Origin of the sequence: Variovorax sp. RTB1, assembly GCF_035018765.1 — a bacterium.
Classification (GTDB): Bacteria; Pseudomonadota; Gammaproteobacteria; order Burkholderiales; family Burkholderiaceae_C; genus Variovorax.
This window is the reverse complement of record NZ_JASJXG010000015.1, coordinates 1-57,477: the sequence shown is the minus strand read 5'-3', so window position 1 is coordinate 57,477 and position 57,477 is coordinate 1. Positions and strand designations below refer to the sequence as shown.

General features: G+C 64.7%; 49 protein-coding genes (1 of these 49 only partly in view). 21 read left to right on the top strand and 28 right to left on the bottom strand.

The window, feature by feature from the left end:
- The 4 genes from QN397_RS11925 to hprK all read left to right on the top strand — a co-directional run.
- Positions 1-2,021 carry the 3' portion of an ATP-dependent helicase gene (locus QN397_RS11925; RefSeq protein ID WP_323497837.1) on the top strand. Its footprint begins 127 nt before the window's first position, so only the last 2,021 of its 2,148 coding nucleotides appear in the window; its start codon lies beyond the left edge, outside the window; it ends in the stop codon at positions 2,019-2,021.
- Between the two features lie 332 nt (positions 2,022-2,353).
- On the top strand, positions 2,354-2,683 hold the full coding sequence (hpf, locus tag QN397_RS11920; RefSeq protein ID WP_323497836.1) for a ribosome hibernation-promoting factor, HPF/YfiA family: 330 nt from the start codon (positions 2,354-2,356) through the stop codon (positions 2,681-2,683).
- A 102-nt stretch (positions 2,684-2,785) separates the two neighbouring features.
- Positions 2,786-3,253: a PTS sugar transporter subunit IIA gene (locus QN397_RS11915; protein WP_187053450.1), complete on the top strand. Its 468-nt coding sequence runs from the start codon at positions 2,786-2,788 to the stop codon at positions 3,251-3,253.
- Between the two features lie 28 nt (positions 3,254-3,281).
- On the top strand, positions 3,282-4,238 hold the full coding sequence (gene hprK, locus QN397_RS11910) for an HPr(Ser) kinase/phosphatase (RefSeq protein WP_187053449.1): 957 nt from the start codon (positions 3,282-3,284) through the stop codon (positions 4,236-4,238).
- Here hprK and fur read toward each other — a convergent pair.
- On the bottom strand, positions 4,235-4,654 hold the full coding sequence (gene fur, locus QN397_RS11905; RefSeq protein ID WP_187053448.1) for a ferric iron uptake transcriptional regulator: 420 nt from the start codon (positions 4,652-4,654) through the stop codon (positions 4,235-4,237). The genes hprK and fur overlap by 4 nt on opposite strands.
- Positions 4,655-4,741: 87 nt before the next feature.
- On the opposite strand from fur, the gene QN397_RS11900 reads away from it, so the two are divergent.
- From QN397_RS11900 to QN397_RS11885, 4 genes are read left to right on the top strand one after another with little or no spacing between them, the layout of a single operon-like run.
- Positions 4,742-5,296 carry an outer membrane protein assembly factor BamE gene (locus QN397_RS11900; RefSeq protein WP_323497835.1) on the top strand — a complete coding sequence of 185 codons (555 nt, stop codon included), beginning with the start codon at positions 4,742-4,744 and terminating at the stop codon, positions 5,294-5,296.
- 1 nt (position 5,297) lies between these two features.
- The gene (gene dapB / locus QN397_RS11895) at positions 5,298-6,098 is read left to right on the top strand and encodes a 4-hydroxy-tetrahydrodipicolinate reductase (RefSeq protein WP_323497834.1); all 801 of its coding nucleotides are present in this window, start codon (positions 5,298-5,300) and stop codon (positions 6,096-6,098) included.
- A gap of 10 nt (positions 6,099-6,108) precedes the next feature.
- A complete protein-coding gene (locus QN397_RS11890) occupies positions 6,109-6,819 on the top strand; it encodes a MotA/TolQ/ExbB proton channel family protein (RefSeq protein WP_323497833.1) in 711 nt (236 codons plus the stop codon).
- Positions 6,820-6,835: 16 nt separating this feature from the next.
- A complete protein-coding gene (locus QN397_RS11885) occupies positions 6,836-7,282 on the top strand; it encodes a biopolymer transporter ExbD (RefSeq protein ID WP_323497832.1) in 447 nt (148 codons plus the stop codon).
- Positions 7,283-7,331: 49 nt separating this feature from the next.
- On the opposite strand, the gene QN397_RS11880 is transcribed toward QN397_RS11885, so the two are convergent.
- The 5 genes from QN397_RS11880 to glgB form a co-directional block, all read right to left on the bottom strand.
- Entirely contained in the window at positions 7,332-9,842 is a 2,511-nt protein-coding gene (locus QN397_RS11880) for a glycogen/starch/alpha-glucan phosphorylase (RefSeq protein ID WP_323497831.1), read from the bottom strand.
- Positions 9,843-9,880: 38 nt separating this feature from the next.
- The gene (gene glgA / locus QN397_RS11875) at positions 9,881-11,341 is read right to left on the bottom strand and encodes a glycogen synthase GlgA (RefSeq protein ID WP_323500960.1); all 1,461 of its coding nucleotides are present in this window, start codon (positions 11,339-11,341) and stop codon (positions 9,881-9,883) included.
- Positions 11,342-11,347: 6 nt separating this feature from the next.
- The gene (gene glgC, locus QN397_RS11870) at positions 11,348-12,640 is read right to left on the bottom strand and encodes a glucose-1-phosphate adenylyltransferase (protein ID WP_323497829.1); all 1,293 of its coding nucleotides are present in this window, start codon (positions 12,638-12,640) and stop codon (positions 11,348-11,350) included.
- Positions 12,641-12,738: 98 nt separating this feature from the next.
- On the bottom strand, positions 12,739-14,793 hold the full coding sequence (gene glgX / locus QN397_RS11865) for a glycogen debranching protein GlgX (protein WP_323497828.1): 2,055 nt from the start codon (positions 14,791-14,793) through the stop codon (positions 12,739-12,741).
- A 28-nt stretch (positions 14,794-14,821) separates the two neighbouring features.
- Positions 14,822-16,996, bottom strand: coding sequence for a 1,4-alpha-glucan branching protein GlgB (gene glgB, locus QN397_RS11860; RefSeq protein WP_323497827.1), 2,175 nt, complete (start codon positions 16,994-16,996; stop codon positions 14,822-14,824).
- A 178-nt stretch (positions 16,997-17,174) separates the two neighbouring features.
- Between glgB and leuS the strand changes: the two genes are divergently transcribed.
- From leuS to QN397_RS11825, 7 genes are all read left to right on the top strand, one after another.
- The gene (gene leuS / locus QN397_RS11855; protein WP_323497826.1) at positions 17,175-19,805 is read left to right on the top strand and encodes a leucine--tRNA ligase; all 2,631 of its coding nucleotides are present in this window, start codon (positions 17,175-17,177) and stop codon (positions 19,803-19,805) included.
- 18 nt (positions 19,806-19,823) lie between these two features.
- On the top strand, positions 19,824-20,363 hold the full coding sequence (gene lptE, locus QN397_RS11850) for an LPS assembly lipoprotein LptE (RefSeq protein WP_323497825.1): 540 nt from the start codon (positions 19,824-19,826) through the stop codon (positions 20,361-20,363).
- A 27-nt stretch (positions 20,364-20,390) separates the two neighbouring features.
- Positions 20,391-21,440, top strand: coding sequence for a DNA polymerase III subunit delta (gene holA / locus QN397_RS11845; RefSeq protein WP_323497824.1), 1,050 nt, complete (start codon positions 20,391-20,393; stop codon positions 21,438-21,440).
- A gap of 118 nt (positions 21,441-21,558) precedes the next feature.
- On the top strand, positions 21,559-22,851 hold the full coding sequence (locus tag QN397_RS11840) for a glutamate-5-semialdehyde dehydrogenase (protein ID WP_323497823.1): 1,293 nt from the start codon (positions 21,559-21,561) through the stop codon (positions 22,849-22,851).
- 145 nt (positions 22,852-22,996) lie between these two features.
- Positions 22,997-24,292 carry a glutamate--cysteine ligase gene (gene gshA, locus QN397_RS11835; protein ID WP_323497822.1) on the top strand — a complete coding sequence of 432 codons (1,296 nt, stop codon included), beginning with the start codon at positions 22,997-22,999 and terminating at the stop codon, positions 24,290-24,292.
- 79 nt (positions 24,293-24,371) lie between these two features.
- Positions 24,372-26,243 carry a potassium transporter Kup gene (locus QN397_RS11830; protein ID WP_323500959.1) on the top strand — a complete coding sequence of 624 codons (1,872 nt, stop codon included), beginning with the start codon at positions 24,372-24,374 and terminating at the stop codon, positions 26,241-26,243.
- A 182-nt stretch (positions 26,244-26,425) separates the two neighbouring features.
- Positions 26,426-28,441 carry a serine protease gene (locus tag QN397_RS11825; RefSeq protein ID WP_323500958.1) on the top strand — a complete coding sequence of 672 codons (2,016 nt, stop codon included), beginning with the start codon at positions 26,426-26,428 and terminating at the stop codon, positions 28,439-28,441.
- A gap of 3 nt (positions 28,442-28,444) precedes the next feature.
- On the opposite strand, the gene QN397_RS11820 is transcribed toward QN397_RS11825, so the two are convergent.
- Positions 28,445-29,347 carry a polysaccharide deacetylase family protein gene (locus QN397_RS11820; RefSeq protein WP_323500957.1) on the bottom strand — a complete coding sequence of 301 codons (903 nt, stop codon included), beginning with the start codon at positions 29,345-29,347 and terminating at the stop codon, positions 28,445-28,447.
- Between the two features lie 67 nt (positions 29,348-29,414).
- Between QN397_RS11820 and QN397_RS11815 the strand changes: the two genes are divergently transcribed.
- Both QN397_RS11815 and gshB read left to right on the top strand, forming a co-directional pair.
- Entirely contained in the window at positions 29,415-30,719 is a 1,305-nt protein-coding gene (locus QN397_RS11815; protein WP_323500967.1) for a benzoate/H(+) symporter BenE family transporter, read from the top strand.
- Complete coding sequence (gshB, locus tag QN397_RS11810; RefSeq protein WP_323500956.1) at positions 30,719-31,678, top strand: glutathione synthase; 960 nt, start codon at positions 30,719-30,721, stop codon at positions 31,676-31,678. The genes QN397_RS11815 and gshB overlap by 1 nt, the downstream gene beginning before the upstream one ends.
- On the opposite strand, the gene QN397_RS11805 is transcribed toward gshB, so the two are convergent.
- The 4 genes from QN397_RS11805 to QN397_RS11790 all read right to left on the bottom strand — a co-directional run bounded on the left by QN397_RS11805 (position 31,665) and on the right by QN397_RS11790 (position 37,619).
- Positions 31,665-32,945: a PepSY-associated TM helix domain-containing protein gene (locus QN397_RS11805; RefSeq protein ID WP_323500955.1), complete on the bottom strand. Its 1,281-nt coding sequence runs from the start codon at positions 32,943-32,945 to the stop codon at positions 31,665-31,667. The genes gshB and QN397_RS11805 overlap by 14 nt on opposite strands.
- Before the next feature lie 15 nt (positions 32,946-32,960).
- Entirely contained in the window at positions 32,961-35,171 is a 2,211-nt protein-coding gene (locus QN397_RS11800; RefSeq protein WP_323500954.1) for a TonB-dependent receptor, read from the bottom strand.
- Between the two features lie 152 nt (positions 35,172-35,323).
- Complete coding sequence (locus QN397_RS11795) at positions 35,324-36,091, bottom strand: class II glutamine amidotransferase (protein WP_323497815.1); 768 nt, start codon at positions 36,089-36,091, stop codon at positions 35,324-35,326.
- A gap of 7 nt (positions 36,092-36,098) precedes the next feature.
- On the bottom strand, positions 36,099-37,619 hold the full coding sequence (locus tag QN397_RS11790) for a DHA2 family efflux MFS transporter permease subunit (protein WP_323497814.1): 1,521 nt from the start codon (positions 37,617-37,619) through the stop codon (positions 36,099-36,101).
- 95 nt (positions 37,620-37,714) lie between these two features.
- On the opposite strand from QN397_RS11790, the gene QN397_RS11785 reads away from it, so the two are divergent.
- Positions 37,715-39,121, top strand: a complete 1,407-nt coding sequence (locus tag QN397_RS11785) for a zinc-binding metallopeptidase family protein (RefSeq protein WP_323497813.1) — start codon at positions 37,715-37,717, stop codon at positions 39,119-39,121.
- Between the two features lie 25 nt (positions 39,122-39,146).
- On the opposite strand, the gene QN397_RS11780 is transcribed toward QN397_RS11785, so the two are convergent.
- From QN397_RS11780 to flgB, 17 genes are all read right to left on the bottom strand, one after another.
- Entirely contained in the window at positions 39,147-39,371 is a 225-nt protein-coding gene (locus QN397_RS11780) for a cysteine-rich CWC family protein (protein WP_323497812.1), read from the bottom strand.
- 28 nt (positions 39,372-39,399) lie between these two features.
- Positions 39,400-40,656 carry a 6-phosphofructokinase gene (locus QN397_RS11775; protein ID WP_323500953.1) on the bottom strand — a complete coding sequence of 419 codons (1,257 nt, stop codon included), beginning with the start codon at positions 40,654-40,656 and terminating at the stop codon, positions 39,400-39,402.
- Between the two features lie 42 nt (positions 40,657-40,698).
- Positions 40,699-41,511: an enoyl-CoA hydratase-related protein gene (locus QN397_RS11770; protein WP_323497810.1), complete on the bottom strand. Its 813-nt coding sequence runs from the start codon at positions 41,509-41,511 to the stop codon at positions 40,699-40,701.
- Positions 41,511-42,689, bottom strand: a complete 1,179-nt coding sequence (locus QN397_RS11765; protein ID WP_323497809.1) for an acetyl-CoA C-acetyltransferase — start codon at positions 42,687-42,689, stop codon at positions 41,511-41,513. Before QN397_RS11765 ends, QN397_RS11770 begins: the two co-directional genes overlap by 1 nt.
- A 114-nt stretch (positions 42,690-42,803) precedes the next feature.
- On the bottom strand, positions 42,804-44,051 hold the full coding sequence (locus QN397_RS11760; protein ID WP_323497808.1) for an EAL and HDOD domain-containing protein: 1,248 nt from the start codon (positions 44,049-44,051) through the stop codon (positions 42,804-42,806).
- A gap of 43 nt (positions 44,052-44,094) precedes the next feature.
- Complete coding sequence (locus QN397_RS11755; protein ID WP_323497807.1) at positions 44,095-45,357, bottom strand: HDOD domain-containing protein; 1,263 nt, start codon at positions 45,355-45,357, stop codon at positions 44,095-44,097.
- A gap of 36 nt (positions 45,358-45,393) precedes the next feature.
- Positions 45,394-46,596: a flagellar hook-associated protein FlgL gene (gene flgL, locus QN397_RS11750; RefSeq protein ID WP_323497806.1), complete on the bottom strand. Its 1,203-nt coding sequence runs from the start codon at positions 46,594-46,596 to the stop codon at positions 45,394-45,396.
- Positions 46,597-46,613: 17 nt separating this feature from the next.
- Positions 46,614-48,497, bottom strand: coding sequence for a flagellar hook-associated protein FlgK (gene flgK / locus QN397_RS11745; RefSeq protein WP_323497805.1), 1,884 nt, complete (start codon positions 48,495-48,497; stop codon positions 46,614-46,616).
- Positions 48,494-49,345 (bottom strand): flagellar assembly peptidoglycan hydrolase FlgJ, encoded by an 852-nt coding sequence (gene flgJ / locus QN397_RS11740; protein ID WP_323497804.1) that lies wholly within the window; start codon positions 49,343-49,345, stop codon positions 48,494-48,496. Before flgJ ends, flgK begins: the two co-directional genes overlap by 4 nt.
- Before the next feature lie 87 nt (positions 49,346-49,432).
- Complete coding sequence (locus QN397_RS11735) at positions 49,433-50,548, bottom strand: flagellar basal body P-ring protein FlgI (RefSeq protein ID WP_323497803.1); 1,116 nt, start codon at positions 50,546-50,548, stop codon at positions 49,433-49,435.
- A 7-nt stretch (positions 50,549-50,555) separates the two neighbouring features.
- Positions 50,556-51,248 (bottom strand): flagellar basal body L-ring protein FlgH, encoded by a 693-nt coding sequence (locus tag QN397_RS11730; RefSeq protein WP_323497802.1) that lies wholly within the window; start codon positions 51,246-51,248, stop codon positions 50,556-50,558.
- 17 nt (positions 51,249-51,265) lie between these two features.
- The gene (gene flgG, locus QN397_RS11725) at positions 51,266-52,048 is read right to left on the bottom strand and encodes a flagellar basal-body rod protein FlgG (protein WP_323497801.1); all 783 of its coding nucleotides are present in this window, start codon (positions 52,046-52,048) and stop codon (positions 51,266-51,268) included.
- A gap of 50 nt (positions 52,049-52,098) precedes the next feature.
- A complete protein-coding gene (gene flgF / locus QN397_RS11720; protein ID WP_323497800.1) occupies positions 52,099-52,836 on the bottom strand; it encodes a flagellar basal-body rod protein FlgF in 738 nt (245 codons plus the stop codon).
- A gap of 43 nt (positions 52,837-52,879) precedes the next feature.
- Positions 52,880-54,097, bottom strand: coding sequence for a flagellar hook protein FlgE (gene flgE / locus QN397_RS11715; protein ID WP_323497799.1), 1,218 nt, complete (start codon positions 54,095-54,097; stop codon positions 52,880-52,882).
- A gap of 28 nt (positions 54,098-54,125) precedes the next feature.
- Positions 54,126-54,806 carry a flagellar hook assembly protein FlgD gene (locus QN397_RS11710; protein WP_323497798.1) on the bottom strand — a complete coding sequence of 227 codons (681 nt, stop codon included), beginning with the start codon at positions 54,804-54,806 and terminating at the stop codon, positions 54,126-54,128.
- A 16-nt stretch (positions 54,807-54,822) separates the two neighbouring features.
- Positions 54,823-55,227 (bottom strand): flagellar basal body rod protein FlgC, encoded by a 405-nt coding sequence (gene flgC / locus QN397_RS11705; RefSeq protein ID WP_323497797.1) that lies wholly within the window; start codon positions 55,225-55,227, stop codon positions 54,823-54,825.
- Between the two features lie 3 nt (positions 55,228-55,230).
- Positions 55,231-55,683: a flagellar basal body rod protein FlgB gene (gene flgB, locus QN397_RS11700; RefSeq protein WP_323497796.1), complete on the bottom strand. Its 453-nt coding sequence runs from the start codon at positions 55,681-55,683 to the stop codon at positions 55,231-55,233.
- Between the two features lie 196 nt (positions 55,684-55,879).
- Between flgB and flgA the strand changes: the two genes are divergently transcribed.
- The 3 genes from flgA (at position 55,880) to QN397_RS11685 (ending at position 57,421) form a co-directional block, all read left to right on the top strand.
- Complete coding sequence (flgA, locus tag QN397_RS11695) at positions 55,880-56,656, top strand: flagellar basal body P-ring formation chaperone FlgA (protein WP_323497795.1); 777 nt, start codon at positions 55,880-55,882, stop codon at positions 56,654-56,656.
- A gap of 88 nt (positions 56,657-56,744) precedes the next feature.
- On the top strand, positions 56,745-57,062 hold the full coding sequence (flgM, locus tag QN397_RS11690) for a flagellar biosynthesis anti-sigma factor FlgM (protein WP_323497794.1): 318 nt from the start codon (positions 56,745-56,747) through the stop codon (positions 57,060-57,062).
- 2 nt (positions 57,063-57,064) lie between these two features.
- Complete coding sequence (locus QN397_RS11685) at positions 57,065-57,421, top strand: hypothetical protein (RefSeq protein WP_323497793.1); 357 nt, start codon at positions 57,065-57,067, stop codon at positions 57,419-57,421.
- Positions 57,422-57,477 lie beyond the last annotated feature (56 nt).

The window sequence follows — 57,477 nt, the reverse complement described above, 5'->3', positions numbered from 1 at the left end:
AGCACGGTGTCTATGCGGCATTTGGCGAACCTGCTTGCGACGACCGACCACTGCTGGTTATCGCCGGTGCCGGCTCGGGCAAGACCAGCACGCTCGCGCACCGCGTGGCGCGGCTCATCGCGCAAGGCACCGATCCGCAGCGCATCCTGCTGCTGACGTTTTCACGTCGTGCCGCGCAAGAGATGGAGCGCCGCGCCGGCCAGGTCGTGGCACGGGTGTTCGCACTCAAGTCGGAGGTGCCGCCGGCGTTGCCTTGGGCCGGCACCTTTCACGGCATCGGCGCGCGACTGTTGCGCGAATACGCGGCGCACATCGGACTGAACGACAACTTCACCATCCACGATCGCGGCGATGCGGAAGACCTGATGGGTTGGGTCCGGCATGAACTCGGGTTGTCGAGCAGCACCCGACGCTTTCCGCACAAGGGCACCTGCCTGTCGATCTACTCTCGCACCGTCAACACCTGTGCCTCGCTGGGCGACGTGCTGGAGCAGGCGTTTCCGTGGTGTGCCGAATGGGAGGTCGAACTCAAGCGCTTGTTCGGCGCTTATGTCGAGGCCAAGCAGCAGCAGAACGTGCTCGACTACGACGACCTGCTGTTGTACTGGGCCGGCATGGTCGCGGAGCCCACGTTGGCTGCGCAGGTCGGCGCGCGTTTCGACCACGTGCTGGTCGACGAGTACCAGGACACGAACCGCTTGCAGGCGTCGATTCTGATGGCGCTCAAGCCCGATGGCCGTGGCGTGACAGTGGTCGGCGACGACGCGCAATCGATCTATTCGTTTCGGGGCGCCACGGTGCGCAACATCCTCGACTTTCCGACGCAGTTCACGCGCCCGGCGCGCATCGTCACGCTGGAACGCAACTACCGCTCCACGCAGCCGATCCTCGACGTGTCGAACGCCGTCATCGCACAGGCGGCCGAGCGGCATGCCAAGACGCTGTGGACCGACAAGGCTTCGGCCGGCCGGCCTCAGCTGGTGCTGGTGCCCGACGAAGCGCAGCAAGCGCGCTGGGTGGCCGACCGCGTGCTCGCGCACCGTGAGGGCGGGCTCGCGCTCAAGTCGCAGGCGGTGCTCTTTCGCACCTCGACGCACAGTGCGGCGCTGGAGCTCGAACTGGCGCGGCGCAACATCCCGTTCGTCAAATACGGCGGCCTCAAGTTTCTCGAAGCCGCGCACGTCAAAGACCTCCTCGCGGTGCTGCGCTTTGCCGAGAACCCGCGCGGCCGGATGGCGGGCTTCCGCGTGACGCAGATGATTCCGGGCATCGGGCCGGCGACAGCAACACGCCTGCTCGATGCCATGGACGTGGCCGCCGACCCCGGCGCCGCGGTAAAGGCATTCATGCCGCCCGCTGCAGCGCAGGTCGAATGGCAACGCTTTGCCGAAACGTACGCCGCCTTGCGTGAGTCGTCGCTCAGCTGGCCAGCCGATATGGAACTCGCATTGCGCTGGTACATCCCGCACCTCGAACGGCTGCACGACGACACCTCGGGCGTGCGACGTGGCGACGTCGAACAGCTGGCTCGGCTCGCCTCCGGTTATGCCTCGCGCGAGCGATTTTTGACCGAGCTCACGCTCGATCCGCCCGAGGCCACGAGCGATCGCTCTGGGCCACCGCTGCTCGACGAGGACTATCTGATCCTGTCGACCATCCACTCGGCCAAAGGCCAGGAATGGAACTCGGTTCACGTGCTCAATGTGGTCGATGGCTGCATGCCGGCCGACGTCGCTCAGGGCGCGCAGGAGCTCGAGGAAGAGCGGCGGTTGCTTTACGTTGCCATGACGCGGGCGCGCGACCATTTGCACCTGCTCGTGCCGCAGCGCTTTTATGTCACGCAGCAGGCCGTAAGGGGAGATCGCCATCTTTACGCCGGGCGCACTCGCTTCATTACCGCGGCCGACACGGCACGGTTCGAGCAGGTGACATGGCCGGCACCGCCTGCGAGGGCGCCCGCGGTGCCGCCACCCGCCGCGACCATCGATTTGCTGAGCCGGATGCGGGCGAGCTGGCGCTGATCCCCTGCCGGCGGCATGGCGATGTAACGACGACCGGGCTTTGATTTGCGGCTGAATCGAATCGCCGACCAATGCGGGCGCACACGGACTGCTATGAATTAGATAGCGCACAAATGTGTCCCCAAAGTCACCCCAAATGTTGGGGAAAGAGAGGGATTGCAATGCCTCGGCAACGTGGGCATAGTGAATCGAACCCACCCTCTTTCTGCCTCGGGCTCCACCTCACTCCCCAGCAATCCTCCCGTTTCTGTACCGGTGCCATTCCGTTTCCGCCGGCCACTTTCCATCCCGGAATGCTGGCCATTTCTGCAACGTTTCCCAGGAGGTCATTCATGAATCTGACGATCAGCGGCCATCACCTCGACGTCACTCCCGCATTGCGAAGTTATGTCACGAGCAAGCTGGACAGGATCACCCGGCACTTCGACCAAGTGGTCGATGTGAAGGTGATCCTCACGGTGGAAAAGCAGAAGGAAAAGGAACGCCGGCAAAAGGCAGAGTGCAACATTCACGTCAAGGGCAGCGACATGTTCGCCGAGTGCAGTAACGCTGATCTGTACGCCGCTGTCGATGAATTGGTCGACAAGCTCGACCGCCAGGTGGTGCGCCACAAAGACCGTCTGCAAGATCATCATCATGAAGCGCCTAAACGTGTGATGTAGTTCTCCTTTGGGTAAATCCTCTTGCATGATCGAGGACCGCCAATCTAGCGGCCCTTTGCTTTTTTCGGGGCCAGTGCATAATCGCCCCCGCCCTGCCCCACAATGAATCGCCTCGCGTCCATCCTGCCACCCGCCCAAGTGCTCGTGAGCGTTGACGCCACCAGCAAAAAACGTGCTTTCGAAGAAGCCGGCTTGCTGTTCGAAAACCTCCACGGATTAGGCCGAGCCCTCATCACCGACAGCCTCTTTGCCCGCGAACGGCTTGGCTCAACCGGCTTGGGTCATGGGGTCGCGATTCCGCATGGCCGCATCAAGGGACTCAAGTCGCCGATGGCGGCGGTGTTCCAGCTGGCCAATGCGATCGGTTTCGACGCACCGGACGAACAGCCGGTCGTGCTTCTCATCTTTTTGCTGGTGCCCGAAGCGGCGACGCAGAAACACCTCGAGATCCTCTCTGAAATTGCCGAGCTGTTGAGCGATGCCGCTTTGCGCGAGAAGATCAAGTCGAGCACCGACGCATCCGTCTTGCACGCACTCATCGCAGGATGGCAGTCGGCGCAGGTGGCTTGAACGCATCGGCAGCAGGACGGTCGCGCGCATGAAGCCGACCGTCATCAGCGCCGATGCGATGTTCGAGGAGTTTCGCGGCTCGCTTCGCTGGGAGTGGCTGGCGGGACTGGGAGCCTCGGAGCGCCAGTTCGACATCGAGGTCATCAGCCGCGCGCAGTCAGCGGCAGACCTGGTCGGCTACCTCAACTACATCCATCCTTACCGTGTGCAGATCCTCGGCGCCCGCGAGGTCGCCTACCTGACGCGCGGAACGCCCGAAGACTGCGCCCGCCGGATCGGCCGCATCGTGACACTGGAGCCGCCGATGCTGGTGCTGGCCGATGCCCAGAGCGCGCCGGACGAACTCCTGTCGATCTGCGAGCGCGCCCAGTTGCCGCTCTTTGCCACGCGCGAATCCTCGGCCTTCGTCATCGATCTGCTGCGCGCCTACCTGTCCAAGCATTTTGCAGAGCGCACGTCGATGCACGGCGTTTTCATGGACATCCTGGGGCTCGGCGTGATGATCACCGGCGAGTCGGGCCTCGGCAAAAGCGAGCTGGGCCTGGAGTTGATTTCCCGTGGCAATGGTCTGGTGGCCGACGACGCCGTCGATCTCTACCGGATCAACCAGAACACGCTCGAAGGCCGCTGCCCCGACTTGCTGCAGAACCTGCTTGAAGTGCGCGGCATCGGCCTGTTGGACATTCGCGCGATCTTCGGTGAGACGGCTGTGCGCCGGAAGATGCGGCTCAAGCTCATCGTGCATCTGGTGCGCCGCGACAGCTTCGAGCGCGACTACGAGCGCATGCCCTCGGCTCCGCTGACGCAAGATGTGCTGGGCATCGCGGTGCGCAAGGTCATCATCCAGGTGGTGGCAGGGCGCAACATTGCAGTACTGGTCGAGGCGGCGGTGCGCAATTCAATTTTGCAGCTGCGCGGCATCGACACCTATGCCGAATTCGTGGAGCGGCACCACAGGGCGATGGAGTCGGGCCGTCAGGACTAGCGTCGGCTGGCGCAGTCGGCGCAAAGGCCGTACAGCGACATGGCGTGGTCTTGCAGAATCCAGCCTTTGTCGAGAGAGATCATTTGCTGGCGCCGCTCGATCTCGGCGTCGTAGAACTCCTCGACCTTTCCGCACGATGTGCAGATCAAATGGTCGTGGTGCTTGCCTTCATTAAGCTCATAGACGGCTTTGCCGCTTTCGAAGTGGCTGCGCTCCAGGATTCCGGCTTGTTCGAACTGGGTCAGCACGCGGTAAACCGTGGCCAGGCCGATGTCGGAGTGCTCGTTGAGCAAAATGCGAAAGACGTCTTCGGCCGTCATGTGCCGCAGGCCGCCGGTCTGGAAGATCTCGAGAATCTTCAGGCGCGGCAAGGTGGCCTTCAGGCCGGTGTTCTTGAGTTCGTCGATGTTGGCCATGGTCGTTCCTGCGTGGGCCGTACGGAACGGGGTCCGCCGGGGGCCAGCCGCTACAATGCGCCGATCATATCGCTACCCTTTTCCCCCATGCTTGCCAATTCAAAAAGCCGCGTCTGGCTTATCGCCAGCGTCGCCGCGAGCCTCTGTCTGGGCGCTTGCACCAACCTCGGCACGCGAACCCGCGATGCGTTGAGCGCTGTCACGCCCTACAAGGTCGATGTGGTCCAGGGCAACTTCGTCTCCAAAGAGCAGGTCGAGCAGCTGAAGCCTGGCATGTCGCGACAGCAAGTGCGCGAAGTACTCGGCACCTCGCTGCTGACCGACGTGTTCCATGTCGATCGTTGGGACTACGTCTTCACCATTCGTCGGCAAGGCGTCGACGCTCAGCAGCGCCACCTGACTGTTTACTTCAAGGGCGAGGTACTCGACCGCTTCGACGGCGACACCATGCCGAGCGAAGAAGAATTCGTGGCGGCTGTCGATGCCCGCAAGCGCAGCGGCAAGGTGCCCGTGCTCGAAGCCAGTGAAGACCAACTCAGCAAGTTCGTGCCGGACAAGAGCATCAAGCCTGACGCATCTGCCGCTTCGCTGGCTCCGCTGCCGCCGAGCTACCCGCCGCTCGAATCCACCACCACCCGCTGACATGCGGCGTATCGCGATAGCTGGCGCCTCTGGTCGCATGGGCCGCATGCTCATCGAGGGCGTGCGCAACGCGCCTGACCTCGAACTGGCCGGCGCGCTGGATGTGCCGGGCTCCGAAGCCCTCGGCACCGACGCCGGCGCGTTTCTCGGTTTTGCGAGCGGCGTGCCGATCGTCTCTGATCTGCGCAATGGGCTCAAAGATGCCCAGGTGCTGATCGACTTCACGCGGCCTGAAGGCACCTTGGCGCACCTCGCGGTCTGCCGCGAACTCGGTGTGCAAGCGGTCATCGGCACGACAGGTTTCACCGACGCGCAAAAAGCGGAGATCGCCAAGATCGCCGAGGACATCGCGATCGTCATGGCGCCCAACATGAGCGTCGGCGTCAACGTCACCTTGAAGCTGCTCGAAATGGCGGCGAAGGCACTTTCGACCGGCTACGACATCGAGATCATCGAGGCACACCATCGCCACAAGGTCGATGCGCCGTCCGGCACCGCGCTGAAGATGGGCGAAGTGATCGCCGACGCGCTGGGTCGCGACTTGAAGGAATGCGCCGTCTACAGCCGCGAAGGCCTGACCGGTGAGCGCGACCCGTCCACCATCGGATTTGCCAGTATCCGCGGCGGCGACATCGTCGGCGACCACACCGTGCTCTTCGCCGGCACTGGCGAGCGCATCGAGATCACCCACAAGTCGGCCAGCCGCGCCACTTACGCGCAAGGCAGCTTCCGCGCTGTGCAGTTCCTTGCGCAGCAAAAGGCTGGATTGTTCGACATGTTCGACGTGCTCGGCCTGCGCTAGAAGGCATCGGGTGAGCGTTCTCGAGCTGCTGACCCAGGGCGATGGCGTCAGCCGCGCGGTGGCGGCGCTGTTGCTCGCGATGTCGGTGTCGAGCTGGGTCGTTATCCTGCTGAAAGCCTGGTTGTTGCGCAGCGGCACCCGCAGCGTGCTGCGTAGCATCGCCGCGTTCTGGCAGGCCACCACGCTGGCCGAGGCAGAGCAGAACCTCAAGTCGCTCGATCGTACGGCGCTGGTGTTGCCTGCGGTAACGGCTGTCAAAAACCTGGCTGTTGCGACTGCAACGAGCAGCACTACGCTCGGCGCGGCTGGTGATCGGTCGCAGCGGCTCACACGCGTGCTGCGCGACGCACTGCATGGTTCGCTTCGCCGACTGCAGTCGGGCCAGATCCTGCTGGCGACCGTCGGCGCCACGGCGCCCTTCGTCGGCCTGCTCGGCACCGTCTGGGGCATCTACCGGGCGCTGTCCGGTATTGCTGGGCAGACCGGTGGCTTCACGATCGACAAGGTGGCGGGTCCGGTCGGCGAGGCGCTGGTGATGACGGCTTTCGGCCTCGCGGTGGCGATCCCGGCCGTGCTGGCCTACAACGTGTTCGGTCGTGTGATCGGCCGCATCGAGGCCGAGCTCGAAGGCTTTGCGCACGACCTGCTCGGCACCTTTGGCGGCGTGGTAGCCCGGCGCGACGAAACGTTGCCGCCGGCGCGGCCGATGCCTGTCGCCTGACCCGCGGAATACGCAAATGGCCTTTGGTCGCATTTCGCTCGGAAGCAGCCACGGTGGCACCGGCGGGCAACGTCCGCTCTCCGACATCAACGTGACGCCGCTGGTCGATGTCATGCTCGTGCTGTTGGTGATCTTCATCATCACCGCGCCGCTGATGGCCAGTTCGATCAAGCTCGATCTGCCGCAAACCGATGCCGGCCAACCGAACGACACGCCCAAGTTCGTGAGTCTGTCGGTCGACGCGGCCGGCAAGGTGTTCTTGAACGACCAGGCGGTGAGCGATGACGAACTCGCGAGTCGCTTGCAAAAAGCCGCCGCCAACAGCCGCGACACCGAGGTGCAACTGCGTGCCGACCATACGGTTCCGTACGGCAAGATCGTCGAGCTCATGGGCATCGCGAACAAGGCGGGCTTGAGCCGCATCGGCTTCGTGACCGAAGCGCCAACGCAGCCCGCGCGCTGACGCGAAGCCATCGGCCTCAAGGGCCGATGGCACGCGGAGGCTCAGACGTTCAAAGCACCACCGGCTTCGTATGCCAGATGTCGTGCGCGTATTCGGCAATGGTCCGGTCCGACGAAAACGCGCCCATGCCCGCCACGTTAAGGATCGCCATCCGCGTCCACGCATCCGCATCGCGGTACAGCGCATCGACCTTGCCTTGCGCCTCGATGTAGCTGGCGTAGTCGGCCAAGAGCAGATAGTGGTCGCCCCAGTTCACCAATGAGTCGTAGATGCCTTGGTAGCGCGAAGGCTCGCCGGGAGAGAACGCGCCGTCGCGCACCGCGTCCAGCACGCGCTGTAACTCGGGGTTGGCGCCGTAGATGTCGCGCGGCTGGTAGCCATGCAAGCGGATGTCCGCAACCTCCGGCGTGGTGTTGCCGAAGATGAAAATGTTCTCTGCGCCGACGTTGTCGCGCATCTCGACATTGGCGCCGTCGAGCGTGCCGATGGTCAGTGCGCCGTTGAGCGCGAACTTCATGTTGCCGGTGCCCGAAGCCTCGGTGCCGGCGGTTGAAATCTGCTCTGACAAATCGGCCGCCGGCATGATGATCTCGGCCAGGCTCACGCTGTAGTTTGGCAAGAAAACGACCTTCAGCAACTTGCCGACGCGTGGGTCGTTGTTGATGACTGCTGCCACGTCGTTGATGAGCCGAATCACCATCTTGGCAACTACATAGGCCGACGCCGCCTTGCCCGCGAACACCACCACGCGCGGCACGATGTCGATCGGTCCGCCCGCCGCGTGCGCGTCGAGGATGCGCTGGTAGCGCGTGATGACGTGCAGCACGTTAAGCAACTGGCGCTTGTATTCGTGGATGCGTTTGACCTGTACGTCGAACATTGCGTCGGTGTCGATCACCACGCCCATGTGCTGCTCGATCCAGTTGGCCAGGCGCAACTTGTTCTCGCGCTTTGCATGCCGGAACGCACGTGCGAAGGCGGGTTGTGCCGCCATCGGCTTCAACGCTTCGAGCTGCATCAGGTCGCGGCGCCAGCCCTTGCCGATGCGCTGGTCGAGCAGTGCGGCGAGCGACGGATTCGCCTGCGCCAGCCAGCGCCGCGGCGTCACGCCGTTGGTCTTGTTGTTGAAGCGCTCCGGAAAGATGCGGTTGAAGTCGGCAAAAATCGATTGCTTCATCAGCTCCGAATGCAGGCCCGACACGCCGTTGATCGAGTGGCTCGCCAGCACCGCGACGTACGCCATGCGCACGCGCCGCTCGCCCGACTCGTCGACCAGCGACAAGCGGCGAAGCAGCTCGACATCGTTGCCGACCTTCTGCGTCACGGTCGCGAGAAACTTCGCGTTCATGTCATAGATGATCTGAAGATGTCGCGGCAGGATGCGACCCATCATCTCGACCGGCCAGGTCTCCAGCGCCTCGTGCATCAGCGTGTGGTTGGTGTAGCTGAAGACCTTTTGCGTGGCAGCCCATGCCGTGTCCCAGTCGAGGTTGTGCTCGTCGAGCAGCAACCGCATCATCTCGGGCACCGCGAGCACTGGGTGCGTGTCGTTCAGGTGGATGCTGACTTTGTCGCCCAGCTGGTCGAAGGTGGTGTGGTTGCGCAGATAGCGGCGCAGCAAGTCCTGCACGCTGGCGCTGCAGAAAAAGTACTCCTGATGCAGCCGCAGCTCGCGGCCCGACGTTGTCGAGTCATCGGGGTACAGCACGCGAGAAACGTTCTCCGACTGGTTCTTGCTCTCGACCGCGACCATGTAGTTGCCCTTGTTGAAGGCAGACAGGTCGATCTCTTCGGTGGCACGGGCCGACCACAGGCGCAGCGTGTTTGTCGCTTGCGTGCCGTAGCCGGGAATGATGGTGTCGTAGGCCACGGCCAGCACGTCGTGCGTGTCGACCCAGTCGGCAGCGCCGTAGGGCGCGTTGTTGCCCTCACGCTTTTGCACATGGCCGCCGAAGCGCACGCGGTAGTTGACCTCGGGCCGCTGGAACTCCCACGGGTTGCCGCGTGTGAGCCAGTAGTCGGGCGTCTCCACTTGCTGGCCGTCGACGATGCGCTGGCGGAACATGCCGTATTCGTAGCGAATGCCGTAGCCCATGCCGGGAACGCCGAGCGTCGCCATCGAGTCGAGAAAACACGCGGCCAGGCGGCCGAGGCCACCGTTGCCGAGCGCCGCATCGGGCTCGCGTTCGGCCAGCGCCGACATGTCGACGCCGAAGTCGGCCAGCGCTTCGCGCACGGTGTCGTAGAGGTCGACCGCCAGCAGCGCGTTCGTGAACGTGCGCCCGATCAAAAACTCCATCGAGAGGTAGTACACGCGCTTCACGTCTTGCTGGTACTGCGCACGGGTCGTGGTCATCCAGCGTTCGACCAGTTGGTCTCGCACGGCCAACGCGGTAGCGTTGAGCCAGTCGTCCTGGCTGGCCGCGACTGGGTCTTTGCCGACCGCGTAGATCAGTTTGTTCGCAACAGCGCGTTTGAAAGCGGCGACGTCACGATCGGGATGGTCGTATTCGAAAGTTTTGATAGGTGTCGCTGCGGTCGTGGGCGTCGTTGTGGTCATAAAGTGTTCGCAGAGGTTGTGAGGGGGCTTGGAAGCCGTCAGGCGATGGCCTGTTGATAGACCGCGATGTATTGCGCGGCGGCGGTTGCCCAGTCGACAGGGCGGCGCATGGCGGTGGCGCGAACGCGTTTCCAATCCGTCGGACGCCGGTACAGGGCGAAGGCACGACGCATGGCGCGCGCGTAGTCGCCGGGCTCGAAGCGGTCGAAGACAAAGCCGGTGGCCTCGCCGTCCGCCATGTCCTCGAGTGTGGTGTCGACCACTGTATCGGCCAATCCGCCAACGCGGCGCACCAGCGGCAGGCAACCATACTTGAGTCCGTACATCTGCGTGAGGCCGCAGGGTTCGAAAAGCGAGGGCACCAGCGTCACGTCGCCGGCGCCGAAGAGCTGGTGTGCCAGCGACTCGTTGTACCCGATGGTCACGCTCACCGACTGCGGCATGGCGACAGCGCGATGGCGAAACGCATCTTCGAGCCAGGCGTCACCGCCACCGAGGAGCGCCAGCTGGCCGCCCTGTTCGAGCAGCGCATCGAGACCGCTCAGCACGAGGTGCAGTCCTTTCTGTTCTGTCAGTCGGCTGACCACGATGAAGAGCGGGGCATCGGGCAATTCGGAAAGGCCGAGCTGTCGCTGCAGTGCTGCTTTGCTGAGCGCCTTTCCGGCCATGCGCCGAGCTTCAAAGCGGTCGGCCAGCAGTGTGTCGTTGGCCGGGTTCCAGACCTGGTCGTCGACCGCGTTGAGGATGCCGGTGAGCACGCCGTTGCGCGCGCGCAGCAAGCCATCGAGGCCGAAGCCCTGCTCGGACGTCTGGATCTCGCGGGCGTAGGTCGGGCTGACGGTGGTGAGGCGGTCGGCGTAGTACAGCCCGCTTTTCATGAAAGACAACTGGCCGTGATACTCGAGCCCGTTCACCTGGAATGCCGGACCTGGCAGGCCGAGGTCGGCGAAATGCCACGGCGCGAAAACGCCCTGGTAGGCCAGGTTGTGCACGGTGAAGACACTGCCGACGCGCGGTCCGGCTGGCCGCTGGGCAAAGGCCAGGTACGCGGGTACGAGGCCGGCGTGCCAGTCATGGGCGTGCACCACCTGCGGCTGCCAGGCCGTATCGAGCCCTTGGGCCAATTGCGCGCCGGCCCAGCCGAGCAACGCGAAACGGCGGTGGTTGTCGTCGTAGGGCTGGCGATCGGCGTTTTCGTAAGGGTTGCCCGGCCGGTCGTACAACGCAGGCGCATCGATGACGTAGGCAGGAACATCGGGTGCGCCAGTTGTTTGAATGCGGCCGAACAGCAAGCGGCTGGTGTCGCCCCGCGGCGCCCGCAATTCGGCTACGGGCGCCAGGTCGACAACGCCTGCAAGGATGGCTGGAAAGCCAGGCAGCAACACGCGCACCTCCTGCCCGGCAGCTGCGAGCGCGATCGGCAACGCGCCGGCCACGTCGGCCAGGCCACCGGTCTTGAGGAGGGGAAAAAGTTCGGCGCTGACCTGGAGAATTCGCATCGGCGCTCAGATTTCGAGACGCTTGAGCATCTCGCGGGTGACCAGTGTCACGCCGGCCTCGGTGCGCTCGAAGCGTGCTGCGTCGGCGGCCGGGTCTTCGCCGATGACCATGTCGTCGGGGATCGTGCAGCCGCGGTCGATCACCACTTTTTTAAGGCGCGCCCCGCGTCCGATCTCTACGTCGGGCAGCAGCACGGCCTCGGTGATGTCGCAGAACGAATGAATACGTACGCCCGAGAACAGCACCGAATTGCTGACGGAGGAGCCCGAAACGATGCAACCGCCCGACACGATGGTGTTGAAGGTCATGCCGTTCTTGCCGTCGCGGTCAAGAACGAACTTGGCCGGCGGCAGTTGCCTCTGGTAGGTCCAGATGGGCCAGTCGGTGTCATAGATGTCGAGCTCGGGAGTGATGGAAGCCAGATCGAGGTTGGCCGCCCAGAATGCATCAATCGTGCCCACGTCACGCCAGTAAGCCTTGGCGCCGGGTCCGCGTGGCCCGCGCGTTACGCACGACATGCCGAACGGATGCGCGAGTGCGCGCCCTTCGGCCACCGCCCGGGGAATGATGTCCTTGCCGAAGTCGTGATCCGAATCCGGATCGAGGTTGTCTTCTTCGAGCAGTTGGTAGAGGTACTGCGAGTCGAACACGTAGATGCCCATGCTGGCCAGCGCGACATCCGGGTTGCCGGGCATCGCGGGCGGGTCCGCAGGCTTTTCGAGGAATGCGGTGATGGTGCGGTCTTCGTTGATCGCCATCACGCCGAAAGCCGTGGCCTCCATCCGCGGCACTTCGATGCAGCCGACGGTGCAGCCCAGGCCGCGCTCGGCATGGTCCTTGACCATGATCGAATAATCCATCTTGTAGATGTGATCACCGGCCAGGACCACCACGTAGTCGTGCTTCGTCGACCGGGTCTGGAGGATGTCGAGGTTCTGGAACACCGCGTCGGCCGTGCCGCGATACCAGTGCTCGTCACCCACGCGCTGCTGCGCAGGCAGCACATCGACCATCTCGTTGAGTTCGGCCCGCAAGAAGCTCCAGCCGCGTTGCAAGTGACGCATCAGTGAATGCGACTTGTATTGCGTGACCACCGCCATGCGCCGGATACCGGAGTTAAGGCAATTCGACAGCGCGAAATCGATGATTCGGAACTTGCCGCCGAAGTACACGGCCGGCTTGGCGCGCCGGTCGGTGAGCTGCTTCAGCCGCGAGCCGCGGCCGCCGGCAAGCACGAGGGCGATGGTGCGGCGCACGAGCTGGTGCGCCTCGAGAGTGACTGGCGTGGGTTGGTCCATGGTGTGTCTCCGTCTGTCTTTGTTGGTTCGTTCGTCTGCAGTTCTTGTCCAGATCCTTGCCTCGATTCCAGCCTAGCACCGGCACGCGCGCATGGCTCCTACGTTCTTGCAATCCACAGACTCGCAGGTGCCACACGGACGCTTGCCGGCAACGGCTGCGATGCGACGGATTCGTCTTGCGCCGGGTCGGTAGCGAGGCAGCCACGCCAGGTGCCCTCGGGCAACCGGAAGTCGACGGGCGCGGCGCCTGAATTCACCAGCACGAGCCGCATCCCTTCGCCGGCGGCGGCACCCGGGAGTGGATCGAACCGGATTGCAAGGGCCGTGCCTTGCCAGTCTGCAGCTGTCATTGGTTGGGCATCCGGGCGCAACCAATGGACACCCGCAGAAGCGGCATCGCCGGCAAGCCACCAATGCGCGTTGCGCAGCGCCGGCGACTCGCGGCGCAATGCCGTGAGCCGCGCGATGAAGGGCGCAAGCGACGCATCGGCTGCGGCCCAGTCGAGCCAGGTCAGCTCGCTGTCCTGGCAGTAGGCGTTGTTGTTGCCTTGTTGCGTGTGGCCGAGGTCGTCGCCAGCCAGCAGCATGGGCGTGCCTTGCGAGAGCAGCAGTGTTGCCAGCAATACCCGCTGCAGGCGCGTGCGTTCGGCCTGCACTGCCGGGTCGTCGCTCGGCCCTTCGACACCGCAGTTGCGGCTCATGTTGTGGCTCGTGCCGTCGCGGTTGCTCTCGCCATTGGCGAGGTTGTGGCGCTCGTCGTAGCTGACCACGTCGCGCAGCGTGAAGCCGTCGTGCGCCGTCACGAAGTTCACGCTCGCGGTCGGTGCCCGCGCGTCATGGCGAAACTGCTCGCTCGATGCGGTGAAACGGTGCGCGAAGTCACCGAGGCCCGCGCTGCCGTCGCGACCCTGTCGTACCCAAAAGCCGCGCTGGGTGTCGCGGTAACGGTCGTTCCATTCGAGCCAGCCGGAAGGAAAGGCGCCGAGCTGGTAGCCACCGGGTCCGATGTCCCAGGGCTCGGCGATCAGCAGCACACGCGACAAGACAGGGTCTTGCGCTACCGCGGCGAAAAAGGGCGCGCGCCGGTCGAAACCGGTCACCGCATCGCGGCCGAGCACCGGCGCCAGATCGAACCGAAAGCCATCGACGCCGAACTCGGTGACCCAGTAGCGCAGGCTGTCCATCACGAGCTGCACGACGCGGGGTTCGTCGAGCTTCAGGCAGTTGCCGCAGCCGGTCCAGTTCTCGTATAGCGCGCGATCGTCCGGGCGCAGGTGGTAGTACAGCGCGTTGTCGATGCCGCGCATCGACAGTGTCGGGCCGAGTTCATCGGTTTCGGCGCTGTGGTTGTAGACCACGTCGATCACCAGTTCCATGCCGCGCGCATGCACCGCGTCGGCCATCGCGCGGAACTCGCTCGCCGGCGTGGTGCCGACCTGGCCGCTCCAGTAGCGCAGCTCCGGGGCGAACCAGCCGATGGTGTTGTAGCCCCAGTAGTTGCTGAGCCCCATGCCGAGCAGCCGCTGCTCGTCGGCACGGTGCTGCACCGGCATCAGGCTCAGCGTGGTGACGCCGAGTCGCTGCAGGTGATCGAGCACCGCCGGCTGCGCCAGTCCCGCGTAGCTGCCGCGCAGTGCTTCGGGCACAGAGGGGTGCAGACGCGTATGGCCGCGCACGTGCGCTTCGTAAAGCACGCGTTCGCTGGCCGCGATGCGGGCGCGACCGGCTGGCGCGGTAGGCAGCGGCGCTGCCACGCACGCTTTGAGTGCCACCGATGCGTTGTCGCGGCGATCAGGCTGCGTCGCGTCTCTGGCATCGTGGCCAGCGAAGATTTCTTTACCACCGTAGCGACCGTTGATGGCGCGCGCGTAGGGGTCGAGCAACACCTTGGCCGGATTGAAGCGGTGCCCGTCTCTGGGCGACCACGGACCGTGCACCCGGTAGCCGTAGATCAAGCCCGCCCGGCCGCTCGGGAGCTGCCCGTGCCATACGCCATCGGTGCAGGCGGGCAGCGCGAGACGCTGTTGCTCGTGCTTGCCGGAGCTGTCGAACAGGCACAACTCGACCTTGGTCGCGTTAGGCGCGACGAGGGCGAAGTTGACGCCTTGCGGGGTTGGCGTGGCGCCCAGGGGGTAGGGGTGGCCTGTGTTCATCGTGCTGTCTTCATCTTGTCGTGTCGATTCAAACCAGCACCCACATCAACGTCCCCAGCGGCGGCACATCCACGGCGACCGAATGCTCCTTGCCATGCCACCGCACCAGCTCGCTCCAGACCGTGCCGTTGCCGACACCGCTGCCGCCGTACGCCGTGCTGTCGGTGTTCAGGATCTCGCGATAGGCGCCGGCGACGGGCACGCCGAGGCGATAGCCACGTCGCACCACCGGCGTGAAGTTGCACACCACGATGACGAAGGTGCCATCGCGGGCGCGGCGGATGAAGGCGAAGACCGACTGGTCGGCGTCGTCGTGCACGATCCATTCGAAGCCCGGCCCTTCGTTGTCGAGTTCGTGCAGTGCGGGAAAGTGCCGGTACACGTTGTTGAGATCGCGCACCAGGCGCTGCACCCCTTGATGCGGCGCGCGGTCGAGCAGGTGCCAGTCGAGGCTCTGGTCGGCGTTCCACTCGGCGATCTGTGCAAATTCGCCGCCCATGAAGAGCAGCTTCTTGCCGGGGTACGCCCAGAGGTAGCCGTAGAGGTTGCGCAGGCCAGCGAACTTCTGCCATTCGTCGCCCGGCATGCGGCCGATCATCGAGCCCTTGCCGTGCACCACTTCGTCGTGCGACAGCGGCAGCACGAAATTCTCGGAGTGCGCGTACATCAGGCCGAACGTGATCTTCTGATGGTGGTGCTTTCGGTGCAGCGAGTCGGTGCCGGCATAGGCCAGCGTGTCGTTCATCCAGCCCATGTTCCATTTGTAGTGGAAGCCGAGCCCGCCGCTGTGGCCGTCTTCGGAGGGCGGACGTGTCACACCGGGGAAGCTCGTCGACTCTTCGGCGATCGTCACTGCGCCCGGCCGCTCGACACCGAGTACGCGGTTCATGCGGCGCAGGAACTCGATGGCTTCGAGGTTCTCGCGACCGCCGTGAGCATTCGGCACCCACTGACCCGGCTCGCGGCTGTAGTCGCGATACAGCATCGACGCCACCGCATCGACGCGCAGACCATCGACACCGTAGCGTTCCAGCCAATACAACGCGTTGCCGACCAGGTAGTTGCGAACCTCGGGGCGCGCGTAATTGAAGATCAGCGTCTTCCAGTCGTTGTGGAAGCCCTCTCGCGGGTCGGCGTACTCGTACAGGGGCGTGCCGTCGAAATTGCCAAGGCCGTGCGCGTCCGTCGGAAAGTGCGCTGGCACCCAGTCGAGGATGACGCCGAGCCCCGCTTCGTGCGCGGCTGCCACCAGAAAGCGAAAGTCCTCCGGCGTGCCGAAGCGCGACGTCGGCGCATACAGGCCGACCGGCTGATAGCCCCACGAGCCATCGAACGGATGCTCGCTGACGGGCAGCAATTCGAGGTGCGTGAAACCCAGGTCGCGTGTATACGGCACCAGCGTTTCGGCCAGTTCGCGGTAGTTGAGCCACTCACCGTGGTTGCGACGCCATGAGCCCAGGTGCACTTCATAAATGCTGATGGGCGCATCGCGCTGGTTGGCTTCGGCGCGGCCTTTGGGCATCGACACAGCAGCAGGCAGCGGCCGCACCACGCAGGCCGTATGCGGGCGCAACTGCGCAGAGAACGCAAACGGATCGGCCTTGCGCTGCACCGTGCCATCGGCGAAGAGCAGCTCGAACTGGTAGCTGTCGCCCGCCATCAGGTGCGGCGCGAACATTTCCCAGACACCGCACTCGCGTCTGAGCCGCATCATGTGACGGCGTGCATCCCACTGGTTAAAGTCGCCCACCACCGATACGCGGCGCGCGTGCGGCGCCCACACCGCAAAGGCGACGCCGCGCACGCCGTCGACCTCCCGCAAGTGCGCACCGAGCTGCTCGTAAGGCCGCAGATGCGTGCCTTCGGCCAGCAGCCAGACATCGGTCTCGCCCAGCACGGGGCCAAAACGGTAGGGGTCGTCGAGCTCCGATGTGTGACCACCCCAGTCGACCTGAAAGAGGTAGCCGAGTCGGGCCGGCGCAGCGGGCACCAGCGCCGAAAAAAGATCGGTATCGCCATGCCGGGCCAGCACCGCGAGCGGGTCGCCCGAGCGCGCGTGCACGGCCGTCACCGAGCGGGCGCCGGGCAGCAGTGCCCGGATCGTGAGGCCGGCGCTGGTTTCGTGCGGGCCGAGCACCGCGAACGGGTCGCCGTGTTCGGCGCGCATCAGCGCGTTGATTTCTGAATCGGGCAGCAGGGCCATCGGTCAGCGGGCTTCCCAAAAGACACCGGACAACGCGCGGGTCGCGTTTTGCGCGGGGTCGAAATCATTGTGGCACGCGAAAACGGGGCTGGCCGCATGGCGGAGGCGCCAACGTGCTGCCACCCGCGATAATCCGCCTTCCCCCGGCCGCCCGGTGCCGGGCTCCTGCCGAATTGCCATGAACCCCAGCTACAAACCCAGCGACGTCGAGTCGGCCGCCCAGGCCCAGTGGACCGCTGTCGACGCCTACCGCGTCATCGAAGACGCGAAGCGTAAGAAATATTACGCCTGCTCGATGCTGCCCTACCCGAGCGGCAAGCTGCACATGGGCCATGTGCGCAACTACACGATCAACGACATGCTGGTGCGCTACCTGCGCATGTGCGGCTACAACGTGTTGATGCCGATGGGCTGGGACGCTTTCGGCCTGCCCGCGGAAAACGCCGCCATCAAGAACGGTGTGCCGCCAGCTAGGTGGACCCACGAAAACATCGACTACATGCGCAGCCAGCTGCAGGCGATGGGACTGGCGATCGACTGGAGCCGCGAGATCGCCACCTGCGACCCGAGCTATTACAAGTGGAACCAGTGGCTCTTCCTGAAGATGCTCGAAAAAGGCATCGCTTATCGCAAGACCCAGGTCGTCAACTGGGACCCGGTCGACCAGACCGTGCTGGCCAATGAACAGGTGATCGACGGCAAGGGCTGGCGCACTGGTGCAACCGTCGAAAAGCGTGAAATCCCCGGCTACTACCTGAAGATCAGCGCTTACGCGCCTGAGCTGCTCGAGCACACCCAACACAAGCTGCCGGGCTGGCCCGAGCGCGTGAAGACGATGCAGGAGAACTGGATCGGCAAGAGCGAAGGCGTGCGCTTCGCCTTCCCTCACGGTATCGAGGATGGCAGCGGCCAATTGATCCAGGACGGCCGCATGTACGTCTTCACGACGCGCGCCGACACCATCATGGGCGTGACCTTCTGCGCCGTCGCGCCGGAGCATCCGCTGGCGCTGCACGCCGCGAAGACGAATCCGAAAGTCGCGGCCTTCATCGAGGAAGTCAAGGGCGGTGGCACCACCGAGGCCGAACTCGCGACGCAGGAGAAGAAGGGCGTCGACACCGGCATGGTCGTGATGCACCCGATCACCGACGAGCCGATCCCGGTGTGGGTCGGCAACTACGTGCTGATCGGTTACGGCGATGGCGCGGTGATGGGCGTGCCGGCACATGACGAGCGCGATTTCGCCTTTGCCAACAAATACGGCATCGAGATCATCCAGGTGGTGCTGGTCGACGACGAGCCGCACTTCGACTATCACAAGTGGCAGGATTGGTACGCCGACAAGCAGCGCGGCGTGACCATCAATTCCGACAACTTCAGCGGCATGCCGTTCAAGGAGGCGGTGGCTGCGGTGGCTCATGCGCTGCAGCACAAAGGCCTGGGTGAACTGCAGACGACATGGCGGCTGCGTGACTGGGGCGTGAGCCGCCAGCGCTATTGGGGCACGCCGATCCCCATCATCCACTGCGACGAGCACGGCGCGGTGCCGGTGCCCGAGAAGGATCTGCCCGTCATCTTGCCGACCGACTGCGTGCCCGACGGCTCCGGCAACCCTCTGATCAAGCACGAAGGTTTCCACGCCGGCGTCGTCTGCCCCGTGTGCGGCAAGCCTGCTCGGCGCGAGACCGACACGATGGACACCTTCGTGGATTCATCCTGGTACTTCATGCGCTACTGCGACCCCAAGAACGACCAGGCTATGGTCGGCGAAGGCGCGGCGTACTGGATGCCGATGGACCAGTACATCGGCGGCATCGAACACGCCATCCTGCATTTGCTCTACGCCCGCTTCTGGACCAAGGTCATGCGCGACCTTGGCCTGGTGACCATCGACGAGCCCTTCGCCAAGCTGCTGACGCAGGGCATGGTGCTCAACCACATCTACTACCACCGCGACGACAAGGGCGGCAAGCACTACCACCCGCCGCTCGAGGTGACGCCGACGCTCGATGCCGCGGGCCGCATCGTCGGCGGCACGGTGGCCGGTGGTCGCAAGGTCGAATACGGCGGTGTCGGCAAGATGGGCAAAAGCGAGCGCAACGGCGTCGACCCGCAAGACCTGATCGAGAAGTACGGCGCCGACACGGCTCGCCTGTACACGATGTTCACCGCGCCGCCCGAGGCGACGCTGGAGTGGAACGACGCGGCGGTCGAAGGCAGTTCGCGCTTCTTGCGGCGCGTGTGGAATTTCGGCGTCGCGCTGGCTGCATCGGCTGCAGGCAAGGGCGCTGCCCCCGCCTTCGGCAAGAGCGCGCAGTTGCTGCGTCGCGAGGTGCACAGCGTATTGCGTCAGGTCGACTACGACTACCAGCGCATGCAGTACAACACGGTGGTGTCGGGCGCGATGAAGCTCCTGAACGCACTGGACGCCTTCAAGCCCGACGGCAGCGCCGGTGACTCCGCGGCGGTGCGCGAAGGCTTCGGCATCCTGCTGCGCTGCCTGTATCCGGCAACGCCGCACATCACGCACCAGCTCTGGCTGGCGCTCGGTTACGACCAGCAATTCGGCGACTTGCTCGATGCGCCCTGGCCGGCCGTCGACGTGGCGGCACTGGCGCAAGACGAGGTCGAATTGATGTTGCAGATCAACGGCAAGCTGCGTGGCGCGGTGAGCGTACCCACGGGTGCGTCGAAGCAGGAGATCGAGAAGATCGTGCTGGCCAGCGAAGCCTTCGCAACCCACGCGCAGGGCGCGGTGCCGAAGCGCGTCATCGTGGTGCCGGGTCGGCTGGTCAACGTCGTGCTCTGACGTGGTGGAATGAAACGCATGAAATCCTCTTTTTCAACGTCGCGCCGTCGCGTGCTTGCCATGTCGGCGATGACGCTCGGCGGCACCATCGCAATCTCCGGGCTGGCCGGTTGCGGCTTCGAGCTGCGCAAGCCGCCGGTGTTCGCTTTCAAGACCATAGCGGTGCGAGGCACTTCCGCAACCGTGAATCTGCTGCGCCGTAACTTGCGCGCGACCGGCACGCTCACTGTGGTCGAGATCGGCAAGGCCGGTGAGCCGGTGGTGGCCGATGCCATCCTCGAAGTGGTCAGCGAAGACCGCACACGTGTCGTGCTGTCGACCAATGCCGCCGGTGAAGTGCGCGAACTCGATCTGGTACTTAACTTCAAGTTCAAGCTCTCCACGCCGGCTGGCAAGGAACTGTTGCCGACCACCACTATCGAGCAACGGCGCGACCTGACCTACAACGAGACGAATGCCATCGCCAAGGAGAGCGAGGCCGACTTGCTGTACCGCGACATGCAGAACGACATCGCCCAGCAGACCGTGCGCCGGCTCGGCGCGGTCAAGCAGCTCTGATAGAGCAGATCTGAAAGTCACGTCCCCATGCAGCTCTCCGCGGCACAACTCGCCGGGCACCTGAAGCAGGCGCTGCGGCCGCTTTACACAGTGCACGGCGACGAGCCGTTGCTCGCACAGGAGGCCGCCGATGCCATCCGCGCCACCGCCCGTGAGCAGGGCTACACCGAGCGTAGCTCGTACACCGCCTCCGGCGCGCACTTCGACTGGAGTGCCGTGCTCGCGGCAGGCGGTTCGTTAAGCCTGTTCGCCGACAAGCAGATCGTCGAAATCCGCGTGCCGTCGGGCAAGCCGGGCAAAGACGGCAGCGCCGCGCTGCAGCAGATCGCCGAGGCGGCGCGTGGCAACGACAGCACGCTGACGCTGGTGCTGCTGCCCAAGCTCGACAAGGCGACGCGCACCGGTGCCTGGTTCTCGGCGCTGGAAAACCATGGCGTGAGTTTGCAGGTCGATCCGGTCGAGCGCGGGGCACTGCCGCAGTGGATCGCGCAGCGTCTGGCGACACAGAGTCAGCGCGTGAAGGCAGGCGAAGAAGGCCAGCGCACGCTGCAGTTTTTTGCCGATCGGGTCGAGGGCAACCTGCTCGCCGCCCACCAGGAAATCCAGAAATTGGCGTTGCTGTACCCGGCCGGCGAGCTGAGTTGGGAGCAGGTCGAAGGCGCAGTCAACAACGTTGCGCGCTACGACGTGTTCAAGTTGTCCGAGGCGGTGTTGGCGGGCCATCCGCAACGCGTGGCGCGCATGCTCGACGGCCTCAGGGCCGAAGGCGAGGCCGAGGTGCTGGTGCACTACGCGCTGGCCGAAGACATCCGCGCGCTAAAGCGCGTCAAGGACGCGATGGCCGCGGGTCGGCCGCTACCGATGGCGCTGCGCGAAAACCGCATCTGGGGCGCACGCGAGCGGGCGTTCGAGCGCGTGCTGCCGCGCATCGACGATCGCGCGCTGGCCCGCATGCTGCGCGCTGCGCACATCGTCGACGGTATCGTCAAAGGGCTGAAGCAGCCGGATTGGCCGGCCAGTGGCTGGCAGGCTTTGCAGCGGCTGGCGTTCATGCTGTGCCGCAGCTGCGCGGCATGATTCGCGGGCTGGGTCGCGGCCTTCTGATCTGACCGATCAAATCAGATCGGTCCAGCGTCGCAAGGCGTCACACAGCGTGGGCAAGCGACTGGGTTCCGAGGCGCGGCAAAATAGAGCGATGAACGCGTTCAATGTCCACGAGCACATGCAAGCCCTCGGTTTGCAGGCAAAAACAGCGTCGGCCGTCATGGCTCGCGCCGATGCCGCCACCAAGATAAAAGCGTTGAAGGCGCTGGCCCGGCGCTTGCGCGAGGCCGGTCCGGCGCTGGAGATCGCTAATCGGCAAGACCTGGAGCGCGCCACGGTTGCCGGTCTGTCAGAACCGATGATCGACCGGCTCAAGCTCACGCCCAAGGTGATCGCCACCGTCGCCGAGGGCTGTGAGCAACTTGCCGCGATGCCCGATGTCATCGGCGAAATCATCGGCATGAAGCAGCAACCCAGCGGCATCCGCGTTGGTCAGATGCGCGTGCCGCTCGGCGTGTTCGGCATGATCTACGAGAGTCGGCCCAACGTGACGATCGAGGCGGCCAGCCTCGCCATCAAGAGCGGCAATGCGGCGATCCTGCGTGGTGGCTCCGAGGCGATCGAATCGAACAAGGCGCTGGCACAACTGGTGAGCGACGCGCTGGCCGAGGCCGGCTTGCCGCGCGAAGCGGTGCAGCTGGTGCAAACCACCGACCGTGAAGCTGTCGGCCATTTGATCGCGATGCCCCAGTTTGTCGATGTGATCATTCCGCGTGGCGGCAAGGGGCTGATCGAGCGCATCAGCCGCGACGCCAAGGTGCCCGTCATCAAACACCTCGACGGCAATTGTCATGTGTACATCGACAGCACCGCCGAACTGACGATGGCGCTGGCCATCGTCGACAACGCCAAGACGCAGAAGTACAGCCCGTGTAACGCGGCGGAGGGGCTGCTGGTGGCCGAGAGCGTGGCAGCGACCTTCTTGCCGATGATCGGGGCCGTGTTCGCGGCCAAGGGTGTCGAGATGCGCTGCGATCCCAAGGCTGCGCGCGTCCTGCGGGGCGAGGGCGCGGTCGAAGCAGGTTCGCTGGTGGTCGATGCCGTCGAGTCCGACTGGTCCGAGGAATATCTGGCAGCCGTCATCAGCATCAAGGTGGTGAGCGATGTCGACGAAGCGATCGCGCACATCAACCACTATTCGAGCCACCATACCGATGCCATCGTCACGCGCGACCACGTCAATGCGCAGCGATTTTTGCGCGAGGTCGATTCGGCCAGCGTGATCGTCAATGCCAGCACGCGCTTTGCAGATGGCTTCGAGTTCGGCCTCGGTGCCGAAATCGGCATCAGCACCGACAAGTTTCACGCACGCGGCCCGGTGGGGATCGAGGGTCTGACTTCGTTGAAATACGTTGTGCTGGGCCAGGGCGAGACCAGAAGCTGATCGGCATGCGAGCGAGGGCGGTCGACGGCAACTTCGGGCGTGCCGATTTGCGCACTGCGGGTTGTCATCCAGCGGTCAGGCCCCAAATCCTACAATCCCGATCCTGCTTTCTTGCACAAAGCGCCAACAACAACAAGGCCGCCGCATGGTCCCGCATCTCGTCACCGCCCTGAACGGCCCGATCAACGAACTTGAGCAACGCGTGCTCGACTCGATGTCTGCCATCGAGCGCTGGTTCCGGCTCGAATGGATGGAGCACACGCCGCCGTTCTATACCTCGGTCGATGTTCGCAACGCCGGCTTCAAGCTGGCGCCGGTCGACACCAACCTGTTTCCGGGGGGCTGGAACAACCTCACCAAAGAGATGCTGCCGCTGGCAGTGCAGGCCGCACAGGCAGCCATCGAAAAGATCTGTCCCGAAGCACGCAACCTGCTGGTCATTCCGGAAAATCATTCGCGCAACACGTTCTACCTGGCCAACGTGCTCCAGCTTGTGCACATCTTCAAGATGGCCGGGCTTAATGTGCGGGTCGGCTCGATCGATCCGGCGATCAAGTCGCCCAAGAAGATCGAACTGCCCAATGGCGAGAGCATTTGCCTGGAGCCGGTGGTGCGCACCAAGCGCCGGCTGGGTCTCAAAAACTTCGATCCCTGCACCATCCTGCTGAACAACGACCTTGCTGCAGGAACGCCTGGCATCCTGGAAGACCTGCATGAGCAATACCTGTTGCCGCCATTGCATGCCGGTTGGTCGGTGCGCCGCAAGAGCAACCATGCGCACAGCTACGAAGAGCTCACCAAGCGCTTCGGCAAACTGCTCGGCATCGACCCCTGGCTGATCAATCCGATGACCTCCAAGGCCGATGGCGTCAATTTCGCGGAGGGTATGGGGACCGATGTGCTCACGAGCCACGTCGACGCCATGCTCACCAAGGTGCGCCGCAAGTACAAGGAATACGGCATTAACGAGAAGCCGTTCGTCATCGTCAAGGCCGACAACGGCAACCACGGCATGGGCGTGATGACGGTGCGCGATGTGAAGGAGCTCGAAGCCCTCGACAAGAAGACTCGAGGCAAGATGAGCAGCACCCGCAGCGGGCTGGAGGTCAACGAAGTGATCGTGCAGGAGGGCGTGCTGACCAACGAGCGGGTACACAACGGCGTGGCCGAGCCGGTCGTCTACATGATGGACCGCTACGTGGTCGGCGGCTTCTATCGGGTGCACGCCGAACGCAGTTCCGACGAAAGCCTCAACTCGCCGGGTTCGAGCTTTGTGCCACTGGCGTTCTCGGAGAGCGCCCACATGCCCCAGCCGGGCGCCAAGCCGGGTGCCAGCGCGCCCAACCGCTTCTACATGTACGGCGTGATCGGTCGATTGGCGATGGTGGCGGCCAGCTACGAACTGGAAGCAACCAACCCTGACGCCGAAGTCTACGAATAAGGGCGGGCGGGGGAGCACAATCCGTCTCCTACCAATTGAGCGACGACCGTCCGGGAGGGCGGCCACGTTGCAGTGACGCATGCGCAGCAATGTCAAGTCTTCGGTTGCCGCGCTCACGCTCGGCGCCATCGGTGTCGTCTACGGCGACATCGGCACCTCTGTCCTGTATGCATTCAAGGAGGTTTTTGCGCACGGCCATGTTCCGCTGACGCGTGACAACGTTCTGGGCGTGCTGTCGATGTTTTTCTGGACATTGATGGTGGTGGTGTCCATCAAGTACGTCGCGCTCATCATGCGTGCCGACAACCACGGCGAGGGCGGGCTGATGGCGTTGCTCGCGCTGGCTTCGCAATCGGTGAAAGACAGGGAACGGCTGCGTGGGGCGTTGCTCTTGATCGGGGTGTTCGGTGTCGCGCTTTTTTTCGGCGATGGCGTGATCACTCCGGCGATCTCGGTGCTGTCGGCGGTCGAAGGGCTGGAGATCATCACACCCGCAGCTAAACCGTACGTCGTCCCCATCTCTCTCGTGGTGCTCACGGTGCTGTTCATGGCACAGAGACATGGAACCAGCGACCTCGGGCGCTTTTTCGGACCCATTACGATCTTGTGGTTTCTCGCTATTACGGCCACCGGCGCAGCGCAAATCATTCGTGAGCCGGCGGTGCTCGCAGCGATCTGGCCCGGTCATGGTGTCCGCTTCGCCTTGGCAAATCACTCTATGGCGTTCATCACGCTCGGCGCAGTATTTTTGTGCGTCACCGGGGCCGAGGCGCTCTATGCCGACATGGGTCACTTCGGAAAATTCCCGATCCGGCTGGCGTGGTTCGCGCTCGTGATGCCGGCATTGGTGATCAACTATTTCGGGCAAGGCGCGCTCGTGATGCTGGACCCCAAGGCGGCCGAGAATCCGTTTTTCCTGATGACGCCTGAGTGGGCGCTGGTTCCCATGGTCGTCTTGGCGACTGCGGCCACGGTCATCGCTTCGCAGGCACTGATATCGGGCGCTTTTTCCGCCACCAAGCAGACGATCCAGCTCGGCTTCCTGCCCCGACTCACCATCCTGCACACGTCGGTGCGAGAAACCGGCCAGATTTATATCCCGGCCGTCAACTGGGCGCTGTATGCCGGCGTGGTGCTGGCTGTGAGCCTGTTCGGCTCGTCGTCTGCGCTCGCTGCGGCTTACGGTATTTCAGTCAGCCTCGTGATGGTGATCACGACGGCACTGACCTTCTTCGTGATCCGATACGGCTGGGGCTACCCACTGTGGTTGTGCGTCCTGACCACAGGCTTCTTCTTCGCGGTCGACCTCGTCTTCGTTGCCTCGAATTCGCTCAAGATCATGCAAGGCGGCTGGTTTCCACTGGTGATGGCGGCCGTCCTGTGCGTCGTACTGACCACGTGGAAAGAAGGCCGGCGCCTCATGGGCGTAGCACAGCGCAAAGATGCCCTCGAGCTCAAATCCTTTCTGGCTTCGGTGTTTTTGAACCGGCCGACGCGGGTCGAGGGGACCGCGGTGTTTCTCACAGCAGACCCGGGAGTCGTACCCAACGCGCTCCTGCACAACCTGAAGCACAACAAGGTGTTGCACGAGCAGAACCTGTTCGTCACGGTTCGCAACCACGAGGTGCCGTGGATACCGATGGACAAGCGCATCGAGATGGAGGCACTAGGGCATCACTGCTGGCAAGTCATCGTGCACTACGGCTTCAAGAACGACGTCGACCTGCCGCGTGCGCTCCAGCAGGCGCGCATGCGCGGTTGCCAGCTGGAGCCGATGGCGACGAGTTACTTTCTGTCGCGCGACGTGGTCATTCCCACCCTCGGCGGCGGCATGTCGCCGTGGCGCGAAAAGCTGTTTGCGCAGATGCACCACAACGCGAGTGGGGCAGCCGATTTTCTGGGTCTGCCGAACAATGCGGTGGTGGAGCTTGGGTCGAAGATCGAGATTTGAAGGCGTGTAAAAACCTTGTACGCAGTGGGTGTATCACTTTGTAAGTATTGTGTAAATGTGCACTAAAGTCCATTTGCCGACTTCTTAGTTTTCGTTCCAGCGTCGGCTCACAGGTGAGGCGACTTTTGGCAACCAGTACGTCGGCTTTTGGGGTTCTGCGGCTAAGCCGCGGCGCGTTGGCTTTGGCTTTCGTCACCCTCGTCACGGCTTGCGGAGGTGGAAGCAGCAGCACAGGTGCCTCGGCTCCGAGCACTGTTTCCGTTGCCGGGTCCGGCACCGCCGTCGGCACAGCGACCAGCACGGGCGCCGGCATCAGCGTCGCGCCCGCCTCGTTCAGTTTGCAGGCTGCCTCGAAACCGGCGCCCGCCACGACGACCTCAGACGGTCCCATCGTCGCGCTTACACGCACTGCCGACATGCCGCAAGACGCTTCACCTGTGCGCAAGCGCACGCCTGGCGTCTCCGGGTCGCTCGCGTACGTGAACCTCGACGGCTTGAACGCCGAGAAAAGAGGTGTCGTCGCGCGAAAGACCCGAGTCGTTGCGAACGAATCCGCAGCCATACCCACGCAAGTCGGCCTGGGTCGCAACATCGATGCCACCGCTACAGAGGCCGCCACCGCGCAGGTCCTGGTGTGGAACGACTCTCCGGGAAAAGGGCGTATCGCCGCCATCCACTTCGCGACGCCTGACGCCAAGGGCGTGCGGCTCGGCGTGCGAATCACCAGTCTGCCGCTGGGCACGATGTTGCGGTTCTATGTCGCCGGCGGTAAGACAATGATCGAGGTCTCGGCGCAGCAGCTGCTCGCGTCGATTCAGCGCAGCCTCGATGCCGGCGAAACAGGTGAGGCTGCACACACGTATTGGTCACCCGACCTGGGTGGCGAAGAAATTACACTGGAGATCGAGGTGCCACCCGGCACCGACACGGCGCTGGTGCAGATCGCCATCCCGCGCTTGACCCACATGTTCGTCCAGGCCGATGCCCTGAGTGCCACCGGCACGCTCGGTAATGCGGCGGCTTGCACGCTCGACGTCAGTTGCACCCATGCCTACGACACCGAGAGCAAGTCGGTAGCTCGCATGACCTTCGTGAAAGACGGCGACGGCTACGCCTGCACCGGCACCCTGCTGAACGACAAGGCTTCGTCCGGCACGCCGTATTTTCTGAGTGCGTACCACTGCATCTCGACGCAAGCAGAAGCGTCGAGTCTCGTGACTGACTGGTTCTTTCATTCGTCGCAGTGCGGCAATGGCGTGCTGAGCGATGCCGCGCGAACTGTTTACGGTGGCGCCACGCTGTTGCTCGCCAACGCCGACACCGACACGTCTTTCATGTCGCTTGCCAGCACGCCACCGACAGGCGCGGTGTACGCCGCATGGATTGCGACGCCGCCGCCGATCGGCAACGACGCCTTTGGGCTTCACCATCCACTGGCCGATCTGCAGAAGTACAGCACCGGCAAGGTCAACGACTACTTCTCGTGCATCGCACACACCACCGACGGCAACTGCACCTTTGCCACCGCTGCGCCTTCAACGGCGCGCTTCATCGAAGTGATGCTGGGCCAAGGCCCGGTGCAGCCAGGCAGCAGCGGATCGCCACTGTTCACGACATCGAACGGCACGAGCGTGCTGGTGGGTCAGTTGTTCGGCGGGGCGGCTTCATGCACCAATGCGATCGCGGTGTACGGGCGCTTCGATGTCGCCTACAACGCGGGCATGTCGCAGTGGCTCAATGCGCCGGCGCACCCGCGCATCCCGATCTATCGGTTCTATAACACCGACACCTCTACGCATTTCTACACAGCCAGCGCGACCGAGCGCGACACCGTGCGCAACACCATGCCGAAGTACAACTACGAAGGCATTGCTTTCTACGCGTACCCCGATGGCGCCACAGGAGCGACGGCGCTGGAGCGCTTCTACAACACCAAGACCGGCGCACACTTCTACACGATCAGCGCAGACGAAGCGCAGAGCGTAAAGGCCAACAATCCGGCCTTCAACTACGAGGGCAAAGGCTGGTATGCCAACGTGGGCGCCACCACGGGTGCGACTGCCATGTACCGTTTCTACAACACGCGCACCGGTACGCACTTCTATACGACCAGTGCGGCAGAACGCGACTCCGTGCTGCAGAACTCTCCTGCCTACAACTACGACGGAATCGCCTACTACGCCTGGACTGCGCTCTAGGCTTTAGCTTTCCAGCGAATCCACATGCGCGACGATGGCCCCCGGCGTCGTGAACCAGATCTCGCCGCGGTCCCGCGCGGCAGCCAGCGCTTCCAGCGCCCGCCGCAAATGCCGCAGCCGATACGGCTGCCCGACGATGTAAGGGTGCAGCGCCACACCCATCACCAACGGCTGCGTGCGCGCCTGTTCGCGCATCTCGTCGAAGTTGTCGATCACCATCGTCGTGAAGTCTTTCGCATCCATCTGGCGCGCGATGATCATCGGGATGTCGTTGAGTTCTTGCGGGTACGGCACGGCCCACAACGACTTGCCGCTGCGCGTGCGCATGCGTGTCGGCTGGTCGTCGTGGCACCAGTTGAGCGTGTAGGTGTAGCCGGTCTCGACGAGCAAGTCCGGCGTCACCGCGCTCTCCGATATCCAGGGCGACAGCCAGCCCGCGGGCGTGATGCCGCTCTCGCCGGCGATGCGGTCGCGACAGCGTTCGAGCAATGCGCGCTCACCGGCTTCGCTGTAATCGCCTTGTCGCTCCGCGTTGCTGTGGCCGTGGCCGATGAGCTCGTCGCCGCGCAGCTGCACAGCGCGCAGCAGTTCGGGGCAGTGGTCGTACAGCGCGGTGTTGATCAAGGCGCCGGTGGGCAGGCCGAGCGAGTCGAAGAGTTCGAGGCAGCGCCACGCACCGACGCGGTTGCCGTATTCGCGCCATCCGTGGTTGAGCACATCGGGCTCCGGTGACGGCGGTCCGATGCGGGCGCCCAGGCCATCACCAAAAGCGAAGTGCTCGAGGTTGAAGCCGAGGTAAACGGCGAGCCCGGCGCCGTTCGGCCAGCGGTAGTCGGGCCGCCGGGTGATCGGCGAATAGTCGAAGCGGTCGTGCGAGGGAAGCCTGTCGGGCCAGCGTGCGGTCATGCGGTGAGTTTGCAAGAGGCGGGCCACCTCCGCAAGGCAGGCCATGAACGCCGGGCACAATTCGCCGATGCGTTTTTTCAAGGACTTGAGCCTGTCGGCTTTCACGGCCGGCTTCGTCGCGGTGCTGGTCGGCTTCACCAGTTCCGTGGCCATCGTGTTCCAGGCCGCACAGGCCTTCGGCGCCACGCCCGCGATGATCACCTCGTGGATGTGGGCGCTGGGGCTCGGCATGGGTCTGTGCTCCGCGGTGCCTTCGTTGTATTGGCGCAAGCCGGTCATGATTGCGTGGAGTACGCCCGGCGCGGCGGTGCTGGCGGTGGCCGGCGTGGGCTACGGCATGAACGAGGCGGTCGGCGCCTTTATCGTCTGCGCGGCGATCATTACGCTGGCCGGCGCGACCGGCTGGTTCGAGCGCGTGATGAACAAGATCCCGATGGCGATCGCCTCGGCGCTGCTCGCGGGTGTGCTGGCGCGCTTCGGCTTGCAGGCCTTCCTTGCGGCGCAGACAGCGCTGCCGCTCGTCTTGCTGATGCTGGCCGCCTACCTGCTGGCCAAGCGCTTCATGCCGCGCTATTCCGTGCCGCTGACGCTGCTCGTCGGCGTCGTCTATGCGGCGTCGCGCGGCCAGTTGGCCTGGTCGACGGTGCACTTCGATATGGCCCTGCCGATCTTCACGATGCCGGTGTTTACCTGGCGCGCCGCGGTGAGCCTGGCGCTGCCCTTGTTCGTCGTCACGATGGCCTCGCAGAACCTGCCCGGCGTCGCGGCGATTCGTGCGGCCGGCTACGACCTGCCGATCAGCAAGCTCATCACCATCAGCGGAGTCGCCACGCTGGTGCTCGCGCCGTTCGGCGGCTATGCGCTCAACCTCAGCGCCATCACCGCGGCCATCTGCATGGGGCCTGAGGCGCACGACGACCCGAAGCGGCGCTATACGGCGGCAGTGAGCTGCGGTGCGATTTACGTGGTGATCGGGCTCTTCGGTGCGGCGGTGGTCGGCGTGCTGACCGCGTTTCCGAAAGAGCTGGTCGCTGCCATCGCCGGGCTCGCATTGCTCGGCACCATCGGCGGCGGACTTGCCGCGGCGGTGCGCGACGAGTCGCATCGCGAGGCAGCGCTCATCACCTTTCTCGTCACGTTGTCGGGCGTCTCCGTGGCCGGCATCGGCTCGGCTTTCTGGGGTGTAGTGGCCGGCGCCATTGCGCTGGCCGCGCAGCAACTCGGTCGGCGCAATCGTTACGACTCCGCTCAAAGCAACCTCAGCGCCGACACGACAAAAACCTCCGTCGGCAAGGCCATCGCACCCGGCGGCAAGATCGTGCCCAATGAACAGCAGGCGACCCGCAACGCGGCCGCCGGAAAGACCTTCTGATGCACAACATTCTCTTCGTCGCCGATCCGCTCGATGAATTCAAGATCTACAAGGACACCACTTTTTCGATGATGCGCGAGGCGCAGCGCCGCGGGCATCGCATCGCGGCGTGCCTGCCGCAAGACCTGCAATGGAAGTCAGGTGGCGTGGTTACCGCCAACGTTCAGCAGATCACCCTCACCGGCGACGCCAAGGACTGGTATCGCGAAGACATCATCGAGACCAAGGCGCTCAAGGATTTCGACATCGTGGTGATGCGCAAAGATCCACCATTCGATGCCGAGTACATCTACGCGACGCACCTGCTCGAGCAGGCCGAGCGTGAAGGCGCGCATGTGGTCAACACGCCGCGCGCGTTACGCGACCACCCCGAAAAGCTCGCGATCATGGAGTTCCCGCAGTTCGTGACGCCGACGTTGGTCACGCGCAGTGCCGAGTCGGTGCGCGACTTTCATGCGGAGCACGGCGACATCATCCTGAAGCCGCTCGACGGCATGGGCGGCATGGGCATCTTCCGCGTGCGGCAAGACGCGATGAACCTCGGCTCCATCGTCGAGACGCTGAACAAGGGCGGCGCGGAAACCATCATGGTCCAGCGCTTCGTGCCGGAGATCACGCAGGGCGACAAGCGCATCCTGATCATCGCGGGCAAGCCGGCGCCCTTCGTGCTGGCGCGGATTCCGCAGGGCACAGAAGTGCGCGGCAATCTGGCGGCCGGTGGCAAGGGCGTGGCGCAACCGCTGACCGCGCGCAATCGAGAGATCGCAGAAGTCGTCGGCCGCACGCTCGCACCACGCGGTCTGCTGTTGATCGGGCTCGACGTGATCGGCGATTCGGTCACAGAGATCAACGTCACCAGCCCCACCTGCTTTCAGGAAATCACCGAACAAACCGGCTTCGACGTGCCGGCGATGTTCATTGATGCGCTGGAAGAATCAGTCGGCATCAAACGCAACTAGGCGCTACTGGAGCCACCGAGCCTCGGGGTGCGGTCTGTCGCGCACGCCGCTTGCGCGCCCAGATCACGATGCCGGTGATCGACAGCATGGCGACACCGAGGCCCATCGCCGACATCATGATGCGGCCCGGCAAGCCGAGGATGCGGCCGGAGTGCATCGGGAACTGCAGCTGCACGAACACGTCTGCGGCGGTGCCTTTCCATGGCACGTTCTGGCTCAACAGGCGACCGTCCATACCGTCGATGTAGAGGTTGCTCAGACCCATGCCGCCTTGTCCGTTTTCAGCGCCGGGCTTGAAGAACGACACGTTGTAGAAGCCGTAGCGCGCCTCGTAGTAGATGCCTCCCGGAGGCGTCGTCCAGCCTTGTCGCCGTGCCTCGGCCTCGGCGATGTCCACGACCTGTGCGAAACCCAGTGACGGCGTGATGGTGGTACCGAGCGGTGCCATGGTTCGCGTCTCGTAGGGACCGGGTGTCGTCTTCGACACCAGCGACAGCACGGGATAGAAGACTTCGCGGTACAGGTTGAGTGAAAACGAGGTGAAGGCGATCACGATGATGAACACCCAGGCCCAAAGCCCGCCCGCGCGGTGCAGATCGAAGTTGAGCCTGTAGCCACCGGCGCGCCACCGGATGGCCCATGCCGGTTGCCAGCGGCCCAGCCAGGTCGTCGGCTTGCGATGACGCGCCGCGTGCTTCGGCGCGTCGCGCGGCATCTTCAGGCGACGCGGCGTGGTGATGTAAAGCGCCACGCAGCTGTCGATCAGCCACACCAGCGCCACCGTCCCCATGATCCAGTAGCCAATGCGATCGGTGCCCCAGATCGCGGGGATGTGCAGGCTGTAGTGCACCGTGCGCAGAAAGGGCATGAGGCTTTCGCGCGAGAGCGAGACGGCGGTCGAGTCGCGCTGGCCGACGACGTGTCCAGTGACCGGGTCGACGAAGACCTGGTTGTAGCCGAGCGAATAGGGCTGTCGCGTGGCAGCGTCGGTGCGTGGCTCGACGAAGAAGGCAGCGTTATGGCCTGCTTCGAGTCCGAGCGAAACGTAGCTGACTTTGGCGCGCGGATCGGCTGCTTCCACCGCCGCGGCCATTGCCATCGGATCCTTGAAGGGTCCGCGGCTATCGGTGTCGTAGAGCGCGCTGTTGAGCCACTCGTCGAGTTCGTGATCCCATGATGTCACCGCGCCTGTGAGGCCGGAGACGATCAGAAAGAGCGCGACCGTGAGGCCCAGCCAGCGGTGAGTGACGGTAAAAAACGCGCGCACGGATCAGGCGTGTCCTTAGAAGTTGACCGTGCCGGTCAGGACGAACGTACGTGGCTGGCCCAAGACGAGGTAGTTCGCGCCGGGATAGCCACCAGCCGATGCCCAATATGACTTGTTGAGCACGTTGTCCACACGTCCCCGGATCGTGAGCAATCGCCCGTTGCCGATGTCCATGAGATAGCGCGCACCGAGGTCCAGACGAGTCCATGACGGCAGCACTTGCGTGTTGGCAGCATCGGCGTACTGCTTGCCGGTCTGCAGCACGCGTGCATTGACCGAAAAGCCGTTGATGCCCGGCACGTCCCACTCGGCGCCCAAATTGATCTGGTGCTTCGGCACGCCGATCACGTCGTTGCCGTTGTTCGACGCGATTGCGCTGCGGCGCTGCTCTGCGTCGAGAAATGTGACGCCGCCCAGCAGGCGCAGGCCCTTCGTCGGTTCGCCGAACACCGACAGTTCGACGCCGCGATTGCGCTGCTCGCCATACGAGCCATAGGTCCCGTTCTGCAGGTAAGCGCTCGGCTTGCTCGTGCTGAAAAGTGCGACGCTGGCACCGATGTTGCCGCCGTCGTACTTGGCGCCAATTTCCTTTTGCTTCGACACATACGGTGCAAAGACCTGCCCCGCGTTGGTGACGCGCTGCCCGGCCGACGTGGTGGCCGGGGCGACGTCGCCCTTGATCAGGCCTTCGATGTAGTTGGCGTAGAGCGAAAGGCTTTTCATCGGCTTGAAGACGAAGCCGACCACGGGAGTCGTCTTGCTCTGGTCGTAGCCGTCGAGTCGCGAGCCTTTGTTGTAGTCGTACGTCGTGTCCTTGATCTTCTGGCGACGCGCACCGACGGTGAGCAGGACCGTGTCTTGCGCAAAAGACATGGTGTCGGCAACGGCGAAGCTCGACGTGTAGATCGATTCAGTCAGCCCCGGGTTGCTCAGCACGCCGCCGGTGAAGAAGGTCGCCGCCGGCGCGAACACCGCGGTCGGCCGGTAGATGTTGCTGTCGATTCCACTGAAGCCTGACAGCGCATAGGCATTGCGCGAGTCGGAACTCAAGGCCGCCGCCGAAGCCACCACCGTATGGCCGATGCTCCCGGTCTGGAACTTGCCGCGGATACCGATTTCGCCGGTGTTGACCTTGTCCTTGCGTGCGTTGTCGAAACGGTAGCCGGACGTATCGCCGAGCGCATCGATGATGCTCATTGGCGTGAGCGAATTGTCTTCGGTGCTGTGGCGCGTGCCGACCGCGGCCCAGGCCGTGACGTGCGAAGAAAGATCGACCTCGCCGCGCACCGTGCCGAATACGTCCCGGCTGTTCGAATAGGTCCAGGGCTGCGCGAAGTTGTTCTTCGCATCCGGTGCTTCGGGGATCGGCAGGTTAAAGACCGGCGTCACGCTCGGGCGAGGCGACTTCAGCTTGTCGTTCTGGTAGCCGACATCGGCCGACAGGCGCACGTTGCTGCTGTGCCAGTCGAGGCCGAGGCTGAGTGCGCTCAGCTGATGCTTTTCACCGTCGACGCCGTCGTCACCGCCATCGCGACGGGCAGCGTTCAGGCGAATGCCAGTTGCCTGGTCAGGCCCGAAGCGCCGGGCGATGTCTGCCGCCACGTAACCCTGCCCGCCGCTTTGCACGCCGACGGAAACCTCGCTCAGCGGCTCGTTCGGCGCCCGCTTGGGGAGTACGTTGATCAGCCCGCCGATGCCACCGCCGCCGACCGAACCCGCGCCTGCGCCGCTCAGAAACGCGTTGGCGCCGCGAAATACCTCGACGCGCTCGACGAATTCGGCTGCCATGTACTGACGCGGCACCAAGCCAAAGAGGCCGTTGTACGACACGTCGTCGGAGAACACCGGAAAGCCGCGAATGAAGTACGCCTGCTGGAAGTTGCCGAAGCCCCGCGCGGAGCGCACGGAGGCGTCGTTCAACAACACGTCGCCGATACTTTGCGCTTGCTGATTCGCGATCAGTTGCTGGGTGTAGGTCGTCGTGTTGAATGGCGTGTCCATCATGTCTTGCGCGCCCAGCACGCCGATCCGGCTGCCGCGTGCGACTTCGCCCCCAGCGAAGGGCTTGCTCAAGCCTTCGGCCGATGCGTCGGCACTGGCCTCGACCTTGATCGTCTCCAGCGTTTGCGGGGCGGCCGGCTGAGCCTGCGCAGCGGCGCTCAGGGCATGGATTGCCAGGGCACTGGCGATTGCGACAGCGCGCAGGGGGAAACGGGCGGGAGCCATGTGAGGTTCTGTTGTTGCAAATGAGAACCGTTATTGTTCATGAAAAATGTCCCTCTCGCGGTACTTTCATGCAGATTTGCTGTGAACGCCACACCGCCGGGTGCAACTCCGGATCGCTGCACGCCGGTCACTCGCCGATAACTCGCAGTCGACTATCCGCTTTGCGCCTGCCCGTCGACGAACACCTTGAGTTCCCCCGGCGCGAAAGCGGTCCACGCTTCGTTGGTCGTCAGTGGCGCCGTGACGACGATCGCCACCCGATCGGTCGGCGTGGTGTGCGCCGCGAAGTCGATCGCCAGATCGTCGTCCGACAACTGCGCCGAAACGAACGGATGCCGACGTTCGACGTACCAAAGGTTGGTCGACGCGTGCGCCCACAACGCCTGCCCGTTCGACAGCATGAAGTTGAAGGTGCCGTGCTTCGCCAATTGCGGCGCCAGCTCACGCAGCGTGAGCGTGAGCTCGTCGACGCTCGGCACACCGGCGTGCGACTTGGCCAGCTCCTGCATCAGCCAGCAGAACGCGTGCTCGCTGTCGGTGCTGCCCACCGGATGAAAGGCGCCGTGCAGCCGTGGCCTGAAATCCTTCAGGTCGCCGTTGTGCGCGAAGACCCAGTAGCGGCCCCACAACTCGCGCACGAAGGGGTGGCAATTCTGCAGATTGATGGCGCCCTGCGTCGCCTTGCGAATGTGCGAGACGACGTTCTGGCTCTTGATCGGATAGCGGCGAATCAGCTCGGCTACCGGTGAATCGCAGGCCGGTTGATGGTCGACGAAATGACGCAGACCACGGTCTTCGAAGAAGGCGATGCCCCAGCCGTCGGCGTGATGGTCGGTGCGGCCGCCGCGCTGCGCGAACCCCGCGAAGCTGAACGTCACGTCCGTGGGGGTGTTGCAGTTCATCCCGAGCAATTGGCACATGGCTGCATTAAACCGTTGTCGGCAGCGGCTTCTTCTGGCGCAACTGCAGCGCCGCCAGGATGGCCAGTGCGCACAGCCCTGCCAACATGGCAAAGGCCTCGTCGAAAGCCGCTATCCGCGCCACGCTGGTGGTCGGGTTGATGAGCGAGTCGCCATGCACCGCCAGACGCCACTCGAGCACGATGGCGCACAGGCTCACGCCGGTCGCGCCGCCCAGCATCCGCAAAAAGCTGATGGCGCTCGCGCCCTGCGGAATCAGCGGCTTGGCCAGCGGCCGCATCGATCCGATGTTGAGGGACGGCAGGATGAAGCCGAGGCCGATGCGCCCGATGGTCGCGAAGATCACCAGCAGCCAGATGCCGCTGTCGAGCCTGAGCACAATCATCAGCGCGAACGAAAGCGCCAGCAACGCCAGCCCGATGCTCACCAGCATCCACGTCGGCTGGCGATCGGCCAGGCGCCCGACCAGCGCGATGGTGATGGCCAGCACGATGCCGGCCGGCAGCATGATCGTGCCCACATGGGAGGCCGACAGCTGCAGTCCGAGCTGCATATACACCGGCAGCAGGTAGGTCGAGCCGAACAGCGCCGTGCCGTAGATGAAGGCCACCACGCTGCCCATCGCGAACTGTCGGTACTTGAATAGCGCCAGGTTCATCAGCGGCTCGCGACCCGAGGCCGACATCCGCCTTTGCCACCAGAGGAACGCTACAAACGCAAGACCGGCGCCGGCCAGCAGCAGCGTCGCGTGCAACGGCGAATCACCGCGCAGCGCGACCAGCCCGTTCAGCAGGCACAGCGTGCCGATCGTGCCCAGGCCGAGCCCACGCCAGTCGAGGTTGCCAGCGCGCGCAGCGACCACGCCGCCCGGTGCGGTGGTCGGCACGAATCGGTACGCCAGCGCGATCGACGCGATGCAGAACGGCACCACCATGAAGAAGATCGAGCGCCAGCCGAACAGGTCGACCAGCACGCCGCCGATGCTCGGACCGATCGCCGGCGCCAGCACCACGCCCATGCCGAAGAGGCCGCTCGCGCGCCCCTGTTCGTGTGGCTCGAAGGCGCGCAGGATGATGATGGCGGGGATCGGCTGCACCACGCCGGCGGCCAATCCTTCGACCACCCGCGCGACCAGCACCAGAGAGAAGTTGTTCGACAAACCGCCGGCCAGCCCGCCCAGCAAAAGCAGCACCATCGTGCCGACGTAGGTCGCGCGATAGCCATAGCGACCGAGCAGCCACGGCGTGGTCAGCATCGATACCGTCATCGCGACCATGAAGCCGGAACTCACCCACTGCGCTCGCTCCTGCCCGAGCGAAAAGTAATGGCTCATGCCCGGAATGGCCACGTTGACGATGGTCGACGACATGATCGACGCCATCGTGCCCACCATCACCGACAGCAGCAGATACCAACGGTAGCGATCGCCGTACCGGTCGCGCAAGCTGTGGATCGAAGGCGCCGCAGAAATCGGTGGCGAGTCGGCGGGCGGGCGGTCGGGGATCTGTGGAATCTTGGGGTCGGTCATTGGCGCGCGGATGGCCGCGGGGGTTCGGCCGTCCTACAAGGATATCGGCGTTTGAGCGCGTGTGCTCTCGCGCCCGGTGACTTCACAATGACGCCATGGAACAGACCTTCCAATCGCAATCCGTCGGCACCGCGCCAGAGCAGTCGGACCACTCGCTCGCCGCCGACCTCAAGGCGCCGACACTGAGCCGCGCCTACCAGTGTCAATGCGGCCGCCCGATTTTTCTCGGCAACAGCGAATGCCTGGCCTGCCACACGCCGCTTGGTTATGTCGTCGAGAGCCTGGGAGTCGTGCCGCTCGCACCCGCGACGTTCCAGGGCGCCGAGGCCGACACCTACACCGTGTTCGGCGATACGAACGGCAAGGCCTACCGGCGCTGTACCAACCTGATGACCGCATCCAGTTGCAACTGGATGGTGCCTTCACCGCGTGAGGGTGACGACGCCAGCTTCAACACGATCGGCCTCGCTCCCGGCTACTGTCTGTCGTGCAGTGTGACGCGGACGATTCCCGATCTCTCCGTCGAAACCAACGGCGTGCTGTGGCGCAAGTTGGAGCAATCGAAGCGCCGCCTCGTCTCGCAATTGCTCGCGCTCGGACTGCCCGTCGTGAGCCGGCACGCCGACCCGGTGCATGGGCTGGCCTTCGACTTCTTGAGCAACATGCCCGGCGGCCCGCACGTGCTGACGGGCCACGAAGACGGCGTGATCACGCTGAATGCCGAAGAAGCAGAAGACGCGGTGCGGGAGCGCATCCGTGCCGAAATGCGCGAGCCGTATCGCACGCTGCTCGGGCACTTTCGTCACGAGATCGGCCACTACTACTGGGACTTGCTCGTCTACCCGACGAACTGGCTCGAACAGTTTCGTGCGCTCTTCGGCGATGAACGCGTCGACTACGCTACCTCCCTGAAAACGCACTACGAGCAAGGGCCGGTGCCCGACTGGCGCAATCGCTACGTGACCAGCTACGCCAGCTCGCATGCGTGGGAAGACTGGGCCGAGACCTGGGCGCATTACCTGCACATGGCCGATACGGCCGACACCGCCATGAGCTTCGGAGTCGACGCGACACGCGCGGAACTTGCCAGCGATTTATTCGAGCCCGCCGACCTGTGGCAGCCCGACCATCCGGACGCGATGAAGTTTCTCGACTTCCTGAACGGCTGGGTGCGCCTGACCAACGTGCTCAACGAGTTGTCGCGCAGCATGGGCCAACCCGACTACTACCCGTTCGTGCTGCCACGCGCGGCGGTGGGCAAGCTGCAGTTCATCCACCAGGTCATCACCGACCAGCGCCATCGCATCGGCGCACCTTCTCCCGCGCCGGAAGCGATGAGCGATCCCGTCCCCGTGCCGCCGACGGTGGGTTCGACGACGTCGCTGCAAGGTTCGCAAGCTTTGCAGCAGCCGCCGACGCGATCGACACCGCTGCAGATGCGCCAGCCTGTGCAGCAGGCACAGGGCTACGCATACGACCACGGGTTTTTCTCGCGGCGTTGAGGCCGCGCGAGCATGGGTCTGCTTGTCAGCGGGGCGTGGCAGCTGCGCAGCGGGCACAGATACATGAAGCGCCGCGCGCCGCTTCGGGCACCTTGGAAAGCAATGCCGCGCTGAAGTCGGCCTGCATGCACCAGCACTCGCTTTGCAGTGTGCCGGTTTCGCGCGCCAACTCGACGGCACAGCGATTCGCTTCGCCGCAGATCGGACAGTGAGTGGCGTCGATCACGCCGATGATCTCGCCATCGTTCATGGCCGACCAGCCGCCGATATCGCCATGATCAAGCCACCTCGAAGGTGGGTAGCTTTTTCGGCACCGCCACATTGCTCAGCGTCACGTACACCGGCAAGCCATCGCGGTACGCCGGATAGTCTTCGCCCTGAATCAACGGCATCAGATACCGTCGGCAAGCTTCGGTGATGCCGAAGCCATCGGCCGTGATGAAGTCGCGCGGCATGAACTTCTCGGTGTTGGCCACCGCTGCGAGCGGTGCACTGCCGATGCGATATGTGTAGGGCAAATCGCTGGTGCGCTCGATCGTCGGCATCACTGCATTGCGACCTTCGATGGCGAGTTCGATGGCGCGTTGGCCGAGTTCGTATGCCTGTCTCACATCGGTCGCCGAAGCAATGTGTCGCGCCGAGCGTTGCAGGTAGTCGGCCACCGCCCAATGGAACTTGTGGCCGAGCGCTTCCTTGACCATGTTGGCAACGACCGGCGCCGCGCCGCCGAGCTGCGCATGACCGAATGCATCGCGCGTGCCCTGTTCCGCCAGGAAGCTGCCGTCGGCGCGATGACAGCCTTCGGACACGACCACGGTGCAGTAGCCATGCTGCTTCACCAGCGCATCGACGCGCTCCAGGAACGCCGCCTGGTCGAACTCGATCTCGGGGAACAGGATCACGACCGGGATGCCGTGGTCGGTCACCAGCCCGCCCGCCGCGGCAATCCATCCGGCGTGCCGTCCCATCACTTCGAGCACGAAGACCTTGGTCGATGTCGCGGCCATGGAGCGCACGTCGAGTGACGCTTCAAGGGTGGAGATCGCGACGTACTTGGCGACGGAGCCGAAGCCCGGACAGCAGTCGGTCAACGGCAGGTCGTTGTCGATGGTCTTCGGCACATGGATCGCCTGCAGGGGATAGCCGAGCGACTGCGACAACTGGCTCACCTTGAAGCAGGTGTCGGCCGAATCGCCGCCGCCGTTGTAGAAGAAATAACCGATGTCATGCGCCTTGAACACCTCGATCAGCCGCTCGTATTCGCGGCGGTTTTTCTCGAGCGACTTGAGCTTGTAGCGGCACGATCCGAAGGCGCCCGCCGGCGTGGTGCGCAACGCGGCGATGGCGTCGGCCGGCTCTGCGCTGGTGTCGATCAGGTCTTCGGTCAGTGCGCCGAGGATGCCGTTGCGCCCGGCATAGACGCGGCCTATTCGGTCCGGGTGGCGTCGCGCTGTTTCGATCACGCCGCAGGCCGATGCGTTGATGACCGAAGTGACGCCACCGGACTGCGCGTAGAAAGCATTGAGGACAGTCATGGTGCATTGTCCTGCAGCGGCCCCGAGAGGCCAAATCCGCGTTCAACGCCCCGGAAAAACCGGTGCCCGTTTCTGCAGGAACGCCGTCACGCCTTCGCTGAAGCTCGGCTTGTCGATCAGTTCGCGTTGCCGCTCGCTCTCGAAATGCAATTGCTCGCTGAGCGTGTGCTGCGCCGAGGCTTCGAACGCCTTGCGGGCTTCGAGCACCGCGTGCGCCGGCAGGCGCGCCAGGCGCTCCGCGATCTTCTGTGCTTCGAGCAACAGCAAATCGTCTTCACAGGCGGCCCAGATCAAACCCCATCGCTCCGCCTGGTCGGCGCTCACGCGCTCGTCGAGCAATGCCATGCCCATGGCACGTGCCGCCCCGATGCGGCGTGGCACGAACCAGGTGCAGCCGAGGTCCGGCACGATGCCGAGCTTGGGCAAGAACGGCAGATAGAAGTACGCGCTGCGTGCCGCGATGGTGATGTCGGCCGCAAGTGCCAGGCCCACGCCGGCGCCCGCCGCCGCACCGTTGACCGCTGCGACGATCGGCACCGGCAGCGCACGCATCGCCTCGATCAACGGATTGCTGAGCGACTGCATCCACTCGGCGGTCTGCGTGCCGAGCGAGTCTTTCGCCTTGCCATCTCCGCCGTCAGCACCGCCAAGAATCGCGCTCAGATCTGCACCCACGCAAAACGCCTTGCCGGCACCGGTGAGCACCACCGCGCGCACGCTGCGGTCGTCGGCCACGCGCGCCAGCGTGTCGCGCAGTTCGACCTGCAGGTCCATCGCGATCGGGTTCAACCTGGTCGGGATGTTGAGCGTCAGCGTCGCGACGCCGTTTTCCAATTCATACAGGACATGCGACATCAGAGTCTTTCGATGATGGTGACGTTGGCCATGCCACCGCCTTCGCACATCGTCTGCAGGCCATAGCGCTTGCCGCGCTGAGCCAGCGCATGGATCAGCGTGGTCATCAGCTTGGTGCCCGACGCGCCGAGCGGATGACCGAGCGCGATGGCGCCGCCGTTGACGTTGAGCCGCGCCGGGTCGGCGCCGAGCGTTTGCAGCCAGGCCAGCGGCACCGGTGCGAAGGCCTCGTTCACTTCGTACAGGTCGATGTCGTCGATCGACATGCCGGCCTTGGCCAGTGCGCGCTGCGTCGCCGGCAACGGTGCTTCCAACATGATCACCGGGTCGTGCCCCATCACGCTCATGTGATGAATGCGCGCGAGCGGCTTCACGCCGAGCGCCTTCAGGCCGCGCTCGTTGACGACCAGCACGCCGCTTGCGCCATCGCAGATCTGGCTCGCGGTCGCGGCGGTGCAGCGGCCGCCTTCTGCGATCAGCTTGACGCCGGCAATGCCTTCGAGCGTCGCCTCGAAGCGGATGCCTTCGTCGACCGTGTGCATCTGCCCGCTGCCCGATCCATCTGCAAGGCGAATCTCGATAGGCACGATCTCGTCGCCGAACAGGCCTTCACGGCTGGCCGAGATGGCGCGCTTGTGGCTCTCGAATGCGTAGCGATCGAGCGCGTCTTTGTCGAGCCCGTAGTTCTTGGCGATCATCTCTGCGCCGGTGAACTGGCTGAACTCGACGCCGGGGTAGCGCCGCTGCATGCCGGGGCTCATGTAGGTACCGAGTCCGGCCTTGGCCGGCAACGCGTTGGGCGTGAACATCGGCACGCGCGTCATGCTCTCTACACCGCCAGCGATCACCGCGTCCATGCTGCCCGACATCACCGCCTGCGCCGCGAAGTGCAATGCCTGCTGCGACGAGCCGCACTGGCGGTCGACCGAGGTGCCGGGCACGGATTCAGGCAGCTTCGACGCCAGTACCGCGTTGCGCGCGATATTGCTCGCCTGTTCGCCGACCTGGCTGACACACCCGAGGATCACGTCTTCGACCGCCGCCGGATCGATGCCGCTGCGCTCGAGCAATGCATTGATCACTTCGGCCGTCAGGTCGGCCGGATGCCAGCCCGCGAGTTTGCCGCCGCGCTTGCCGCCTGCTGTGCGCACCGCAGCCACGATGTATGCCTCTGCCATCTTTGTTCCTTCAGTGAGCCTTCGATAGGGAAGGTCGATGGTTGAGCGTCATCGCCGCGAGGTCAAGCCGGGGACATCCCGTGCGCGACACCGGCCCGGCGTGACCGCGCCGCTTCAGCGCTCAAGGGCGTCCGCCCACATGAGCGCCTGGAGATGCGCCCAGTTGATCTGGTGGTTGGTCAACTGCAACTCGTTTGCCGCCTTGGAAAAGGCGACGTCGTCACCGCTCTCGCATGCCTTGGTGAGCGCAAGGAACGGTGCCAGCTGCCCTTCGTTGCGCAGCAGCGCGTCGAGCACAGGCTCCGGCAACGTGACCGAACCGAGCGCTTGCGCCATCGGCATGCCGACCAGCGTGTCGAGCAGCGAGAACACGCCGACGATGAAGGCGTTGTCGCAGTCTTCCTGCGGCATCAGTTCGGCAGCGAGCAGCTCCATCAGCCGGCCACGCACCACTGCTGTGGTGCCTGCTGCCGGCGCGGCGCCGCCGGGGCGCGACACCGTCATCAGCAACGTGGCCCAGCGGATCAGTTTGTTGAGCCCGAGGATCATCACCGCGTGGCGGAACGAGGTGATCTCCACGCTCAGCCCGAAGCCGCACGAGTTGATCATGCGCAGCAGCTTGAAAGACAGCGTCGGGTCTTTCTTGATCAGCTCTTCGATGTCGCCGAGGTCGGCTTCGCGCCGCACCAGGTTGATCAACTGGATGATCGTGGCTTGCGAGGTTTGCACCGCCTTGTCGGTGATGGCAGAAGGCTGCGCGAACCAGCGGCCCTGGAACAGCTTGACGCCAAAACGCTTCATCAGTTCGTACTGCTCGACCGTATCGACCTGCTCGGCCACCACATCGGCGCGGCTCGAAGTCTTTGCAAGCTTGATGAAGCGCTCGGCCTGGTCGTTCGGCATGCCGGCCAGGTTGAGCTTCAAGAATGCAGCCATCGGCCGCCACGATGCGTAGGCGGGTTCGAGGACGGCCGGGCCGAACGCCAAACGGAATCCGCTCTCGCGAATTTTCGTCAGCGCCAGACGACCGAACTCGATCTCTTCTTCGGTGCTGCCTTCTCGAGTCGACACCTCGAGCACGACCTTGTCGGGGTCGAGCAAGTCGAGCTGGAGGCCGCCGAGATTTTCGAAAGCGCAATGGATAAAGACGAGCTTTTCGCCCGCCACCGCGTTGGTGCCCGAGTCGGAAAGCGCATCGACCACCACGGTGGAATCGTTCGCGCGGTCGCGCGGTTGTTCGAACAGCGCGTAGCCGAACACGGCGCGCCGCTCGTCGACGATGGCCTGGCGCGACAGCGCAGCGCCCACGCCGACCGGCGCAGCACTTTCGACATCAGGGGCGAGGGCATGATCAGTAGACATCGAGACTCCGGGGAAAGAAAAACAGGGAAAATACAAAGATCGTTCAGGCGGCGCGCGTCGTCAGCAGTCCAGCCGGCTGCAGGCTGCTGCCCGCGAGCATTCGCAGCAGTGCGCGGTTCACGTCGTCGGATGCCAGGCCATAGGTTTCGCGCACGGCACGCAACGGGGCAGGGTCGTCAGATTCGAGGGCGAGGGCGGCTTTCAGGCTCGGTGCATACGGGCCGTTGTGGCTCACGATGGCCGAGACGATTCGCTCCGACAACGGGATCCGACTGAGGCTGAGCTTGAGAGGCTCGTCGAGCACGAGGTCGAGCTGCGCGAACAGGCCGCACAGGTACACCTCGCGCCGCAGATCGTCCTCGATGCCGGCGTCCATCAGGTGCTCCATAAGGTGGCCGCGCAGCACCATCGTCGCGTTCACTGGCCGCAGGCCCGCATCGTCGGTCGCGTGCGGCAGTTGCTCGGCCAGCCACGCACTCAGCGAACGAAAGCCCAGCATCATGAAGCCGTGCCGCAACGACGCGATGCCGCTGCGCAAGCCCAGACCGGCAGAGTTGAGATACAGCAAGAGGCGGTAGGCCAGCGTCGGTTCTTCGCCGAGCAATTGTTCGATGCGTTCGAGCGACGGCTCGTCGTCGAGCGCGTTCATGGTCTGCACGATGGCGCGACGGCTCGGCGGCAGCGGCTGCCCTGCGTAGCGGTGCACGGCATCTTCGACCGGCCAGCCTGCGATGGCCCAGGCGCCTTGCTGATCGAGTGCGTGTTCGGCCAGCGCGCGACTCGCCACGCCTTCGACCATGGAGTTGGGGAGCACCGGGCTGCCTTCGGCGCGGGCCGCAAGACGACCGACTGCAGCCGATTCGCGCGCGCGCTTGGCGGCATGCAACGCGGTGCCGGCATCGACCGCCGACAGCGCGGTCATGCGCCGCTCGAAGCAGCGCGCCACGTCTTCGGGTGGGTTCTGTGCCGCGTCGCCACGCGCCACCATGCGCACGCCGCGCGAGCGCGCGGAATGCACGCTGGCACGCAGCCGTGCGTCGTCGAGCCAGCGCACCGGCACTTCGATCATCGGGTCCGATGGCGTGGCGTGTTGCAGCAGGCTGGTCAGCAGTTCGCGCGACTGCAAAGACAGCAGCAGCGCCGGCGACTCGGCGGTGCGCAGCTCTGCCAGCATGCGAAGCAGGTGATGGCCGTCGACGCCTTCGCTGTCTTCGTGCACGAACAGCTGCACGCCGGACAGTGTGCGGCTCCGGCCCCACAAGGGTCGGTAGCCGAGGGTCAGGCTGCCTAGTACGGTTTGCGCCATGAGGCCTCCCGTGGCATGAGGGTGTGTTTCATCGCGCTAGCTGATGAAGTTGAAGAGCGACTGTTTCTGGATCTGCGCGTAAGAACCGAGCGCCGCGGAATACGCGGTCTGCTGCGTCTGGAAATCCGAGACCCCTTTCACCATGTCGATGTCTTCCGCCCGCGATCGATCCGCCTCCAGCTGGATGCTGCGGTCTGCTTGTCGCCCCGAGATGTCGTCGACCCGGTTCAGCAGGTCGCCGGCCGTACCGCGTGACGACTGCAGGCGCGACAGGCCCGAGTCGATCTGCACCAGTGCCTGCGACACGTTCTGCGCCACTGCGCCCGTGCTGGTGGCGTCACGGATCCCGGCAATCGCCGCGTCGAGCACGCCGAACAGACTGGCGTGGGTGCTCGGCTTCACTTGCAGAGTCGCGCCGTTGGCAGGCGTGCCCGATGGCGTCAACGAAATGCCGTCGAAAGCGATCGCCTGACCTCCCAGGTAAGGCTGCCCGCTCTGCACCGTCGTTCCCGCGGTGGTGTTGAGCACGTCGTAAGTCGTCACACCGCCGCTCACGTTGAACACGATGTTGTAGTTGGCGCCGGTCACCGCGCTCGGGTCGGTGACCTTGCCTGCGTCGGTGTACACGGTGCTGGTGCCGCTCGCCTGCGTGATGGCGAACACGCCGTTCCCGGTGGGCACGTTCATCCAGGTCGCGGCGCCATCGAGCGTGGCGGGCACCGACACCGCGCCGCCTGCGGTCTGGCCTGCGATGCCGTTGAACGTCACGCCGCCGCTGGTGTCGGAGAACGGTGCGGCCGTGCTGCCGAGCCCACCGAAGAGCGGCTGCCCGTTGCTGTCCTTTTCATTGGCGTAGCCGAGGATCTGGTCGCGCAGCGTGGTCATCTGCTGCGCGATGCTGGCGCGGTCGGTGGCGGTGAGCGAGGTGTTGCCGGCCTGCACCGCGAGGGCGCGAAAGTCCTGCACCGCAGTCACCGCATCGCCCAGTGTCGACTCGGCCGTGGCGACCGCGTTGCGTTGCACTTCGAGGGCGCGCTGGTCGGTGGTGACGCGCGCCATGCGCGTGATGGCGCGCTCGGCCTGGGCTGCGCCGCTCGGGTCGTCGCTCGGGCGCAGCACCTTCTTGCCGGCCGTGAGTTGCTCTTGCAGATTCGACATTTGCGACTGCCGTGCGGTGAGTTGGCGCACCGCGTTGTCGTAGGTGTTCGCGCTGCCGAGGCGGGTGGTGTTGCCAGACATGGGTTACTCCGTTGAATTCAGTGCATGCCTTGCAGCAACGTGTCGAAGATGCTTTGCGCAATCTGGATCATCTTGGCCGACGCCTGGTAGGCCTGCTGGTACTTCAGCAGGTTGGCGGCCTCTTCGTCGAGGTTGACGCCCGCCACGCTGGTGCGGCTGGTCTCCAGGTTCGTCGCGATGGAGTTGGAGATACCGGCGGCGTACTGCGCGCTCTGGGAACGCACGCCGACCGTCGCCATCAGCGAGGCGTAGCCATCGGACAGCGGTGCGCCGTCGAACACCGTGGCGTCGCGCAGCCCGAGCATGGCGGTCGCGTTGCCGGCATTCAGGTTGCTGTATCCCGGTGTCGCTGCCTGCACGGTGATGGTGTCGCCGGGTTTCGGTGTGCCTTTCAACGTAAGGTTCCAGCCGTTGAAGCTGATCGGCTGGCCGGCCGTGTAGGCCACGCCGGTCGGGTTGCCGGTACCGGTGCCGGCTACATCGAAGGTGCCGGCCGCGTTGAAAGTCAGCGTGACGGTGCCCGTCATGTTGGCATCGGCCTTGGCCGGCGCAAGTGCCGACACGGTCACGTTGCCGGTGTTGGTGGTGCCGGCGCGCGCCTCGATCGGACTGGCCGCGGCAAGTGCGCGCGGCGAGGTGATCGCGGTCGCGACCTGGCCCGCAGCGGCGGCATACGGCTTGAGGGTGAAGCTGTCGCCGGCGTTGGCGGTGCCGGTACCCACGGCGATCGTCAAGCCATCCACCTGCACCGGCAGCGGTCCGGTGAAGTTGCTGATCTTGCCGTCCGACAGCCGCGTCACCTGCAGGCTGCCTCCCGCGCCGAAGTTGAGCTGGTAGGACGATGCAGCCAGCGCCGATGGGTCGGTCACCGTGGCGCCGACTGTCGCGTTGCCGGTGTTGGCTGTCGCCGGCACCGCGTCGGGCACCGCGATCGGCTGGAAGAAATTGCCGCCCGCATTGCCGTCCAGATCGACACCGAGCTTGTGCTGCGCATTGACCGCGCTGGTGATGGTGGTCGCCATGCGACCCAACAAGTTACGGGCTTCGGCGAGGTCGGTGTTTTGGAAACGCAGCAGTCCGGCCACCGCACCACCGCCCAGCGTTTCGCCCTGGATCGTCGAGCTGGCGTTGGCGCGCGTGAGCGTCAGGGCTTGCGTTCCGTCGGCGCCGGTCGTGAGCGACAGCGGTGCGGCAGAACTGCCGAGCACCAGCGGCTGGCTGCCGATGAAGACGCTCATGGTGCCGTCGTCGGCCGCCACGGTGGTGGTTTGCACCTGATGGTTGAGATCGCGCATTGCCTGATCGCGCTGGTCGAGCAGGTCGTTGGGGGCTTGGCCGCTGCCCTGCGAGCGTGCGATCTGCTGGTTGAGCGCGGCCACCCGCGTGGCCAGGCTGTTGATGGTCGTCACCGCATTGCCCAGTTGCGATTTCACGCCTTGCTGCAAATCGTCGAGCCGGCTTTGCGCATCCCGAAAGCGCGCAGCCATCTCGTCGGCGCGGGTCAACACCACGTTGCGCGCGGTGATGTCGGTCGGCGTGCTCGCCACGTCCGACAGCGAGTTGAGCATGTCGGTCACCGACGCGCCGAGGCCGCTGGCGCCGCCGGTGAAGATGTCTTCGAGTGACGAAAGCTGGTTGGCGCGCGTGCTGTCCATCGACGACACGGAAGCGGCCTGCGCCGCCTGCGTGGTCAGAAAATCGCTGTGGGCACGCTCGATGGTCGAGACCTCGACACCCTTGCCGATATAGCCGCTGCCGGTGTATTGCCCCGGCACCTGTGACATCACCGCGGTCTGGCGCGAATAGCCGACCGTGTTGGCGTTGGCAATGTTGTTGCCGGTGGTCTGCAGCGCAATCTGATTGGCGAGCAGGGCCCGCGCGCCGACGTTGAGCAGACTCATGCTTGAGACCTTTGCAGTTGCAAGCTGGTGTTGATGGCGCGGCTCAGCTTGGCCGCGTAGGCCGGATCGGTGGCATAGCCGGCGCGCTGCAATTCAGTGGCGTAGGCGGTGGCCGAGCCGGTCTGCGCGCGGGCCTGCGCATAGCGCGGGCTCTCGCCGATGAGCTTGGCGTAGTCGCGGAACGACTCTTCGTACGAACCGTAGGCGCGGAACTTGGCCGTGACCTTCTTGGCTTCGCCGTCGACGTATTCGGTCGTCGTGATCTCGGCGACCTTGCCGGTCCAGCTGCCCGTGGCCTTGATGCCGAACAGGTTGAAAGCATTGCTGCCGTCGGCATTGCGGATCTCGCTCTTGCCCCAGCCGGTTTCATGGCCGGCCTGGCCGATCATGAAAGCCGACGGAATGCCGGTGGCCTGCGCCACGCGCTCGGCCGCTTCGGTGTGCTGCGACACAAAGCCGCTTTGCGTCGCGCTCGGATTCGTCGTGGTGCCGCCGAGCGACACCGTCGGCGTGGCGCTGCGCGCATTGCCGGTCATCTGCTGCGTAAGCTGGCGCGTGATGGCTTCGGTCAGGCCGCCGGGCATGCCGGAGAGCTGCACCGCGAACTGCTGGTCGAGCAAATCGGTGCCCAGCTTTTCACCGTCGCTGTCCATCAGGCCCGACTTCATCGTGGCCTCGCGCATGCTCTTGATGAGCTCACGCATGAAGAGCGATTCGAACTGCTTGGCGGCTTCCTTGACGGCCTTGGGGTCGTTGCTGCCCGCGACCAGCTTGAGCGTGTCGAGCGAACGCGCGTCGGCCGCGAGTCCGCCACTGCTCAGGGTGGGAATGGATGACGGCGCGGCCATGTCAGTGCCGCCCGGCCGCCCGAAGGCAATGACGCTCCCCCTCGGGGGGCGGCGATACGCGAAGCGATGAGCGTGGGGGCTTCATCTTCAGATGACTTCGAGTTCTGCGTTGAGTGCGCCCGAGGCCTTGATGGCCTGCAGTATGGCGAGCAGGTCTTGCGGCGTGGCACCGAGTGCATTGAGCGCACGGACCACGTCCGACAGCAGTGGCGAGTTCGGCACCTGAATGAGGATGCCCGGTTCCTGCTTGATCTGGATGCTGGCCTGCTCGGCCACCACGGTCTTGCCGTTGGAGAACGGCTGCGGCTGGCTGATGATGGGCTGCGAGCTGATCGTGATCGACAGGTTGCCGTGCGCCACGGCGCAGGGGCCCAGCGTGACGGCCTGGTTCAGCACCACCGAGCCGGTGCGCGCATTGATGACCACGCGCGCCGCCGGAATCGGAATCTCCAGCGTGAGCTCTTCGAGTTGCGCGATGAAGCTGACACGGGCGTTGGCATCGACCGGTGCCTGCACCTGCACCGTGCGGCCATCGAGCGCGCGGGCCAGGCCGCTGCCGAGCTTCAGGTTGATCACGGCGGCGACGCGGCGCGCAGTTTCGAAGTCGGACGAATTCAGGTCCAGACTCACGCTGTCGCCGTCGTTCAGCGAGGTCGGCACCGAGCGCTCGACTTGCGCGCCGTTCGGCACGCGACCCGCGCTCAGATGGTTGATCTGCACCTTGCTGCCGGCCGCCGAGGCACCTGCGCCACCGATGATCAGGTTGCCCTGGGCCAGCGCATAGATCTGGCCGTCGGCACCGCGCAGCGGCGTGGCGATTAGGGTGCCGCCCTTCAGCGACTTGGAGTTGCCCATCGACGAGACGTTGACGTCCAGCGTCTGGCCCGGTTGTGCAAAGGCCGGCAGCGTCGTCGTCACGATGACGGCCGCCACGTTCTTCAGTTGCAGCTGCGATGCGGTCGCGGCCGGCAAGGTCACGCCCAGCTGCTGCAGGTAGTTGGCCACGCTCTGCGTGGTGTAGGGCATCTGCGTGGTCTGGTCGCCCGTGCCGTCGAGGCCGACGACCAGGCCGTAACCCGTCAATTGATTGGAGCGCACGCCTTGCACGGCGGCCACTTCCTTGATGCGGATGGCGTGGGCGGGCGCGAGCAGCGCCATGCTCAACATGAGCAGACCGGAAAGGCGAATGGAGAGCTTCTTCATCAGCTGCTTAAAAGGGAAGGACGCTCATGAAGAAGCGGTTGAGCCAAGGCATCACTTGCGCTTCCTGCTGCGCACCGCGGCCACGCGATTCGATGCGCACGTTGGCCACCTGGGCCGAGCTCACCACGCTGCCGGCCTGGATGGAGCGCGGATCGATGGTGCCGGAGAAGCGCAACACGTCGACGTTCTGGTTCACGCCGATCTGCTTTTCGCCCGTAACGACGAGGTGGCCGTTGGGCAGCAAGTCGACCACGGTCGCGGTGATCGAGCCCTGGAAGGTGTTGGCGCTTTCAGTGCCGCCCTTGCCTGCGAAGTTGTAGGTCGAGTCGGCCGTCGCGCTGGCGCGGCTGAACGAGTTGCTCTTGAAGAAAGGCATCGCGCTGATGCTGGCGTTGATGTCGTCTTTCTTGTCGATCGACGAGGTGGACTTCTGGCTCGCGGTCACGTTCTCGACGATGGCGATGGTCACCGTGTCGCCGACAAGGCGTGCGCGGCGGTCCTCGAACAGCGGGCGATAGTTGCTGGTATGGAATAGGCTGCCGGTGGCATTTCGCGGTGCGGCGACAGGCGCCGGCACTGCGGGCGGTGCCGTGCTCGGCATGTCGACCTGCGGCGTGTTGGCGAGCGTGGTGCAGCCGGTGACGAATACCGACACCGACAACAGCGAGAGCACCAAGGCAAGAGAGGCGAGACGTTTCATGAACTGGCTCGAGGTGGTCAGAGCTGCGCGAGCTTCTGCAGCATCTGGTCGCTGGTCTGGATCGCCTTCGAGTTCATCTCATAAGCGCGCTGCGTCTGGATCATCGAGACCAGTTCCTGCACCACGTTCACGTTCGAGGTTTCCAGGAATCCCTGCATCACGGTGCCCAGGCCGTTGGTGCCGGCGGTGCCGCCTTGCGGCTGGCCCGACGCGGCGGTCTCGGCGTAGAGGTTTTCGCCACGCGGTTCGAGGCCGGCCGGATTCACGAAGTTGGCGATGGCCAGCGTGCCGATGGTCTGCGGCGCGGCCTGGCCGGTGAGCGTGGCCGACACGGCGCCGTCGGTCGCGATGCTGACGTTGGTGGCACCCGCAGGGACTGTGATGCCGTTGGCCACCGGCAGACCCGCCGCCGTCACGAGGCGACCTTGCGCGTCGACCTGGAAGGAACCGTCGCGTGTGTAGCCGATGGTGCCGTCGGGCTGCGTCACCTGGAAGAAGCCGTTGCCCTTGATGGCCAGGTCGAGCTGGTTGTTGGTCTGCTGCATGCTGCCCTGCGTGAACGAGCGACTGGTGGCGACTGTGCGCACACCCAGGCCGAGCTGCAGGCCGGTCGGCAGCTGCGATTGCTCGGTGCTGTTGGCGCCGACTTGCCGCAGGTTCTGGTACATCAGGTCTTCGAACACGGCGCTGGCACGCTTGAAGCCGGTGGTCGAGACGTTGGCAAGGTTGTGCGAGATGACGTCGAGTTGCGTCTGCTGCGCTTCCATGCCGGTCTTCGAGATCCAGAGCGAGTTGATCATGGTGTTCTTTGAATGGTCTTGACTTGTCTTGGCTTATCGAGGCGTGGGCATCAGCCCACGGCGAGCAACTGGGCGGCCGATTTGTCGGACGCTTCGGCGGTGGTCAGCAAGCGCATCTGGGCGTCGAACTGGCGGGCGGCTGCGATCATGCCGACCATGGTTTCGATCGCGTTCACGTTCGAACCTTCGAGCGCGCCAGTTTCCAGGCGCGCCGTGTTGTCGCTCGGCACCGGCTCTTGCGATGCGGTGCGAAACAAACCGTCTTCGCTGCGCTTCAACGGGTCTTCCTGCGTCGGCGTGGCGAGCTTCAGGCGGCCCAATGTCGACACCGGCTGGCTACCGGTTTTCGAGGTCACGGTGCCGTCGTTACCGATGCTGATATCGCCACCCGGCGGCACGTCGATCGGCGAGCCGCCGTCCGACAAGATGACGAGGCCCGAGCTGTTGACCAGCGTGCCGGTCGACGACACCTGCAGCGCGCCGGAGCGGCTGTAGGCTTCGGTGCCGTCGAGCCCCTGCACTGCGAACCATGCGTTGCCTTGCGCTTGCACGTCGAGGCTGCGCCCGGTGCGCTGCACGGCGCCGGGCGAACTGTCGTGGCCCGAAGTGGCTTCGAGTGCGAACACACGGGTGGTCGCGCCGTCGCCGCGCACCGGCACCGCACGAAAGGTCGACAGCTCGGCCCGAAAGCCCTGCGTCGAGGCGTTCGCGAGGTTGTTCGCGAGCACGGCCTGGCGTTGGGCGGCCGCGTTGGCGCCGCTCATCGCGGTATAGATCAGGTGGTCCATGGCGTGCCGTGCGTGTGCTTGAAGGTCTTGGCGGACTTATCGATCAGCGCAGGTTCACCAGGGTCGACATGACCTGGTCTTGCGTCTTGATGGTCTGCGCGTTGGCCTGGTAGGCGCGTTGCGTGGTCATCATGTTGACCAGCTCGGCCGTCAGGTCGACGTTCGATTCTTCGAGCGCGCCCGAGCGCAACTGGCCGAAAGTGCCTTCGCCCGGCGCGCCGTGCACCGGCTGGCCCGACGCAGAGGTCTCCACCCAGTAGCCCGAGCCGGTCGGCGACAGGCCCTGCGCATTGCGGAAGTTGACCAGTGCGACCTGGCCGGCCGACTGCGTCTGGCCGTTCGAGTAGGTGGCGGTAAGGATGCCGCTGTCTTCGATCTTGATGCCGGTGAGCGCACCCGAGGTGTAGCCGTCCTGCGAAAGATCGGCCACCGCAAAGGCCGAGTTCACCTGCGTCATCTTGCTCAGGTCGAGCGTGATGGGGAAGGTCTGCGCCGGGTCGTTGGGCGAGGCCAGCGTCAGGCTGGGCACGGGTGAGGTGGCGGTATTCAGGCTGCCGTCGGCGTTGAAGTTGACGGTGAAGGGTGTCGAGGTGCTCGGATCGCTTCCGTTCACGCTGGTGTGCACCTGCCAGCTGTTGTTGGCCATCTTGGTGAAATACATGCCGACAGGCACTTCCAGGCCCTGCGCGTCGAACGCGGTGAGCGAAGTGCCGTAGGTCTTGATCGGTGTTGGGGGCGTTGCGGTGGCGGCGATGGGCGCGGCTGCGTTGAGCGTGATCTCGGCGGCCATCTTGGTCGTTTGCTTGGCCGGAATCGGCGCGCCGGTGGGCAGCTTGAGTGGTTGCGCGTCGAAGCTCTGGCGTACGCCATTGGCGTCGGTCGGGTAACCCATCACCGTGGCGCCGCTGTTGGTGACGATGGCGCCGGTCTTGTCGAGCTTGAAGTTGCCGGCACGCGTGTAGGCGGTCGATCCGTCGGTCGACTTCACCTGGAAAAAACCTTTGCCGTTGATGGCGACGTCCAGGTCGTTGCCGGTGATCGACAGCGTGCCTTGCGAGAACTGTTGCGCCACCGCGCCCACTTCGACGCCGAGCCCGAGGTTGGTGCCGCCCAGTGCGCCGGCCGAGCTGGCATAGATCTCGGCGAACTCGGCGCGCGAGGACTTCATGCCGGTGGTGCCGGCGTTGGCGATGTTGTTGCCGATCACGTCGAGGCTGCGACTGGCTGCGTTGAGGCCGGAAAGTGCTTGTTCAAAACTCATGGAGTGCTCCTGGAAGGAAGAGGGCGAATCAGAGAACCGTATGGACCTTGGCGTATGGCGTGACGCCGGCAGACAGCAGCGTGAGGGTGAGCCCGGCGGCGTCGCTGCCGACGGCCACGACCTTGTCGCGCATCAGTGCCGTGGACTGCACCGCGTCGCTGCCGTTGGTGGCAACCACCTTGAACTGCAGCGCCGCACCGGCCGGGTAGTTCGACGCGTCGAGGCTGAAGCCGTGCTGGCCGGCGTCGAGCTTGCCGAGCGAGACGGTGTCGACGATCTGGCCGCCGGCGGTCATCACTTGCACCTTGACGTCGGTCGCACCGGTGGCGAGCTCGACCGCGCCGACGGCCGTGGTGCCGTCGATGGCGATCTGGTTGCCTTCGGTCAGCACGCTGCGCCCGACCATGTCGCCGGACTGCAGCATCTGCTGCGACGACATTTGCGCTGCCATCGCCTTCATCGTGGTGTTGAGCGACTCGATGCCGGTGACGGTGTTGATCTGCGCCATCTGCGTGGTCATCTGCGCGTTGTCCATCGGGTTCATCGGATCCTGGTTGCTGAGCTGGGCGACCAGCAGCTTCAGGAAACGGTCCTGGATGTCCGCGGAGCTGGTGCTCGTGCCGGTGCTCGCGGCCTTGTCGGCACTCGAGCTGATGTTGTAGCTCGACGTCGAGCTGGCAATGGCGGAAGTGGCGCTGGTGGCGGTCATTGACGGAGTCCTTTTCTTACTGGCCGAGCTGAAGCGTCTTCAGCATCAGGCTCTTCGCGGTGTTCATGATTTCGATGTTGTTCTGGTAGGAGCGCGAGGCCGAAATCATGTTGACCATCTCTTCCACCGGGTTCACGTTGGAGTGCGTCACATAGCCTTCGGCATCGGCAGCCGGGCTGGCGGGTTCGTGCACCTTGCGGCCGGGCGTCTGGTTCTCGGAGATCGAGTCGACGCGCACGCCGGCATCGGCGGCGCTGCCGTACGGCACGGTCTGGAACACGACCTGGCGCGCCTTGTAGGCCTGGCCATCGGGGCCGGCCACGGCGTCGACGTTGGCCAGGTTGCTGGCCACCACGTTGAGGCGCTGCGACTGCGCGCTGACCGCGCTGCCGGCAATGCCGAGGATCGAGAACATCGACATGGTTTATTGCCCCTGGATGGCAGACATCAAAGTCTTGCTCTGGCCGTTGATGAAGCGCAGCGTGGCTTCGTAGCGCACTGCGTTGTCGGCAAAGGCGGCGCGCTCGCGGTCGAGGTCGACGCTGTTGCCGTCGGCGGTCGGCTGGGTCTGCACCACGTAGCCCGCCGCGTTGTCGCTGTCACCGATGCCGGCGCCGCTGCCGCCGGTGAGCGGGATGTGGCGTGCGTTGCTGCGGCCACTGTCGATCGTGTCGGCGCTGGTCGCCATGCGCAGGGGCGAACCGCTGCTTGCACCACCCGTCGCACTCTTCAGTGCATCGGCAAAATCGAAGTCACGTGCCGCATAGCCGGGCGTGTCGGCATTGGCGATGTTGCTGGCGATCACGCGCTGGCGATCGGCGCGCAGCACCAGGGCCTTCGCATGGAAGTCCAGTGAGTTCGTCAAGTTGTCCAGCATCGGGAAAGCCTCGGATAGGAGTGGGTGGCCATTTCGGGCCGTGTGGAAATTATGAAAACGCGGCCACTCCGGGAAGCACGGAGTAAAGGGGGGATTCGCGGCCTGTTCGGTGCTTTGTGTGGTGCGGGTCTGCCTATATTTCAGTCGCCGCACTGTTGCTGCAGCTTCCTCTTTGGACATTCCGGAAAGGCGCCTCATGCCATCCCCTCGATTTCGCAGCCGCCGTCCTGGTAAGGGCCGCATCGCCAGCATCGCGTCGCTGTGCGCCTCTATGTATGTAGCGGTGTTCTGCGCTGCCGCCCAGGCCCAGCAGGCGCCGTCGCAAGGCGCCGAGGTCGCGCCGGAATTCGTCGCCGCCACGCAGCAGTGGCTGGACGACGCGGTCGCCAAATCGCAAGCGGCATCGGCCTCGCCGCTTCGCATGGAAGTGAGCGTGGGCGCACTCGACAGCCGGCTGCGGCTGGCACCGTGCACCCACGTCGAGCCCTACATCCCGGTCGGCATGCGCCTGTGGGGCCGCACCCGGCTCGGCCTGCGTTGTACCGATGGGGGCGGTCGCTGGAACGTGTTCCTGCCCGTGACCATCAAGGCCTTCGGCCCGGCCTGGGTGTTGCGCGACAACGTGGTCGCCGGCACATTGCTGACAGCCGCCAACGCCGTCGAGGCCGAAGCCGACTGGGCCGCCGAGCCGTCGCCTGTGGTGGCCGATCCGGCCTTGTGGATTGGGCAGACCGCAGCGCATTCGTTGGTGGCCGGGCAGCCGGTGCGTCAATCGATGGTCAAGCCGGCCCAGGTGTTCGCCGCCGGCGCGCAGGTGCGGGTGGTGGCCATGGGGCCGGGTTTCGAGGTGACTTCGGATGCGCAGGCCATGACGCCCGGCGTTGTCGGCCAGTTGGTGCGCCTGCGAATGGAAAACGGCCGAATCACCACCGGAATCGTGCAGGATTTGCGCACGGTACGGCTTTCGATGTAGTTCAGCCTGAAAAAAGTTCTCAAGTTCCTTGAAGGGGTGCCGAAATTACAGGAACGATGCTTCCACAAGGGGGCACTGGAGTTGAATCATGAAGATCCAAGCGTTGAACGATCCCGCCCTTGCGGCCGCATCGCTCGCAGCCACCAAGGCCGAGCGCGGCGGAGCCTCGAGCGGCACCGGCGGAACCGAAGCAGCAGGCGCTGCCAGCGGTTCGGGTGCGACCGTCACGGTGTCGGGCGCGGCCCGCACGTTGAACGTCGCCTCGGCCGGTACTGGAATCGATGAAGCCAAGGTGGCGTCCGTCAAGGCGTCCATCGCCGATGGCACCTTCAAGGTCGATTCCGGCGCGATCGCAGACAAGATGCTTTCGAATGCCCAGGAAATGTTGAGCCGAGTGAGGAACTGACCATGCCCGATACCCGCAATTCCGCCGAATCCCTCCTGGTCGAAGTCGAGCAGCAGCTCGACGTGGTCGATGCCGGCCTGATGGCCGGCGAACCCGACGCACTGCAGCGCGCTTGCGCCGCCTTGCGCGAGGTCGCCCTGTCTTTTGCCCGCGTGCTCGAAGCGGCGCTGTCGGCCGAAGTGTTCGACCATGCTTTCCGTCGCCGCATCGATGCCGTCGCCCAGCGACTGGCCACGCAGCGCCAGAGCATCGCCCGCCGCACCGTGATGGTCGAGCGCGCGCTGGCTTCGATCTTCCGGCCGCAAGCCGAGGCGACCTACGCGCGACTGGGCGACCGCCCGACCTTCGCTTCGCACTGATATTGCTGAGCTTCTTCGCACTCAAGTGAGCTGAGCCGTGCTTTTATCTCCTACAC

Excerpts from the sequence above, each read along its gene's own strand:
- hpf (WP_323497836.1), top strand. The coding sequence starts at position 2,354 with ATGAATCTGACGATCAGCGGCCATCACCTCGACGTCACTCCCGCATTG.
- QN397_RS11915 (WP_187053450.1), top strand. The coding sequence starts at position 2,786 with ATGAATCGCCTCGCGTCCATCCTGCCACCCGCCCAAGTGCTCGTGAGC.
- hprK (WP_187053449.1), top strand. The coding sequence starts at position 3,282 with ATGAAGCCGACCGTCATCAGCGCCGATGCGATGTTCGAGGAGTTTCGC.
- fur (WP_187053448.1), bottom strand. The coding sequence starts at position 4,654 with ATGGCCAACATCGACGAACTCAAGAACACCGGCCTGAAGGCCACCTTG.
- QN397_RS11900 (WP_323497835.1), top strand. The coding sequence starts at position 4,742 with ATGCTTGCCAATTCAAAAAGCCGCGTCTGGCTTATCGCCAGCGTCGCC.
- dapB (WP_323497834.1), top strand. The coding sequence starts at position 5,298 with ATGCGGCGTATCGCGATAGCTGGCGCCTCTGGTCGCATGGGCCGCATG.
- QN397_RS11885 (WP_323497832.1), top strand. The coding sequence starts at position 6,836 with ATGGCCTTTGGTCGCATTTCGCTCGGAAGCAGCCACGGTGGCACCGGC.
- QN397_RS11880 (WP_323497831.1), bottom strand. The coding sequence starts at position 9,842 with ATGACCACAACGACGCCCACGACCGCAGCGACACCTATCAAAACTTTC.
- glgA (WP_323500960.1), bottom strand. The coding sequence starts at position 11,341 with ATGCGAATTCTCCAGGTCAGCGCCGAACTTTTTCCCCTCCTCAAGACC.
- glgC (WP_323497829.1), bottom strand. The coding sequence starts at position 12,640 with ATGGACCAACCCACGCCAGTCACTCTCGAGGCGCACCAGCTCGTGCGC.
- glgX (WP_323497828.1), bottom strand. The coding sequence starts at position 14,793 with ATGAACACAGGCCACCCCTACCCCCTGGGCGCCACGCCAACCCCGCAA.
- glgB (WP_323497827.1), bottom strand. The coding sequence starts at position 16,996 with ATGGCCCTGCTGCCCGATTCAGAAATCAACGCGCTGATGCGCGCCGAA.
- leuS (WP_323497826.1), top strand. The coding sequence starts at position 17,175 with ATGAACCCCAGCTACAAACCCAGCGACGTCGAGTCGGCCGCCCAGGCC.
- lptE (WP_323497825.1), top strand. The coding sequence starts at position 19,824 with ATGAAATCCTCTTTTTCAACGTCGCGCCGTCGCGTGCTTGCCATGTCG.
- holA (WP_323497824.1), top strand. The coding sequence starts at position 20,391 with ATGCAGCTCTCCGCGGCACAACTCGCCGGGCACCTGAAGCAGGCGCTG.
- QN397_RS11840 (WP_323497823.1), top strand. The coding sequence starts at position 21,559 with ATGAACGCGTTCAATGTCCACGAGCACATGCAAGCCCTCGGTTTGCAG.
- gshA (WP_323497822.1), top strand. The coding sequence starts at position 22,997 with ATGGTCCCGCATCTCGTCACCGCCCTGAACGGCCCGATCAACGAACTT.
- QN397_RS11830 (WP_323500959.1), top strand. The coding sequence starts at position 24,372 with ATGCGCAGCAATGTCAAGTCTTCGGTTGCCGCGCTCACGCTCGGCGCC.
- QN397_RS11820 (WP_323500957.1), bottom strand. The coding sequence starts at position 29,347 with ATGACCGCACGCTGGCCCGACAGGCTTCCCTCGCACGACCGCTTCGAC.
- QN397_RS11815 (WP_323500967.1), top strand. The coding sequence starts at position 29,415 with ATGCGTTTTTTCAAGGACTTGAGCCTGTCGGCTTTCACGGCCGGCTTC.
- gshB (WP_323500956.1), top strand. The coding sequence starts at position 30,719 with ATGCACAACATTCTCTTCGTCGCCGATCCGCTCGATGAATTCAAGATC.
- QN397_RS11800 (WP_323500954.1), bottom strand. The coding sequence starts at position 35,171 with ATGGCTCCCGCCCGTTTCCCCCTGCGCGCTGTCGCAATCGCCAGTGCC.
- QN397_RS11795 (WP_323497815.1), bottom strand. The coding sequence starts at position 36,091 with ATGTGCCAATTGCTCGGGATGAACTGCAACACCCCCACGGACGTGACG.
- QN397_RS11790 (WP_323497814.1), bottom strand. The coding sequence starts at position 37,619 with ATGACCGACCCCAAGATTCCACAGATCCCCGACCGCCCGCCCGCCGAC.
- QN397_RS11785 (WP_323497813.1), top strand. The coding sequence starts at position 37,715 with ATGGAACAGACCTTCCAATCGCAATCCGTCGGCACCGCGCCAGAGCAG.
- QN397_RS11780 (WP_323497812.1), bottom strand. The coding sequence starts at position 39,371 with ATGAACGATGGCGAGATCATCGGCGTGATCGACGCCACTCACTGTCCG.
- QN397_RS11775 (WP_323500953.1), bottom strand. The coding sequence starts at position 40,656 with ATGACTGTCCTCAATGCTTTCTACGCGCAGTCCGGTGGCGTCACTTCG.
- QN397_RS11770 (WP_323497810.1), bottom strand. The coding sequence starts at position 41,511 with ATGTCGCATGTCCTGTATGAATTGGAAAACGGCGTCGCGACGCTGACG.
- QN397_RS11765 (WP_323497809.1), bottom strand. The coding sequence starts at position 42,689 with ATGGCAGAGGCATACATCGTGGCTGCGGTGCGCACAGCAGGCGGCAAG.
- QN397_RS11760 (WP_323497808.1), bottom strand. The coding sequence starts at position 44,051 with ATGTCTACTGATCATGCCCTCGCCCCTGATGTCGAAAGTGCTGCGCCG.
- QN397_RS11755 (WP_323497807.1), bottom strand. The coding sequence starts at position 45,357 with ATGGCGCAAACCGTACTAGGCAGCCTGACCCTCGGCTACCGACCCTTG.
- flgL (WP_323497806.1), bottom strand. The coding sequence starts at position 46,596 with ATGTCTGGCAACACCACCCGCCTCGGCAGCGCGAACACCTACGACAAC.
- flgK (WP_323497805.1), bottom strand. The coding sequence starts at position 48,497 with ATGAGTCTGCTCAACGTCGGCGCGCGGGCCCTGCTCGCCAATCAGATT.
- flgJ (WP_323497804.1), bottom strand. The coding sequence starts at position 49,345 with ATGGCCGCGCCGTCATCCATTCCCACCCTGAGCAGTGGCGGACTCGCG.
- QN397_RS11735 (WP_323497803.1), bottom strand. The coding sequence starts at position 50,548 with ATGAAGAAGCTCTCCATTCGCCTTTCCGGTCTGCTCATGTTGAGCATG.
- QN397_RS11730 (WP_323497802.1), bottom strand. The coding sequence starts at position 51,248 with ATGAAACGTCTCGCCTCTCTTGCCTTGGTGCTCTCGCTGTTGTCGGTG.
- flgG (WP_323497801.1), bottom strand. The coding sequence starts at position 52,048 with ATGATCAACTCGCTCTGGATCTCGAAGACCGGCATGGAAGCGCAGCAG.
- flgF (WP_323497800.1), bottom strand. The coding sequence starts at position 52,836 with ATGGACCACCTGATCTATACCGCGATGAGCGGCGCCAACGCGGCCGCC.
- flgE (WP_323497799.1), bottom strand. The coding sequence starts at position 54,097 with ATGAGTTTTGAACAAGCACTTTCCGGCCTCAACGCAGCCAGTCGCAGC.
- QN397_RS11710 (WP_323497798.1), bottom strand. The coding sequence starts at position 54,806 with ATGACCGCCACCAGCGCCACTTCCGCCATTGCCAGCTCGACGTCGAGC.
- flgC (WP_323497797.1), bottom strand. The coding sequence starts at position 55,227 with ATGTCGATGTTCTCGATCCTCGGCATTGCCGGCAGCGCGGTCAGCGCG.
- flgB (WP_323497796.1), bottom strand. The coding sequence starts at position 55,683 with ATGCTGGACAACTTGACGAACTCACTGGACTTCCATGCGAAGGCCCTG.
- flgA (WP_323497795.1), top strand. The coding sequence starts at position 55,880 with ATGCCATCCCCTCGATTTCGCAGCCGCCGTCCTGGTAAGGGCCGCATC.
- flgM (WP_323497794.1), top strand. The coding sequence starts at position 56,745 with ATGAAGATCCAAGCGTTGAACGATCCCGCCCTTGCGGCCGCATCGCTC.
- QN397_RS11685 (WP_323497793.1), top strand. The coding sequence starts at position 57,065 with ATGCCCGATACCCGCAATTCCGCCGAATCCCTCCTGGTCGAAGTCGAG.